Origin of the sequence: Streptomyces sp. SID12488, from assembly GCF_010548275.1 — a bacterium.
Taxonomy (GTDB): Bacteria; Actinomycetota; Actinomycetes; order Streptomycetales; family Streptomycetaceae; genus Streptomyces.
This window is the reverse complement of the sequence record NZ_JAAGLT010000001.1, coordinates 1-56,409: the sequence shown is the minus strand read 5'-3', so window position 1 is coordinate 56,409 and position 56,409 is coordinate 1. Positions and strand designations below refer to the sequence as shown.

Below are 56,409 nucleotides of genomic sequence, written 5' to 3'. Positions count from 1 at the left end.
CCGTCCGCCCCCGACCGCTGCGTGCCCCCGCAGCACCGCCAGCAGCCGGTCCAGGGCCCGTCCCGCCCCCGTCGCGTCCACGCCCCGGCACCGCTGCGTCACGAACCGCTCGGTCCACCGGCCGCCTCGCGCCACCCGACGGGCGTTCCACGACAGATGCGCGCCGTACGGGACGACCTGCGCGGCCAGGGCGTCGAGATCCGCGTCCACGGGCAGCCGCAGCTTCACGTGGTGCTCGAAGTACCGCTCGTCCGCGCCTGGTTCACGAGGCACCTCGGGCGCCCACGGCGACGACTCGATCTTGACCCGCACCGGTTCGAATCCGTCCACCCGCAGCAGCGCCGCGACGTCCCGCGCGCGGCCCGATTCCTCGGCGTACGACGCGGAACCCGTGAGGGTGAGCATCGGCTGAACCGGCATCCGGCCACGGGCGAGGACGATGTGCGTCAGCTTGAGACCGCTCGCCGCCGCCCAGCGGTCCAGCCGTTCCGCCTCGGCGGAGGTTTCGCAGCGGACGGTGACATGCGTTTCGTACACGTGAGTTGAGCGAAGAGAACCGGACACGCGCCGATCGTGCCAGGTCGGACCCCGAACGGGCACTCGAGTTTGCGGCGACGGTAACCACGCCGTCACGGACCGAACCCAGAAAGTCGTCGCACGCCCCTCGTGGCGGCGATGTGCCGTACGCCACACTGGGTCCCGGTGCCTGAGTCCTCGGAGCGCGGCCGACCCGTCCCCAACGGGTCCGACACCCCCGCGATTCCGGTCAACGCGTACGGGACGGACAGCGGTGAGGCCGCCCACTCCGCCCCCCGAGTACCGCTGCCGTACGCCTCAGCAGCGATCATCCTGGAGGTCGCCCCCGTGCAGACCCAGACCCTCGCCCAGACCGACAGCGGTACCGCCGCGACGAAGCCCGGCGCCGAGACCGGCACCGCGGACGTCACTGACGTCGTCGAGGTCATCGCGGCCGTGCCGCCGCAGAGCCGCGCCACGCACCACCCCGAGACGGCCGAGCCCGACGGCCCGCCCGAACGGGACGAACCCCCGGCGGACGAGGTGGAGACGGCGGAACCGATCGATCCCGTCGAGCCCATCGAACCGATCGATCCCGTCGAGCCGGCCCAACGGCTCCGCGCCCGGGCCCCCGCCCGCGCCGACACCAGCGGGCCCTCCTCCGACCTGTTCCGCCAGTATCTGCGCGAGATCGGCCGCATTCCGCTGCTCACCGCCGTCGAGGAGGTCGACCTCGCCCGCCGGGTCGAGGCCGGCCTGTTCGCCGAGGAGAAACTGCGTCTCGCCCACGACCTGGACAGCCAGTTGGCCCTCGACCTGGACAAGCTGGTCGTCATGGGCCGGATGGCCAAGCGCCGCCTCATCGAGGCGAACCTGCGCCTGGTGGTGTCGGTGGCGAAACGGTACGTCGGCCGCGGCCTGACGATGCTCGACCTCGTCCAGGAGGGGAACCTGGGCCTGATCCGCGCCGTCGAGAAGTTCGACTACGCGCGCGGCTACAAGTTCTCGACGTACGCGACCTGGTGGATCCGCCAGGCCATGTCCCGCGCCCTCGCCGACCAGGCCCGGACGATCCGCGTGCCCGTCCACGTGGTCGAGCTGATCAACCGGGTCGTCCGCGTCCAGCGCCGGATGCTCCAGGAGCGCGGCTACGAGCCGACCCCCGAGGAGGTCGCCGCCCAGCTGGACCTCCTGCCCGAGCGCGTCAGCGAGGTGCTGCGCCTGGCCCAGGAACCGGTGTCGCTGCACGCACCGGTGGGCGAGGAGGACGACGTCGCGCTCGGTGACCTCATCGAGGACGGGGACGCCGCGTCGCCGGTCGAGTCGGCGGCGTTCCTGCTGCTGCGGGAACACCTGGAGGCGGTCCTGTCGACGCTGGGGGAGCGGGAGCGGAAGGTCGTCCAGCTGCGCTACGGCCTGGCGGACGGGCGCCCGCGCACGCTGGAGGAGATCGGCCGGATCTTCGGCGTCACCCGGGAGCGCATCCGCCAGATCGAGTCCAAGACCCTGAACAAACTGAGGGACCACGCCTTCGCGGACCAGCTGCGGGGTTACCTGGACTGAACTCCCCACGTACCCAGAATCCCCAAGGGGGCTGAAATTCAGCCCCCTTGGGGATCTCTGCTAACCCGGTACCCCGCTAATCCACCTCGGCAACCGCCTCCGCGAACTGCGCCTTGTACAACCGCGCATAGGCCCCGTCGGCCTCCAACAGCTCCCCGTGCGCGCCCTGTTCGACGATCGCCCCGTTCTCCATCACCAGGATCGTGTCCGCGTCCCGGATCGTCGACAGCCGGTGCGCGATCACGAACGACGTCCGCCCGTGCGCCAGTTTGGCCATCGCCTTCTGGATGAGAACCTCCGTCCGGGTGTCCACGGAACTCGTCGCCTCGTCGAGCACCAGGATCACCGGATCGGACAGGAACGCCCGCGCGATCGTGATGAGCTGTTTCTCACCGGCGCTCACCCCCGTCCCCTCGTCGTCGATCACGGTGTCGTACCCGTCCGGCAACGTACGGATGAAACGGTCCGCGTGCGCGGCCCGCGCCGCCTCCTCGATCTCCCCGCGCGTCACCTCACGCTCACGCGCGGCCCCGTACGCGATGTTCTCCGCGATGGTCCCGCCGAACAGCCAGGTGTCCTGGAGCACCATCCCTATACCGGCCCGGAGTTCGTCCCGGGACATGGCAGCGATGTCCACCCCGTCGAGGGTGATCCGCCCGCCGGAAACCTCGTAGAACCGCATCAGCAGATTGACCAGAGTGGTCTTCCCCGCCCCCGTGGGCCCGACGATCGCGACCGTGTGCCCGGGTTCCACTGTCAGCGAGAGATCCTCGATCAGCGGCTTCTCCGGCTCGTACCGGAACGACACGTGCTCCAGCGAGACCAGCCCGCGCAACTCGTCGGGCCGCAGCGCCGGAACCGGATCGGCCTGCTGCTCATCCGCGTCCAGCAGTTCGAAGATCCGCTCGGCCGAGGCCACACCGGACTGCACCAGGTTCGCCATCGACGCGACCTGCGTCAGAGGCATCGAGAACTGCCGCGAGTACTGGATGAAGGCCTGCACGTCACCGATCGACAGCGCGCCCGAAGCGACCCGCAGCCCGCCGACCACGGCCACCAGCACGTAGTTGATGTTCGACACGAACATCATCAGCGGCTGCATGATGCCGCTGTTGAACTGGGCCTTGAACCCGGCCTCGTACAGGGCGTCGTTCTGCTCGGCGAACTGCTGCGCCGACTCGTCCTGCCGCCCGAACACCTTCACGAGGGTGTGCCCGGTGTACATCTCCTCGATGTGGGCGTTCAGCTTGCCGGTGGTCCGCCACTGCTGCACGAAGTGCGGCTGCGACCGCTTGCCGACACGCGTGGCGATGAAGAACGACAGCGGTACGGTCACCAGCGCGACCAGCGCCAGCAGCCATGACACCCAGAACATCATCGCCAGCACGCCGATGATCGTCAGCAGCGAGTTGATGAGCTGCCCCATCGACTGCTGGAGCGTCTGCCCGATGTTGTCGATGTCGTTCGTCGCGCGGGACAGCACCTCACCGCGCTGGCGCTTGTCGAAGTACGACAGCGGCAGCCGCGACAGCTTCGCCTGCAGGTCCTCGCGCATCCGGTAGACGGTCCGGTTGACCGCCCGGTTCACCAGCCGCGTGGCGACCAGCATCAGCAGCCCGGCGAACACGAACACCACCAGGGCGAGCCCCAGCACCTCGCCCACCGCGTCGAAGTCGATCCCCTTGCCCGGTGTGAAGTCCGTACCGGAGAGCATGTCGGCCATGCCGTTGCGACCCTGCTTGCGCATGGCGGCGAGGACTTCGGCCTTCGAAGCGCCGCTTTCGAACTGCCGTCCGATGATGCCGGAGAAGACCAGGTCGGTCGCCCGCCCCAGGATCTTCGGGCCCACCACCGACAGGCCCACGCTCACGAACACCGCGCACAGCATCACGTACATCGTGGCCCGTTCGGGCCTGAAATGGGAGAGGAGCCGTTTGCCGGACTCCTTGAAGTCCAGCGAGTGCTGGTCGGGGCCGCCTCCGGCCATCATGCGCCCCATGGGCCCGGCCATCAGGCAGCCTCCGCTTCCGTGAGCTGGGAGAGCACGATCTCCCGATAGGTCTGGTTGGCCGCCATCAGTTCGTGGTGGCTGCCGGTGCCGACGACCCGGCCCTCGTCCAGGACGATGATCCGGTCGGCCTCCCTGATCGTGGACACCCGCTGGGCGACGATCACGACGGTCGCCTCGGCGGTCTCGCGCGCGAGCGCCGCCCGCAGGGCCGCGTCCGTGGCGTAGTCGAGCGCGGAGAAGGAGTCGTCGAAGAGATAGATCTCGGGCCGCTGCACCAGCGTCCGCGCGATCGCGAGCCGCTGCCGCTGACCGCCCGACACATTCGTACCGCCCTGTGCGATCGGCGCGTCGAGCCCGCCCTCCAACCGCTCGACGAACCCCTTGCCCTGCGCCACCTCCAGCGCCCGCCACAACTCCTCGTCCGTGGCGTCCGGATTGCCGTAGCGAAGATTGCTCGCCACGGTTCCCGCGAACAGATACGGCTTCTGCGGCACCAGCCCCACCGTCCTGGCCAGCAACTTCGGCTCCACGGTGGCCACGTCCACGCCGTCGACGAGCACCTCCCCGTCGGTCGCGTCGAACAGTCGCGGTACGAGCCCCAGCAGTGTCGACTTCCCACTGCCCGTGGACCCGATCACCGCGGTCACCTCACCGGGCCGAGCCACCAGATCGACGGACCTCAGCACCGGCTCCTCGGCGCCCGGATAGCGGAACCCGGCTCCCCGGATCTCCAGATGCCCGTGCCGCCGCAGCTCGACGACGGGAGCGGAGGGCGGCACCACACTGCTCGACGTCCCGAGAACCTCCTCGATGCGCTCGGCGCACACCTCCGCGCGCGGCACCATCATGAACATGAAGGTGGCCATCATCACGGACATCACGATCTGCATCAGATAGGCGAGGAACGCGGTCAGCGCACCGATCTCCATCCCGCCGCTGTCGATGCGATGCGCACCGAACCACACGACGGCGATCGACGACACGTTGACGACGGTCATCACGATCGGGAACATCATCGCGAGCAGCCGCCCGGTGCCCAGCGACACCTCGGTCAGGCTGTGGTTCGCCTTCCCGAACCGGTCCTTCTCGTACTCGTCCCGCACGAAGGCGCGGATGACCCGGTTGCCGGTGATCTGCTCACGCAGCACCCGGTTGACGGTGTCGAGCCGTACCTGCATGGTCCGGAACAGAGGCCGCAGCCGCCGCACGATCAACGTCACGCAGATGCCCAGCACCGGCACGACGGCGATCAGCACGCCCGACAGCGGCACATCCAGGCCCAGCGCGAGCACGATGCCGCCCACGCACATGATCGGCGCCGACACCATCAGCGTGAACGTCATCAGCGCGAGCATCTGCACCTGCTGGACGTCATTGGTCGTACGGGTGATCAGCGAGGGCGCGCCGAACTGTCCGACCTCGCGCGCCGAGAACGACTGAACACGGTCGAAGACGGCGGCGCGTACGTCCCGGCCGAGCGCCGACGCCGTACGGGCGCCGTAGTACACGGCACCGATGTTGCAGAAGACCTGCACCAGCGAGATACCGATCATCACGGCCCCGGAGACCAGGATGTAGCCGGTGTCGCCCTTCACCACACCCTTGTCGATGATGTCCGCGTTGAGCGTGGGCAGGTAGAGGGTGGCGCAGGTCTGCAGGAGCTGGAGCAGCACAAGCAGAGCGATGGGTTTCTTGTAGGGCTTCAGATAAGTGCGCAGAAGTTGTATGAGCACGCTGAATCTCTCGGAGTCGGCGGTTTGTCCGTGACGGACGATGGGGAGTGCCCCACGCACCCATCGTCTGACACTCCACCCGTGTTACTTCAACCGATTAATCCAACAGCGGACCAAGAACCGCCGACGCGAGGAACGACTCGCGCCCCTCAGCTGCGAAATGCCCCAGGATGCGTCTGCTCCCGCACGGACACGTACTGCTGCCGCACCGCCTGCCCCACCGCCAGCTCCTCACCGGGATCCAGTACCTGCGCGGCGGCACCCTGCCAGGCCGGCGGAGTACGCGGATCGAGCGTGCCCTGCGACACCCCGAGCGCCCAGGCGGCCTGCCGTGCCGCGCCGATGGCCGCGTAGTCCGCGGGCTGCGGCACGACGACCTGCGCCCCGAACAGCGGCGGCGCCGACGCCTGCACGGCGGGCAGCTCGGCGGCGGACCCGAGCAGGAACACCCGCTGTACATCCACCCCACGCCCCCGCAGCACATCCAGCGCGTCCGCGAGCCCGCACAGCATCCCCTCGAAGGCGGCCCGCGCCAGATGCTCGGCCTTCATGGACTCCCGCCGCAGCCCGGCGAGCGTCCCGGCGGTGTGCGGCAGATTGGGCGTCCGCTCACCCTCCAGATAGGGCAGCATGACCAGCCCGTGCGCACCGGGAGTCGACTTCATCGCGAGGTCGGACAGAGTCTCCAGATCCCCGAGCCCCAGCAACTCAGCCGTCCCCCGCAGCGTCCGTACGGCGTTCAGCGTCGTGACGACGGGCAGATGCAGCCCGGTCGCGTCGGCCAGTGAGGTGATCATCCCGGTCGAGTCGAAGAGCGCCTCGGGATGTACGGCCATCACGGACCCGGAAGCCCCGAGTGACACCACGACATCCCCGAGCCCCAGCCCGAGCCCGAATGCGGCGGCCATGGTCTCCCCGGTCCCGGCGGAGATCAGCAGCCCCTCGGGCGTCGTACCGGCGGCGTCGGACGGGCCGAGCACCTCGGGCAGCATCGCCTGACGCCCGAGCGCGAGCTCGACGAGGTCACCGCGATAGGCCCCCATGGCGGCCGACCAGTACCCGGTCCCCGAGGCCCCGCCCCGGTCGGTGGTCCGCCGTACGGGCCGTCCGAGCAACTGCCACACCAGCCAGTCGTGCGCCTGCATCAGCATGGCCGTGCGCTGCGCCGCCTCCGGCTCGTTCCGCGCCAGCCATCGCAGCTTGGTCACCGGCTGCCCGGCCTGCGGCACACACCCCACGGCCTGCGCCCACGCCTCACGCCCGCCGAGCGCGTCGATCAGATCGGCCGCGGCGACCTGCGCTCGTTTGTCCCCACCGACCATCGCCGGTCGTACGGTGTTGCCCTGCGCGTCGACCGGCACGAGCGCGTTCTGCTGTGCGGACACCCCGATGGCCTGCACGCCCTCGAGCAGCCCGCCGCCGGCCGCCTCACCGAGGGAGAGCAGCCAGGCCTGCGGATCGACATCGGAAGGCCGCCCGCTGCCCCCGCCCTCGACACCTTCCATCGGATGCGGCGCATAGCCCTGCCGCAGCACGGACCCCGTGTCCGCGTCGCAGACGACGATACGAGTGAAATCGGGCGAACTGTCCAACCCGGCGACTATCCCCATGGCGAAAATTCTGCCGTACGCGGAGAGGTGAACGCGCCGGGTCGATGCTCCGTCAGGGGTGACCTGGGCGTTGTCGGTGACCAGGGGCGTGCGGGCGCCGCAGATGTGTCCATGCCGACACCCTGACACTCAGGTGTTACTTGTGCCCCAGTCGTCCCCGCCACCTCCCGTGGCGTTGCGCTCACGCAGGGAGCGCACCCGGCCGGCCACGGAGTCGGGCACCCGGTCCCCGACCTTCTCGCTCACGGTGTGGAGCGCCTTGCCGGCGAACTCCCGCCCCTGCAGCGCGGCCGACTCGGCGGTGTTGCGGACGGCGGGGTTCTGCGAGATCCGGCGGGCGGACTTCTTCAACTGCTCGTAACGCTCCCGCCCGGCCCGTGTGCCCAGCACGTAACCCAGGGCCAGTCCGGCGACGAACGTGAGCCGGTAGCGCATGACGGCCACCTTTCCTTGACGAGTGTGGAGTATCGAGTGGTGAGTGCTGCGTGGTGATGGGTGCGTGGTGCGTGACGGATGTGAGTGAGGCGTGGGGCGGACGACGGCCGGTGAACGAGGGGCACCGCGCGCGAGCCACGCGGAACCGATTGGCGGAGCACCCCCCTGCTTGCGCTAATGTATGTGTCGCAGCGACCGCACGCCCCCTGGCGAATACCCAGGGAGTCACGATCGATGCAACGAGGCAATCCCCTGTAGCTCAATTGGCAGAGCAGCCGACTGTTAATCGGCAGGTTACTGGTTCAAGTCCAGTCGGGGGAGCTTCGATCTTCCGTAGCTCAATTGGCAGAGCAGCCGGCTGTTAACCGGCAGGTTACTGGTTCGAGTCCAGTCGGGAGAGCGCTTGAACGAGGACCCCGTTGGGGTCCTTTTTCATGCCCGGGGGAACCGCTCGAGTCGCGTCGAGGTCCTCATGGTCATACGAAGTCGACCATCCGAAGCAGGAGATCGTATGAGCGGCTATGCTGCGGCAGACGGCGCGCACAAATGTGCGCGACGCGCCGTAATGGGGCGGTAGCTCAGCCGGTTAGAGCAGCGGACTCATAATCCGTCGGCCGTGGGTTCGAGTCCCACCCGCCCCACCTGCGCAGGCTCTGACCTGCTGAAACGTTTGTTTTTGGGTGTCGGGGCGTCAACTTCGCCTGGACGGACCGGATCCGCTGCTCATGGATTGAACAGCGTCGCCGTCCGCGGCAGTTCGAACTGGCCTGACCTGCATGGATGCGCGGGCACCCACAGCCCGGGAAGTCACTGAATATGCTCAGTGTGACCGACTGGACGTCGAATTCGGGACGCTCGCAGGACGCGGGGAATCGCAAGTGGCCGTCACCCGGCCTCGGGTCTCGTGGCTGTCCCTGAGGCCGTGGACGCGCGGGACGATCCCCACGGCAGCCTCCGTTTCGACCTGCCGGTTTCCGGTGCCGTATGAGGGAGGCGCTCGCGGCTGCCTGGGGAGCCGACCCCCTGGCCAGGCGGCGGGTCGGCCTCCGCTTTACGCGGTCGAGGGGCTCAGGTCCAGGCAGGCGCCGGGATCGGTGGGCCCGTACGTTCGCGGACGCCCGAGAGGGCCACTCCGGGGGCGAGTTCGACCAGGGACAGGCCGTCGGCCGTGATGTCGAGGACGGCGAGGTCGGTGATGATGCGGTGGACGCAGGCCCGGCCGGTCAGCGGGAGGGTGCATTCGTTGACGATCTTCGGTGTGCCGTCCCTGGCGGTGTGTTCCATGAGGACGATGACCTTGCGGGCGCCGTGCACGAGATCCATGGCACCGCCCATACCCTTGATCATCTTGCCGGGTACGGTCCAGTTGGCGAGGTCACCGGCCGCGGAGACCTGCATGCCGCCCAGCACGGCGACGTCGATGCGGCCGCCGCGGATCATCCCGAAGGACTGTGCCGAGTCGAAGAACGCGGCGCCGGGCAGCACGGTGACGGTCTCCTTGCCCGCGTTGATCAGGTCGGGGTCGACCTCGTCGTCGTACGGGTAGGGGCCGGTGCCCAGGATGCCGTTCTCCGAGTGCAGCACCACATGGACGCCGGGCGGGAGGTGGCCCGGGATGAGGGTGGGCAGTCCGATGCCCAGGTTGACGTAGGAGCCGTCAGGCAGCTCCTCGGCGGCGCGGGCCGCCATCTGGTCGCGGGTCCAGGCCATCAGTGCCGCTCCTCACGCGTGCGGACGGTGCGCTTCTCGATGCCCTTGTCGTCGGCGGGGACGGGGCCCACGATCCGGTCGACGTAGATGCCGGGCAGGTGGACGGCGTCGGGGCCGATGGCGCCGGGTTCGACGAGTTCCTCGACCTCGGCGATGGTGATCCGGCCGGCCATGGCCGCGAGGGGGTTGAAGTTGGCGGCGCTGTGGTGGAAGACGAGGTTGCCGTGCCGGTCGCCGCGGGCGGCCCGTACGAGGGCGAAGCCGGTGGTGATGGCCTCCTCCAGGACGTACGTCCGGCCGCGGAATGTGCGTGTCTCCTTGGGCGGGGAGGCCGCTGCCACGGCGCCGTCGGGGCCGTAGCGCCAGGGCAGTCCGCCCTCGGCGACCTGGGTGCCGACCCCGGCCGGGGTGTAGAAGGCGGGGATGCCGGTGCCTCCGGCCCGCAGCCGTTCGGCGAGGGTGCCCTGCGGGGTGAGCTCCACTTCCAGTTCACCGGCGAGGTACTGGCGGGCGAACTCCTTGTTCTCGCCCACGTAGGAGCCGGTCACCCGGGCGATGCGGCCGGCCGCCAGCAGGATGCCGAGCCCCTGGCCGTCCACGCCGCAGTTGTTGGAGACCACACGCAGGCCTCCGGCGCCCTGCGCGTACAGGGCGTGGATGAGGACGCTGGGGATGCCGCACAGCCCGAAGCCGCCCACCGCCAGCGACGCTCCTTCCGGTATGTCGGCGACCGCGTCGGCGGCCGAGGCCATGACCTTGTCCACGTTGTTCATGCCTTTCTCCCGGTGCCGGGCACTGTGTCGGGCACCGGGGTTTGCCAGAGGCGGGTTGTTCAGGGGGCGGAGGCGTCGGGTGGGGGCGGGCCGTTGTTCCGGCCCGCCCCCACGACGAGTACGGGGGTCATCCCCTGCGGCGGGCTGATGGCAGACGGGTTGGGGCGACGCCCTCGACGACGGTGTTGCTGATGGTGCCGATGCCCTCGACCGTCATGGTGACGATGTCGCCGGGGGCCAGCGGCGGGGGTTCGAAGAGGCCGTTGCGGCCCCAGAGTTCGGCCAGGCAGCCGCCGTTGCCGCAGGTGCCGGAGCCCAGGACGTCGCCGGGGCGGATCCAGGTGCCGCGGGAGGCGTACGCCGCCATCTCCTCGAACGTCCAGGCCATGTTGGCCAGTCGGTCCTGGCCGACGGTCTCGTCGTTGACCTGGACGGTCAGGGCGAGGTCGAGGAAGCCTTCCGGGTTGCGGTGGGGTTCGAGTTCGTCGGCGGTGACGAGCCAGGGGCCGAGGGTGGTGGCGGTGTCCTTGCCCTTGGCCGGGCCGAGTTTGACCTTCATCTCGCGGCCCTGGAGGTCGCGGGCGGACCAGTCGTTGAGGATCGTGTAGCCGAGGATGTGGTCGTGTGCCTGCTCGGGGGTCAGGTCCCGGCCGGCCTTGCCGATGACGGCGGCCACTTCGAGTTCGAAGTCGAAGCGTACGGAACCCGGCGGTACCGGCACGTCGTCGTGGGCGCCGATCACCGCGTACGGGTTGGTGAAGTAGAACGCGGGGGCTTCGTACCACTCGTCGGGGACGGTGTCGCCGTATCCCTGGGCGATGCCCGCGACATGGCTCTCGAAGGTCATGTAGTCGCGTACGGTCGGCGGTCGCAGCGGCGGCAGCAGCCGTACGTCGGCCAGGGGCAGCGGCAGGGAGCCGGTCAGGGCGCGTTCGCCCGCCCCGCGCAGGGACTGCTCGCCCTCCATGACCAGATCCAGCAGTTCGACGGGGTGTTCGAACGGGTGGACCTGGTCGCCGGCGACGGTCCCCGGCTGCCGTTTCCCGTCGTGGACGAAGGTCGCGAACCTCATGCCGGGCTCCCCGCCGCCTCGGCCGGCCGCGTGCTGCTGGGCCGGAAGCCGACGAAGACGGCGGCGATCACAGCGGCGGCCGTACAGGCGGCGGCGGTGAGGATCAGTCCGTTGCTGTAGCCGTGGGCCAGGGCGTCCGTGGTGTACGGGGCGAGCTTGGCGCTGAGCGGGCCGAGGTCGGCGGTGTGCAGGGCGATCGGGCCGCCCTCGTGCAGGACGGCGGAGGCGATGCCGTGCTCCTTGGGGGTCAGGCCCGCGTCGGCGAGGCCGCCGGTGAGCTGACTTGTGGCCATGCCGAGGGCGACGGCGCCGACGATCGCCGGGCCGAGGGTCTGGCCGAGGTCGCGGACCAGGCTGGTGGTGGCGCTGGCCATGCCGGTCAGGGTGGGAGGTACGACGTTGACGGCGGCGGCGGTGAGGGCGGCGACGACCAGACCGAAGCCGACACCGTTGAGCACCAGCGGCCCGAGCAGGGGCACCAGGCCGGTCTCGTCGATCGGCACCGCCCGCAGCCACAGTTGGGCGACGGCCAGTGAGACGAACCCGGTGACGAGCATGGGGCCGGGGCCGACGCGGTGCAGCAGGCGGACCAGCAGCGGCCAGATGAACGGGGTGATGCCTTGGACGATCACGAAGGGCACCGCGGCCTGGAAGGGGCTCTGGTGCTGGATGACGCCCAGGCGGATGCTCAGGTCGTACGCGCCGCCGAGGAAGCCGAACATGCCGATCACCGCCATCGCGGCCGACGCGGCGAAGGCCGGAATGCGGAACAGTTCCAGGCGCAGCATCGGGGCCGCGCTGCGGTTCTCCAGCAGCACGAACGCGACGATGAACACGGCGAAGGCGACGAAGGACGCGACGACGGGTGCCGAGCCCCAGCCGTCGGAGGGGCCTTGGATGATGCCGTACAGGAGAGTGAGCATGGCCACGGCGATGGTGATCTGGCCCGGCCAGTCGAGCGAGCGACCTTCGGGGGCGCTGGACTCGGTGGCCAGCAGCCAGGCACCCACCGCGGTGATCACGGCGAGCACTCCGGTCACGCCGAACGCCCACTGGAAGGAGACGTGCTCGACGATCCCGCCGGACATCAGCGGGGCGATCAGGGCACCCAGCGACAGGGCCGTGGTCCAGGAGGCCAGCCCCTTGGCTCGCGCGGCCGGTGTCGGCGTGCCGGCGATGATCATCGACAGGGAGGCGGGGAAGAGCGCGGCGGCTCCGATGCCGGAGATCGCCTGACCGGTGATCAGCTGGGCTGCCGAGTCGGAGGTGGCGGACACCAGATAGCCGACGGCGGACAGCAGCGCCGCGCCGACCACCAGTTTCTTACGGCCGTACAGGTCGCCCACGACGCCGAAGGTCAGCGCGAGGACGGCGGCGGGCACCAGGAAGGCGTCACTGATCCAGGTCAGTTCTCCGCCTGATGTCTGGAGCGTGCGCTGCATGACGCCGTTGATCGCGGCGGGCAGGACCAGGCCGATCTGGGCCAGGCAGACGGCCAGACAGGCGGCGATGATCGTGCCGGTGTGGCGTGCCGCAGCGGCCGGTGCGGCATCGGACGACGGGGCGGAGGGTGGGTCGTAGGCAGGGGTGGAGACCATGTCTCCTCCTTGGAAGGTTGGCGGGACGTACGGCCCGGGGGACGGCGGGGAGTTGGGCGCATGGGGAGGGGCGGTGCGCCGGTCGCGAGGGGGTGGGGCCTCGTCAGGCGGGGGCGGGCGGGGCGTCGTCAGACGCGGGGGCAGAGCTCGGCCATGCAGCCGAACAGCCCGGGGCCGTCGAGTGGGGGCAGGGTGGGGTCGAGCTCCCGGTAGACGGTGTGCACGTTGACGGCGAGGCGTTCGCTCTCGTGCAGGTCGACGAAGCGGCCGAGGCGGATGTCGCGGGCCGCGTCCATGGCCGGCATTCCGGCGGTGAAGCGGGCGGTGGCCTGCTCATGGACGTGTTCGAGGTAGTCGCGGATCTCACGGACCGTCTGCTTGGTGGTGACGGGGCCGTGGCCGGGCACGACGATGTCCGCGTCGAGGCCCAGCAGCAGATCGCAGGCGGCGAGCCAGCGGGTGAAGGGGCCGTGCCAGACGACCGGCGCCGCCCCGGCGAAGACGATGTCGCCGGTGTAGACGGTCCGGGCCCGCGGCACGTGCACGATCGTGTCCCCGGCGCTGTGCGCGGGGCCCACGTCGATGAGGCGGACCTCGGTGCCGCCGATGTCCAGGATCGTCTCGCCGTCGAAGATCCGGTTCGGGAGGGCGGGTTCGATGCCGGTGTAGTCGAAGCGGCCGAAGATCCGTCGCGCGAAGTGTCCGGCGGGGCTGTCCATACCGGTCAGCGCCAGCATCTCGGCCGGACCCACCTGACGCATGTCCGCCACGGACCCGCGGGCCGCGATGATCTCGGCGTGGGCCACGAGCTGGTTGCCGAACCAGTGGTCGCCGTTGCCATGAGTGTTGACCACGGTGGCGATCGGCGCGGTGGCGCTCAGCGGCGTCAGCGCGTCGAGCATGTTCTTGGTCAGCTGCAGGTCGTAGAGGGTGTCGACGAGCAGTGACTCGCCCCGGCCGGTGATCAGCCCGGCGTTGCTCATGCCCCATCCGGACTCGCCCGCGATCCAGGCGTAACAGCCGTGTCCGAGCTCGACACAGCCTGTCCGGAATGTCACGGAAGCCACACTGCCTCCTGTTCTTGCCCCGCACCAGATGGCGAGACTTAAGTACATTGATGGACTGAGGTCCATCAATGGCCGCTAATCTAAGAAGGTGGTGGGGTGGCGTCAATACCCCTGCGGCCATGTGCTGTACTGACGGCCATGAAGATCCCGGAGGCAGGAGGCGAATTGGTGTCCACGCCCGCAGCACCGCCCGCCGGACGCCGGGAACGCAAGCGACAGCAGGTGCGCGACCGGCTCTACGCTGCGGCGCTGCACTTGTTCGTCGCCCAGGGGTACGAGGCGACGACCATGGACCAGATCGCCGAAACCGCCGACGTCGCCCGGGCCACCGTCTTCAACCACTTCTCACAGAAGGTCGGGTTCCTCGAAGAATGGGGAGCCCGCCGCCGCGCCCTCGTCAACGAGATCCTCGGCTCCCAGCACGCCGAAGACCTGCCTGTCGGCGACCGGCTGCGCCGCTACCTGAAGGAGATGGCCGACCTCAACGCTGCCTCCCGCGCCGAGACAACCGTCCTGATGGACGCCTCCGCGCGGTACGGCCGCCTCCTCCAGGACCCGTCCCTGGAGATCGAACTCGCCAGGATCGTCGAACAGGGGCAGCAGCTCGGGGAGATCAGGGCGGACGTCGACTGCGACCAGGCCGGACAACTGCTGGCCGCCTGCTACTTCACGGCAATCCTGCGCTGGATCCGAGAGGAACCAGCCCCTTTCGACCTCCACCAGCGACTCACAGACGCGCTCGACATCGTCCTGCTGGGCCTCCTTGTCGGCGAAGCTGTCTGACGCGGAATGTCACCCTGCACCGCCGCATGCAATTCGGCCGGCGGGTGATCACTCATGCTGGCTGCTCCTCGTTTTCCCCGCATGTGTCTCGGCTTTCGGCACGTTCTCCCCGTTGGCTGCGGGGGAGGCGGCGTTGCCTTCGTGGCGCTGTGCGTCGGAAGGGGAATCCGCTGCGGGTGGGGCCGAGACGCCTTTCCGAGCCGGCGGCAACGGCCGCACGATGCTTGAGGCCGTCCATCTTGGACGCGTTCGGGACGCGTTCGGGACGCGTTCGGGACGCGTTCGGGACGCGTTCGGGACGCAAGGATAGGAACAGGTAGCGGGGCTCATCCGGTACCGGGGCGGTCGTGTCGCGGCAGCCGCTCGGCGACCAGGTTGTAGGAATCCTCGACCGCGGCGGTGACCAGCCGCTCGGTGATGCCGGGTCAGGGCCCGAGCGAGATCCAGTGGCGTTTGTCGAGATAGCGGCCCTGCGTGATCGAGGCGTGGCCGCGTACGTGAGCGCGGGCGTGTTCGGGTTCGCACTTGACCGTGATGATCTGATCGTCCGGGTCGTCGGTGACGATCAGGAACACCTTGCCCGCGACCTTGTACACGTCGAGTCCCGGGGTGAAGGGGTAGCCGTGGCTGACGCCGGGCAGGGCCAGGGTCGCCTGGCGGGCGATGTCCTGGGGCCGGTCACCGGCCGCGTTCACCGGGCCGCCCGCGTGCCGGTGCCGTAGGTGTGCGGGTCGACGGGCCGCTCGGCCCTGGGCAGATGGGCGACGACGAGACGGTAGGAGTCGGTGACGAGCTCCCCGACGAGCTCCTTGTCGACGCCTTCTCCGCTCTCCAGGGTGATCCAGTGCTTCTTGTTCATGTGGTAGCCGGGGGTGATGTGGCTGTACTGCTCCCGCAGGGCGTGGGCCTCGCCGGGGTCCGCCTTGAGGATCACGACGGGACGCCCCGGGACTTCGGTCATCAGCATGAACACCTTGCCGCGTACCTTGTAGACCTCCCAGTCGGGGCCGAAGGGGTGCTCCAGCTGGGCTCCGGGGAGTTCCTTCGCGCAGTCGGCGGCGGTCTTGTGCAGGGCCGATCCGTTCATGGGTGGTGAGCCTTCTCAGGTGGTGACGGACTGGGGCATCGAAGGGGGCGGAGGGCGCGCCGCGCGTGCGCGGTGGCACGTCCCATCCTTCCGTCGAAGCCGACGGGAAGGGGGGTAGGCTGCGGACACGTGATGGTCGACAAGCGACACTCCGGGCGGGGCAGGCCGAGCGGGCAGGCCGGACCAGCTGCGGTTCCGCTGTACGGTTTCCAGCCCCCGGTCGGTACTCCGTACGGCCTCGAGGTCAGTACCGTCGAGGAATTCTTCGCCCAGCACGACGACTGGCCGTGGAACCCGCCCCGTCCGGGCCGCGCCACCTTCCACTACCTGATCCTGGTCACCGAGGGTGAGCTGCGGCACGACGTCGACCACGTCACGCGGAACGTCGCCCCCGGCCAGTGGCTGTGGGTGCGTCCCGGGCACGCGCAGTGCTGGCATCCGCCCGGCGCGGCCCGCGGCCCGTTCATCCTGTTCGAACCGGACGTGCTGCGGCCCGACCTCGCCCGCCTCCTGGCCCCGCTCACCGCGCACGAGGCCCCTGCCGTGCTCAGCCCGCACCCCGACGACACCGCCTGGCTCCAGCAGACGGCACTCCAGCTCCTGGACGAACACCGCGCACTGGGGCGCCGCCCCCTCGGCGTCCACCACGCCCTGCGGCGCAGCCTGCTCGAATCGCTGCTGCTGCGCCTGGCCAACTCCCCGGGCATCGCCCCCACCGGCACGACCACAGCCGGCACGGGCCGCGCCGACAGGTACGGACGTTTCCTGGACGTCTTGGAGCTGCACTTCCGCGAGCTGCACCAAGCCGCGGACTACGCCGAGCTGCTCGGCTGCTCGGTCCGCACCCTCAGCCGTGCCGCCCGGGACGCCACCGGCAAAGGAGTACGCGAACTCATCGACGAGCGGCGCCTCCTGGAAGCCCGGCGCCTGCTGGGAGATGCCCGGTGGGACGCCCGGACCGTGGCCGCCCACCTCGGCTTCACCGACCCCGCGAACTTCGGCCGCTTCTTCCGCGACCGCACCGGCCTCACCCCGGCCACCTTCGCGGCCGACGAGGCCACGACCCCTCCTGTTCAAGGTTGACGATCTCGGTGGTTTCCGGCTGGACCTCAGTCGACGGCCTCGATGGTGACGTCGACCGTGCCGTCGTACTTCTTGAAAGCATCGGCCCCCGAGTCGATCTCGCCGAGGACGATGATGCCGGGGTCGGGGATGGACTGTCCGTCGTGGTCATAGAAGACGGCGATGTCGGGACCGGGTGACCAGTAGACGATGTTGCCGATCTCGTAGCTGGACCGCGGTTCGCCTCCTACGGCGAGAGACCGGGGCAGGTGACCGTACTTCTCGCGCTTGAACAGGTCGTTCATCTGCAGCGTCAGCGGAAGCAGTGAGGCGAAGTCGAGTGCCGTCGCGTTGTCGTCGAGGGTTGCATTGAGGACGCTTTCTCCGGCGGTCAGTCGGATTCTCATACGGGTTCTGCCTTCAGGGGTGGTTGGTTGTCGTTTCTCAGTCGCCCAAGTCCCAGTTGCCCAGGTCTCAGTCGCCCAGGACGACGACGTGCTTGCCCGGCGTGGTGCCGGACTCGACGTCGGCCTGGGCGTCACGGACCTGTTCCAGGCCGTGGTAGACCTTCGCGACCGGGACGTTGAGGCGCCCTTCGGCGATGGCCCGGAGCTGGTGGCCGAAGACGTCGGCCGGGAGGTCGGCGGCCTGACCGCCGTAGGACGTCAGCCGCACCCCGTTGGGGATCATGAACGGGGTGAAATCGGGGATCGTCCACTGGCCCGCCAGGGCTCCGGTGAAGCAGACCGTGCCGTGCCGGCGGACGGTGTTGAGGGTGTCGGAGAGGACCGAGCAGCCCACCAGCTCCAGTGCGGCGTCGACGCCGTCCGGCATCAGCTCGCTCACCTGGTCGGCGATCGTGCCGTTGTCGACGAGGGGATGGTCGACGCCCGCGGCCCGCAGTTCCCCGGCCTTCTCCGGGCTGCGGGTCGTGGACAGCACGGTAGCTCCGAGATCCTTCGCGATCGTGGCCGCGCTCAGCCCGACCGTGGAGGTGCCGCCGCGGATCAGCAGCGTCTGCCCCGCCTTGAGGTCCAGGCCGGTGGTGAGGGAGCCGTAGGCGGTCTGGAACATCTCCGGCAGCGCACCGACGACCTCCCACGGCAGGCTGGTCTCGAATGGGACGACCTGTGCCGCGGGGACGGTCACGTACTGGGCGTACGCGCCGTCGTACGAGCGGCCCATGCCGCCCATCATCGTGGCCACCTGCTGTCCCGGCCGCAGCCCGCCGTCCTCGTCGGCCTCATCGACCACGCCGACGCCCTCGATGCCGGGCACACGCGGGTAGGTGACCTCCGCGTCGGACTCGCCCCTGCGGGTGGTGACCTCGGACTCGTTGACGCCGAACGCCTTCACCTTGATCCGCACCCAGCCGGGCTTGCGTAGGGGCACCGGTACGTCCTTGATCTCCAGTGCGTCGAGGCCGCCGGGCCGGGTGACGACGACGGCCCGCATCGTCGCCGGTGCACTGTCGCCGGCTGCTGTCGATCGGCTCATGTCGAATTCCTTACTCTGTTCGCCCCCTGATGCGGTGTTCCGTATGGCCCGATGACCGTCAGGGGCGGTCGATGCCCTCCCACAGGTCGAGGGCCTGCTGGTAGTGGGCGGTGGCCTCGAAGGGCGGGTTGCCGACGCTTCCCGAGGTGGGTTTGTCCGCGACGGCGGGCCACGGACGGGACTGCTCGCCAGTGGCGAAGTCGAGGACGATGTCGCGGATATGCGTGTCCCGCTCGGCCTGCTCGGCGCTGCGACCCGGCTGTTCCTGGCCGACCAGGGCGTACATCTCGGTGCCGTGCACGGCGGGCGCGCCCTCGGCGGGCCCGATCATCAGGAGATGGGCGTTGCCACCCGCGGCGGCGTGCGCCAGGGCGCCGCGGACAGCCGGGAGCGCGAAGAGGTAGTCCGCCATAACCGCGGCGCGGACCTCGGCCGGGGTACAGCCGCCCTGGTCGTGGGCGTCGACGATCTTCTTCGCGAGGGAGCGGGAAATACGCCACCCCGCGACCTCGTCGACGATGCGGTCGAGGGTGTGCGGGTCGAAACGGTCGAGATCGTTCGCCACCCACCAACCCATGTCGTCACTCGCCATGCTCAGCAGCACGTCGACATTGCGGTGCGCGCCCGAGGCGAGGACGTCCATGGGATGGGCGTGCACCACCGCGCCCGGCTGCCCGATGTCCAGGACGACGCCGGTGGCCTTGTTGTCCACCCCGCCGCGGACTCCGAGGTCCGTCGGGGCGACCTTGCGCAGGGCGTCCCTCAGGGAGACCGCGTCGAGGTCGAGCAGCTTCTCCGGGTTGTCCGCCACGCCGAGTTCGGTGACGAACCGGTGCGCGAGCTCCTCGGCCCACCAGGCCGGGACGCTGCGGGCGGGCCCGCCGGAGAACCCGGCCAGTCGCCGGTACAGGCCGTTGGCGGAGGCGGCGCCGAGCAGCCCGAAGGTGGTATAGGCGCCGGCACTGTGGCCGTAGACGGTGACGTTGTCGGGATCGCCGCCGAAGCGGGCGATGTTCCGCTGGATCCAGGTGAGCGCGGCGATGACGTCCTGGAGGAAGAGGTTGCTTGCCTCGGCGAGTTGCCCGCCGTACTGCGAGAGCGAGAGCGCGCCCAGGGCGCCGAGCCGGTAGTTGACCGACACGCTCACCACGCGCCCCGTCGCGCCGAGAGGGGCGGCGTTCGAGGTGATCTGTGTGTTCGCGCCGTACTCGAATCCGCCGCCATGGATGTACACCGCCACCGGCAGCGCCGTGCCGGACGGCTGCTCGGGGGCCCATACGTTCAGGTTCAGGCAGTCCTCGCCCATCCCGCTGTCCGCTTCGAGCCAGTCGCCGCTGTCGGGCTGGACAGAGACGACGCCCTTACGGTCATAGGGGCGGTCCGGATCGAAATCCGCGACTACGGGGTGGCGGTATCGCTCGGCGGTGGCGTACGGGATTCCCCACCAGGACCGCACCCCTGGCGCGGTCGGAGCCTTGGGCGCGGTGACGGTCATGACGTGTCCTTCCAGCGCGGTTCGGGTGTTTCGCGCGGCCTGTCGGCGGCTGGTCGCGAGCGGTGACGTCTGCCATCGTTTCCTGGGATCCGACAAAGCGCCCGGTGAGTGGCGGTCACCTGATGGTCACCAGGCGACACTTGTGTGCTCCTCGTCCTCCTCTCGTGGCGCCGCCGGGCATACGAGGGCGACCTGAGGTCCCGCCGGTGCGCCTCCCTCGCGTGGTCTGTTTGTGATCGATGACCGCGCTCGATGTTGGTGATGTATCGTGGGTACATACATCGTGGACGTTGGAGGTGTCCGATGTCCGTCACCCAGATTGATCTCGACGACGAGGCGCTGGCCGAGGCCATGCGGCTGATGGGTGTCACGACGAAGAAGGAGACCGTCAACGGGGCCCTTCGGGACTACGTGGCGCGGATCAAGCGGCTTGAGGCTGCTGAGAAGTTGGCCGCGCGGGGTGCGCGTGGTGAGTTCGAGCAGGCCGCGGCGGCGCATGACGCGGAGAAGCATGCGCGACGCGAGGCCTTCGAGTGATCACGTATCTGGTGGACACCTCGGCTCTGTGGCACCTGTTTCGCACCCCAGGTGCGTTGCGTCCCTGGGAGGGACACATTGCCGCCGGGGTGTTCCACCTCTGCGAGCCGACGCGTGCCGAATTTCTTTACTCGGCAACCAGTCCGTCCCATCGGGATGAGCTCGCAGAGGAACTGGACGCGCTCTGCTTGCTCTCTCCGGTTCCGAAGAACGCCTGGCGTTGGATCGACACCGCCCAGTACAAACTGACCCAGCGGGGCCGGCATCGGGCGGCTGGAGCGATCGATCTGTTGGTGTGCGCGACAGCCGTACACCACGGGCACACCGTTCTCCATGTGGACAACGACTTCGCGACGGTGGCCGGAGTGCTCAAGGAAGTTCAGCAGCGGGACGTACGAGCCTGATCTTCTGGAGCCGGTTGACGTTGCCGGTCTGTTGGCCTCTCGATGATCGATGCCCAAGGTCACTGCCCTGGTACTGCAACGGTGTTTGCTCTGAGTGCTGGGCAGTTCTCATGGGCTGTGCCCGCGTTGCTTGTAGCGTGCGCCTGGACCCCAAGTGCGTGAACTCTGCGTCCAATGTTCCAGCTGGGGTGATCTTCCGGTGGTGTGCGCATGAAGTGCTGGAGATCATGCCGGCGGGCATGCTTCGGAAACCTGGTGTCGCTCAGAGGTACTCCCGGTACTCTCCGGTGCCGTCGCAGGACCGGCAGCTCTCGAACCAGTTCCCGGCGCCTGTGACTTGGCCTGTGCCATTGCAGCTCGTGCATCCGCGCTGACGTTTCCGCGCGGCCTCCTTCGCCCGGTCCTCGGCCGCCCACTCGTTGACCCACCGGTTGGTCCGTTGCCACAGCGAAGGATTCTCGAGCCGCTTCAGCGCCTTGATGTACCCGCCACGGGCGGTTGCCAGGTCACGCAGGGTTTCGCGGTTCTGCTGGGTGCTCGGCATGCTACGTACCTGCGTCTCGAGTTCGTCGAGGCGCGCGAGTTTGTCTCGGCAGTAACGGATCTGCTCCGCGGGTGGGAGATTCTCGAATGTCATGACCTGAGCATCTCCAAGCGAGCCTTGTAGGAAGGAGTCTGCAGCAGCGACGCCAGGGTCAGCATGCCGAACACCGACCGCGCCGCTTGTGCTCGGCCCAGGGCAGGGTTCGGTGGTGGCGGTATCGGTTGGAGACGGTCGTTGACGGCTTCGAGTGGTCGGCCAACAAGAGCCAGATAGCCGGCGAAGAGAAAACCCAACATGTGCTGCTCCCTGACACGTTCGATTATGGAGATGGCACCTCGAACAGCTGGTCCACGCGGTTCCGCCTAATGCGGTCAAATTGTCGGCTGGCGATTCCTGGCGCAACTACGATTGAAATCGCCGACGCGCCGCGCTGGCTGCCGCGTTCCGGATCCGCATGCGTAATTTTCCTACGGTCGGAAGAGAGTCGAGGACAGGGGCGGCGTCCGTGGCTTATCAGGGACATCGCTCCGGTCCAGTGTCTGTGGCGGACAAGTGGAATCCGTCTGAGTCCAGCGGTTGCAGTCGAGTGGAGAGGGCAGCCTTCTTGGCAAGCAGACGGAACGACAGCGATGTCCACCGGGGGTGAGGGTGAGCACATTCGAGGCTGCCGCGGTGGCCATGATTGCCCTACTGCCGGGGGCTCTCTACCTCTTCGCGGTGGAACGCGAGACGGCTGTCGTCCGGGCCGGGCTGGCCGACCGTGTTATGCGGGTGGCTGCGACTGCGGCTCTGTTCCATCTGGCGTTGGCTCCGCTCACTGTGTGGGCGTATCTGCGTGTCTGGGAGTCGGGGCGGTTGACGCAGCCTCCGGTGCCGTGGGCCTGGTGGTGGCTGCCGCTCCCGTACGTCGTCGTGCCGCTCTTGGCGGGGTTCGCCGTCGGCAGTGCGTTCCGCAGGAGGCGCCGCTGGGCACGGATCGTCAACGGGCAGACACCCGAACCGCTGGCCTGGGACGCCCTGTTCGGCCATGATTCCGCGCTGTGGCTCCGGATCAGGTTGCGGGACACCGATGGTGGGACCAACGGCTGGATTCTGGGGGTCTTCGCCCGTGACGCGCGTGGACGGCTCGACTCCCGTGCCTCGGCGTACCCGCAGCCGCATGACCTCTACCTCTGCGACACCGCGGAGGCACTGCCGGACGGAAGCTTCCGGCGTGGCGCCGACGGGCGACCGGTACTGCGCAATATCGGCCTTCTGATCTCCCGGGAGGAGATCACCTATATCGAGGTGATGTGGGGATGACCACGGATCAGCCCGAAGTGCCCGAACCGCCGGACATGACGCCGGCCGAACCAGAACAGGTGAAAGCGTTGGACGACGAGTCCGACCCGACCGAGACGCTGGGAGGCGGCGCCGGCCGCTCGCACGGGCGCGTGATGCTCACTACGGACCAGATGCGTCCGCCTCCGCAAGGGGCTATGGAAGTGTCTCCGGCGCCGGTCCCGCCAGGAGAGGGGGACGCCACGACGGATCCGGACACCGATGACCGACGGTAGCGGTACTGCCCCGTCGTGCCGGTCGCTGGCGCTTCAGGACCGGGGCCTCGTCAGGCACCGGTGTACGCGAAGGTGGCCCAGGCGAACGGATTGACCAGGAGGCCCTGGCGCAGGACGGTGGCCTGCGCACGTGCGAGTGCCACCGAGGGATGGGCGCCGCCGAGCCAGCATCGGTAGAACTCCGTCATGAGCGGAGCCGTGAAGTCGTCGAAGCACATCCACTGCGTGGCGACAATCCCGCGCAGACCGGCCTGGATGAGCGCGGCCGGCAGTCCCACCACCTCGTCGGGCAGAGCGTCGCCCGTCACAGCGGTGCCGCAGGCCGAGAGCACGGCGAACATGGCACGCACCTCGTGTGCGGCCAAAAGGTCGCGTACCTTCAGCCGGGCGTCACCACCGAGGTGCAGGCCGCTGCCGAGTGGATTGCTGCTGTTCACGTCTCCGTGTCCGGTGAAGTGCAGGACGTCAGTGGTCCGCAACGCATCGAGTAGGCGCGCCCTGGAGACCTCCTCGGGTTCGATCTCCGTCATCGTGACACCGGTGGGACGAGCAGATTTGACGCCGCTCAACTCCGCCGCCACGTTCAGGGGAGGCGGGCTCGCTCCATGAGCCGGGGTCGGGGCGGGGTGAACAAAGGTGAGCCGGGTGATCGCCTGCCGGCTGTGCGCCGCACTGCGCAGCGCAGCGGCGTGCGGGGCATAGGAGAGAGCGGTCGTCTCAAGGAGGAACCGCCATTTGTCGACCCGCTTCGAGGCACATGTGCCGGCCGCGTGGAGGGGCAGCATGCCCAGCAGTCCTCCTGGCAGAAGGACGGCCCGTTCACAGTCCGCGAGCACGTTGGCGATCGGCTGCATCACCTGTGCCCAGAGGTCGTTGACCACGTCTCTGGCCAACTGCCCGCGCGTCCTACCGTACTTCGGGGACTTCTGCCGGTCCTGGAGGACTTCGGCTTCGTGCAGTCTGTCGAGCAGTCTCTTGACGACATCCACGGTGAGCGCCGGCAGGTCCACCGGTACCGGACCGGTCCTTCGGCATTCTTCGCCGGTCACCACGAGAGCCGCGCCGCCGTCCCTGGACACAGTGAGATACACCAGGGGGGCGTCCCCGGCGAGCGTGACGATCTCCTGCCAGTCGGGAGAGGCCGCCTCGTCGGATCCGTCCCGGCTTCGGGCGTGCACCAGGGCTAACTGCCGCTGACATGCGGCCATGCGTGCCGCGCCCTTCCACTCCGTACCCGGCGGACGGGCGAGTTCCTGCCGCCGGAGCCCGTCCAGCTCACGAGTGAGGTCCGCGATGGCCTGTGCCGTCCGGGCGCCGCCCTCGACGGCCGAAGAGGGTCGCGGGGCGGTCCGGCCGGCGACAGACCCTGCGCGCAGGCCGAGCCCTTCGGCCAGCAGGACGCCACGGGCTCCCTCCAGGGCGAGCACGGCCTCGATCCTGTCCTCGACGGCGGACGAGTTCGCCAACTCCCTCGCGCACATCGGCAGCACGTCGGCAGCCATCGCCAGGGCCGACTCCTTGTCCGCGCGGGTGATCTGGGTGTGTGTGAGCACGGGGAGCACGCGGAACGCGGCGGCATAGGCCCGGGCTGCCTCCAGACGATGACCGTCCCGGCGCGCCCACCCCGCCTGTTGGGTCGCCGCGTCCCAGGCCGTACGCAGATTGCTGCGCGCGCCTGTCAGATAGGAGTGCTCGAATGCGTCCTGGGCGAGTGGCCTGTACCGTTCGTCGCCGGTGCTGTCGGCGAGGAGCATCCGTGCCGTGGCCAGACTCAACTGCGCGGCCGCGATCAGCGACTCCTCGGTGAGATCCGGAGCATCGAGAAACCCCAGCAGCACCTCCTCGGCCCGGCGCAGATCACTGATTCGTGCTCCGGGTCCGCTGAGGGCGTGGGCGAGGAGGATCCGGGTGCCGAGCCAAGTCGAGCGCGCCCCTGTCGTGTCACCCGGTGGGGCGTAGGGGATTTCGTCCAACTCGGCGATCGCGGCGCACATTTCGGAGCGTGAGGCGGGGCCGGCAGGCATATCGGCGTACTTCAAGGACACGAGGTGGGCCTTGACTGCCTGGAGCTGCGGATTCGAGCCGCCTCCGTGAGACTGCAGCCGGGCGGTTCCCCGCTCGACGGCCCGGAAGGCCGCCTCCAGGTCGGCCCTGACGGTGTCCGGGCGCACGGGAGGATCGGGGTGCACCAGGAATTCACGGTTCAGTTTGTAGCGCGTGCCCAGCGCCGCGGCGAGAGAGAAGTCGACCGAGTGGATCTCGGTGCCGAACGCCGACCGCTCGGCTTCGCCCGCTGCTTCCCATGCCTCCAGGCAGCTACGCCACAGGGAGATCGCCGCATCGAGGCACTGCCGGTTGCCCGTGAGGGCCTGATCGAAGCGGACCAGGGCCAGATAAGCCAAGCTGTACATCCGACGCGCCGGTCCGGAGGGCCGGTCCAGGTGGCCGCCTGCGAACATCGCCCGCCTCGCGCCGTCGACAACACCGGTCCCGGGCATCGACTCAGGCAGTGTCCGGAACCGCTTACGCAGTTCGTGCGCCTCGACCGTCGACATTTCCTTGCCGGGCTCCTCCAACTCGTCGTGCGCCCGCACCGCGTCGGCGTAATCCTGTTGCGTCCACCGAGAAACGGCGAGCAGCGCCCTCGCCCTGAGAACCGCGTAGTCCTCGGATGCCACGCCCCCACGCCCCTTCCCCACGTCGATGAGCGTTCACCATGGCTGCCGCTCCCTGCCCGAATCCGGTCGACGGTGCGGGGGATCGGCGTCGACCAGAACGCCGGAATCACGTCCGCAGGTCGCCGAGCACGGCGCAATGGCGCGTTGCTGTTCAGCAACTTCCTGAGTTCGGTCATGCTTCGGGTCCGAGCAGGAGGTCCCGCCAGCCCCTGAACGCCGAGACCAGTGTGATCACCCATAGTTGTCAACGCCAAAGCACCGGACGAGTTCGTCCTGCCGCCACGCCCGCTGGTCCGGCGGTACGAAGCCGCTACCCAAGGCGGCTTCGTACCGCGCTACCAGGCGACAACAACGATGGACCGAGAGATCAGATCGGCATAGGTTTGCCGCTTGCTGTTCCATAGAGGTCGAAATGCGCCGATTATGGAACAGCCATCGATTAATTGCGCCATCAGGCGCAGGAGTGATCGGCTGAAACCTATGGGTTGAAAGGTGTCAGCGTCTACAACCCGGATGTGCGCCATGCGCCTGCCACGTGTCTGGCCAGTCTTGCCGACCTCGTAGGCCATTTTGAAGAGTCCGCCAATATTGGCTACCAACCCCCACCATCCGATCACCCTGACGATCGAGTGGCTCGCATTCTGGGCGATGATGGTCAAAATGAGAGTCGACACGGGGGAGGCTATGATCGAAAACACTGAATCGGCTATCCGGGCCTTCAGCCGGGAACCCCAACTCGCGTATTGCAGGACGGGGTAGGGTGCGTTGAATCCAGGATTCCAGCTCATATTCGACCTGCCTGCCAGGCGAGATGCTCTCGCGGTTGCCGCTGTCGACGCCTACTGCTGCCGGGATCTCGCCGTGCGTGGCATAACTATGCTGTGCGTCGATGGCGCCCGATCCGTATGAATACCGAGGCCACTGACTGTGGACCCCCTTGCACGCGAGCGGGAGCAGTTGGAGCCCGCTAGTCACGGCGCATTGAAGTAGAAGGGGGCGTAGCCGGCGCATACGGCGATGTCGATACTCATCCGTATCGCCCGCCTCGGTTCGACTGGCTGTCCTACGGGTGGGTTCGGGCATCTGTTCGCCGGGCCGGAGCCGCGGGAGGTGTTCGCCGATCTCATCGAGGGGCTGCTGCTCGACGGCTTTCAGTTCGCGCAGGATGCCGCGCGTGAACCGGTCCTTCGTCTGGTGGCCCTGGTAGGGGTCGGTGGCCGAGCTGAGCAGCATCGTGCCCGGCCGATCGACCCCCGGGCACCGCAGAGCCGTCTCGGCTCACGAAGCTGGTCGGCCGGGCTGCCGCAACCTCGCCCGCGACGGACGGTTCGCCCTCTGCGTCGACGAGGACCGGCCCCCGTACGCGTTCGTACTCCTCCAGGGCGGCGGCCCTGCTGCGGACAGCCCCGCAGGACGGCGGTCGGACGTCCACAGTCGCACGGCGACCTGCACCCCGGCGTGCCGGGGGCAGCGGCTGTTCCACCCCGGTGTCCCATATCGGTCTGCGGCGGCGGGCTCCGCGACATCTCCCGCGGGTAGGCTTTGGCTGATCAGGCAAAGTCGGCGGGGACGAGGCATGGGCGGGGTCGAGAAGACGCGGGGTGGCGGGGCCGAGCGGGCGACCTCGCGGGATGTCGCCCGGCTTGCCGGGGTGTCACACACGGCCGTGTCCTTCGTCTTCAACGGGCGTGCCCAGGGCAACCTCTCCACCAAGACGCAGGAGAAGATCCGCAAGGCGGCGGAACAGCTCGGCTACCGGCCGAACGCGGTCGCCCGTGGCCTGCGCCGGCGTCGTACCGCCGTGATCGGTCTGGTCACGGACGAGATCGCCACCTCGCCGTTCGCCGGGCGGCTGCTGCGCGGGGCCATGGACATGGCGTGGAGCAGTGAGCACCTGGTGCTCACCGTCGACTCCGGGCAGGACCCGGGCGCCGAGGACGCGGCTGTCGCCGAACTGCTCGACCGGAGGGTCGACGGGATCATCTACGCCGCGCTGTCGTTGCGCCGCGCCCGAGTCCCGCAAGGGCTGCACCATACGTTCGCCGTGCTCGCCAACTGCCTCCCCGAGGACGGCTCCCTCCCGGCCGTCATCCCCGCCGAGCGGGCCGGTGGCCGCAGCGCCGCGCGTGTCCTTCTCGACGCGGGCCACCGCCGCGTCGCCCTGGTGGGCGGTCTGGACGACATCGCGACCGCGGAACGGCTGCGCGGCTTCCGGGACGCGCTGCGGACGGTGGGGCTGACGGCTGGGAAGGACTGGGTCGTGCGCACGGGAGGGGAGATCTCCGCCGGGTACGAGGGAGCGTTGCGGCTGCTGGACGGTGTTCCCGCCTACCGGCGCCCCACGGGGATCGTCTGTTACAACGACCGGGTCGCCGCGGGCGTCCTCCACGCCGCCGCGCGCCTGGGCCTCGACGTGCCCGCCGAGCTGTCCGTCGTCGGATATGACGACCAGGAACACATGGCGGCTTTCCTCAGCCCGCCCCTCACCACGGTCGCTCTGCCCCATCGCGCGATGGGAGAGACGGCCGTCCGCCTGCTCCTGGACGCCATCGACAGCGGGACCGCGCCGCCGGTCACCACCCGGCGGCTGGAGTGCCCCGTCGTCACGCGGGGTTCGGTGGGACCAGCTCCCAGCCCGTGACCTCGACGTCCGTCCCCGACACGGTCAGCTCCGCGATGTCGTCGTCCCGTCGGTACACCCGTTCCGTGGCCGTCGCCCGGTCACCCGCGAACAGTTCCAGCAGGGAGCCGTCCACGAGGATCCGTACGGTGAGGGTCTCGCCCGGCGGGGTCGGCAGGACCAGGGGGGCCGTGCCGTCCGGGCGGGAGCGTGGCCAGGCCGTGCGGTCCAGGGTCACTCTGCCGGACGCCGGATCGAGTCGCACGGTCAGTTCGGCCCCGGACGCGGCCCGCAGCAGACTTAACGTCGCCGCCGAACGGGCGGTCACCAGCAGGTCGTACGCGAGGGGGAGTGACCGGTGCGGTCCTGGTGCGGCCGTGAACGGGACGGCCGCCCGCAGTAGTTCGAGCTCCGGAGCCGGTACGACCCGTAGCGTGCCGTCCTCGTGGGTGTCCATCACCCGGGGTGCCGTGAGGACGCCGGACCAGCCCGCGCGGTCCACCTCCTCGGGCGGGCGTGACTCCCAGGACCAGCCCCAGAGCAGGGCGCGGCCGGACTCCGTGTCCTGGAGGACGGCAGGGGCGTAGAAGTCACGGCCGAGGTCCAGCGGGCCGCCGCCCGTACCGGCCACGAACCTCGGTGCACCGTCCGCCCGCTCCACCAGACGGCCCGTGACGTACGCGGTGCTCAGCGGGTCGCCGTCCCACAGGGCCACCGCCAGCACCCAGTCGCCCCGGGGGGTCGCCCACAACTGCGGGCACTCCCAGCCGATCGCCCGGTTGCCGAAGGCGCGGGTCGCCGCCGGGTCCCGGCCGTCCAGCAGGACCCCGGCGAACCGCCAGTCGTGCAGGTCCTCGCAGTCGTACACCAGGACGGACGGGGTGCCGTCGGCGTGGCCGGCGCCCATCAGCGCCCAGCGGCGTCCGGCGAAGCGGAAGACGAAAGGGTCCCGGAACATCGTCACGTCCAGGCCGGCTGGTGGGCCGGCGACCACCGGTACCGGCAGTTGCTTCCATTTCCGGAGGCTGTCGTCCTCGGTCACGGCGAGACAGATCGTGCTCAGGCCCCGGTGGCCGTGGTCGATCCCGGAGTACACCGCTGTCGGTACACCACCGTCGTCCACCACGCAGCCGGACCAGCAACCCGCCTCGTCCGGGCCGTCGGGCGTGGGGCGCAGGGCGATGCCGTGGTCGTCCCAGTGGGCGAGGTCGGGGCTGGAGGCGTGGCCCCAGTGAACGTTCGTGTGCACGGGGGCGTCGGGGTTGTACTGGTAGAAGAGGTGGTACCGATCGCCCCAACGGAACGGGCCGTTCGGGTCGTTCATCCAGTTGGCCGGCGGGCGGACCCTGAAACGCGGGCTGTTGGCGTCGGTCGACCGGCTCAGGGAACTCAACGACTGACTCCTGCGGATGTGATGCCCTCGCGCAGAGGGCGCTGGCCGACGACGAACACGACGACGGCGGGGATCATGGAGAGGACGACTCCGGCGAGGACGACGGAGATCGAGCCGGTGCCGAGGTTGCCCTGGAGGGAGACCAGGCCCAGGGGCAGCGTGAGGTTCTCGGTGGAGGTTTCGAGGATCAGCGGCCGGAAGAACTCGTTCCAGTGGTAGTTGAAGGCCAGCACGCCGACGATGGCGAGACCGGGGGCCGCCAAGGGGGCGTACACCGACCGGAAGACGCGCCACGGACCTGCGCCGTCGATCATCGCCGCCTCGCCCAGGTCCTTCGGCATGCCCAGGAAGTACTGGCGCATCAGGAAGGTGCCGAAGGCCGACGGGAAGGCCGGGACGATGAGGCCGAGCAGGGTGTCGGTCAGACCCATCGTCTTCAGTTCCAGGAAGACCGGGACCATCGTGACCTGCAACGGCACCATCATCGTGGCCAGGACCAGCGCGAACAGCGGCTTCTTGAAGCGGAATTCGAGGCGGGCGAAGCCATAGCCCGCCAGGCCCGCGGTGATCATCTGGCCGGCCGCGACCAGCGCGGTCACCAGGGTGGAGTTCAGTGCGTACAGCCAGACGTCGATCTGGTCGAAGACCCCGCGGTAGGCGTCGACGGTGGGGTCCGTGGGGATGATCCTCGGCGGCAGGTCGAAGGACTCCGCAGGCGTGCGCAGTGACGTCGACACCGTCCAGATGACCGGGCCGAGCGTCAACAGGGCGCACAGCGCCAGGCCCGCGATCCGGCCCCAGGGCGCCAGGCCGTGCCGTACGCGTGACGCGGTGGGGCTCGTGCGGCGACCTGGCATCTGACCTGGCATCGAACCCGATGCCGAACCCGAGAGGGAACTCGTACTCATCTGACTCACCCGGCTCACTGGTAGTGGACGTAACGCCGGCTGAGCCGGAACTGGAGTGCGGTGACCGCCATGATCAGGGCGAAGAGCAGGACGCCCACGGCGGACGCCTCGCCGAAGCGGAGCTGCTCGAAGGCCGTCTCGTAGATGACCATCACGACCGTGCGCGTCGAGTCGCCGGGACCGCCCGCCGTGAGGACGTACGGCTGCTCGAATACCTGGAGGGCGTTGATGATGCCGACCACGGACGCCACCAGCAGTGTGGGCGACAGCAGTGGCAGGGTGATGGCGAGGTGTTTGCGCACCCCGCTCGCGCCGTCCAGCGAAGCCGCCTCGTGCACTTCCTTCGGGATGTTGTTCAGGCCACCGACGAACAGCAGGAACGAGAAACCGAACTGCTGCCAGACGTATGCCAGTACCACGGCCGCCATCGCCCCGTTCTCCGAGGTCAGCCAGGGGACCGAGGGGATACCGACCGTGCCCAGCAGCCAGTTCACGGGGCCGAAGTCCTGGTTGAACAGGTACTTCATCACCACCGAGATGGACGCGGCGGACAGCACCAGCGGGAAGAAGAACGCCGAACGGAACACGGATCGCAGCCACTTGGGCATCCGGCCGTTCACCGCGATGGCCAGCACGAGCGCGATCAGCAGCTGGAGCGCGACCGCGAGCACCATGAAGACGAGCGTGTTGCGGAAGGAGACGAGGACCGTCGAATCGGTCAGGATCTCCCGGTAGTTGGCCGCTCCGGCCCACCGCGGGTCGTCGATCACGTCCCACTGGAAGAGGCTGAGGACGACCGAGCCGACGATCGGTACGACCGTGAAGACGACGATGCCGACGACGGTGGGCGCGAGGAACAGCAGGGCGAGGAGGCGGGTGCCCCGGGTGCGGATGGTGGTGGTGGCCGTGGCCGTGGACTCGGATGCCTTACGGGTCCGACCGGTCCCGCGGTTCCTGCGGGTGCGGGCGGGCTCCGGCCCCACGGGCCTGATCTCGGTGTTCGTCACAGTTCACGCTCCATGGCCTTCTCCAGGTCCCCCTGCAGCCGGCGCAGCGCGGGACGCACCGCGCCAGGGCTCGAAAGGGCGGTTCCGGTGTGCTTGATCAGCAGCTGCTCGACCTCGTTGACCTGCGGCGGGGCCGGGATCGGGCCCGTGGTGGGGATCTTGTCGAGGGTGTCGTAGAAGACCTGCCAGTGGGCCGGTCCTGTCTCCCGGTAGCGGGCCTCGTCGACCATGGAGCGGCGGGCCGGAGTGGTCTGGTTGGCCGCGAAGAGCTGGGTCATCACGTCCTTGCGGGCGGTGTACTTGATGAACTCCCAGGCCTCGTCCCGCATCGTCGACGTGCGCAGCATCGCGTACCCGGCGGCGCCGAACTGGTGACGCCGGGTACGCCAGCGGGGGAAGTACCGCACGTCGTAGTCGGCGGGTTTCATGCCCGCCTGGTGCAGGCCGCCCGCCCAGAAGCCGCCCGCGGGCGTGACACCGACGCGGCCGGTGGAGAAGACGCCGACGAGGTTGCGGCCGTCGCCGCCCTCCGGCCGGGTGCACAGGTCCTCCTGGACGAGGGAGGAGAGGTAGTCGTAGACCTCCGCGACGCGGTCGGAGTCGGCCAGGGGTGTCGTCCACCGGTAGCCGCCGCCCCGGCCGCGCCGCTGTGCCTCGGGATAGAAGGAGTTCCAGAGCCAGTCGCCGCCGGGGGCCCTGGACTCGGTGAGGAGGTTGGTGTCGTTGGCGAAGAGCCAGGGGACCACTCCGCCCCACAGCCGGTTGGTCCAGAAGTACGGGGTGAAATGGTCGCCGTTGCTGCGTTTCATCGCTCGCAGCAGCGTGGTGAAGTCGTCGTGGGTCCAGTCGTCGTCGGGGAGGTCGGCACCCGCGCGTTCGAGGACCTGGCTGTTGAGGTACATGTCGGCCGCGTTGAACTCGACCGGCAGCTGGTAGAGGCTCCCCTCGTACATCATCGACTCGACCAGCGAGGGATGGACATCGGAGAAGTACGTGCGCAGCTCGGCCGCGTCCCGCTTCGCCCACCTGTCCAGCGGTACGCCGAGCCGCTGGGCGAAGAGCTGCACGCCCTCGGTGGCGACGTACACGAGGTCGGGTGCCGTGCCCGCGGCGATCTGGGTGAGGATCTTGGAGAAGAAGTCCGACCAGTCGTAGGCCTGTACGGGGTTGACGCGGATCCTGATGTCGGGGTGGACCTCACGGAAGCCGTCGCGCAGGGCACGCTGGGCCTCGGGGTCGAAGGCGGAGCCCAGGGTGGCGATGACGAGCGAGCCGTCGTCGCGACCGGGGATGTCGGCGGCGGTGAGGCGGTCCCATTCGGCCGCGACACCGGCCAGAGCGGCGGCTCCGGCGCCGTACGCGCCGTAGCGCATCAGGGCCCGTCGGGAGAGGAGCGAGTCGGTCATCGGCGAGCCTAACTCGTGTTAGCCAAAGGTTGATTTCATGATGATGAGAACCCCGCTGCGGCTCTGTCAAGGGACGTGCGCGGATGGGAAGTGCGGATGGGAAGTGACGAACGGCCGGTGCGCGAGGGCTTGACCTTTAACGAGTTAGGTCTACGGTTCCGGTGAACAAGAGCCGCGTCCCGACGACGATGTCGGGGAAGGGAGCCGCACGATGCGTGGCATGAAGAGGAGTTCGCTCGGCCCAGGGGAGACAGGGGAGACACTGTCCAGGCGGTCGCTGCTGACGGCCTCGGCCGTCGGTGCCGCCGGTGTTCTGCTGCCGGACCTCGTGAGACCGGCGGTGGCGGCGGCCCGCGTGGCGACGGCCGCGTGCACGGGCAGCTACCGCGCCGAGTACCACTTCACGGTCCCCGACCAGTGGATGAACGACCCGCAGCGCCCGGTCTGGATCGACGGCGAGTACCACTACTACTACCTCTACAACCCCCACTACTCGACGGGCGGCACGACGGCCGGCACCGCCTGGCGCCTGGCCACCAGCACCGACCTCGTCTCCTTCACCGACCGGGGCATCGCCGTGCCGAAGGACACGACTCCCAACGGCGATGTCTGGTCCGGCTCGGCGGTGGTCGACACGGACGACACAGCGGGCTTCGGCGCGGGCGCGGTGATCGTCATCGCCACCATGGCTCCCGACGAGGTCACCCAGGCCCAGTACCTGTACTACTCGACGGACGACGGCCGCACCTTCACGAACCACGGCACCGCCCCGGTCCTCGCCAACCCCGGCGTACGGGACTTCCGCGACCCCAAGGTGATCCGCGACGAGGAGCGCGGGCGGTGGGTGATGGCGCTCGCCGAGAACGACAAAGTGGGCTTCCACCACTCCACCGACCTCAAGGCGTGGACGTACGTCGGTGGCTTCATCAAGGGCGGCATCGGCGTCCTGGAGTGCCCCGACCTGTTCCGGATCAGGGCGGACGACGGGACCTGGAAGTGGGTGCTGGGCGTCAGCGCGAACGGCAAGGGCTCCGGGCTGCCGAGCACGTTCGCGTACTGGACGGGTTCCTTCGACGGTACGGCCTTCACCGCCGACGCGTCCGATCCCCATTGGCTGGACCACGGCTGGGACTGGTACGCGGCGGTCACCTTCGACAAGCGTGACGCGAGCGGGGCCCTGGACCCTGACGCGCGGTATGCGATCGGCTGGATGAACCACTGGGACTACGCGAACACCACGCCCACGATGGAGTGCGACGGCTTCAACGGCACCGACTCGATCGTCCGCGAGGTGCGGCTGAAGCAGGCGTCGTCGGGTACGTACTACCTGGCGTCCCAGCCGGTGGCGGCCCTGGACGACCATGTGTCGCGCACGGTGGACCTCGGCGACATCACGGTCAGCGGCACGCGACTGCTCGACTACACGGGTACCGCGTACGAGCTGACCTGTGACATCACCTGGGACCAACTGGCCGGCGCAGGGCTCCAGTTGCGGCGTTCGTCGGACGGCGGGCGGCACATCGACGCGGGAGTCTACGGCGACTACGCCTTCGTGAACCGCGGTTACACCGTGAGCCCCGACACCTCCGGCCGCTGGCAGGAGAGCCGCACGCCGTTCGACCTGTCCGCCGGCACGGTCGACCTGCGGATCCTCGTCGACCGTACGTCCGTCGAGATGTTCGTCGGCGACGGCCGGTACGTGCACTCGACCGAGGCCTTCCCCGACCCGTCCGACACCGCGCTGGCGCTGTTCACGATCGGCGGGCAGGCGGTGTTCCGGAACGTGGTGATCCGGGAGTTCACGGTCTGATCCGACGGGGAGGTGGCCGGGTCGACCCGGCCGGCACGGGCCGGGTCGAGAGCTGACCGTGTGACTGCTTGCGAGGGGCCATGGAATCCCCGGGCCCCTCGAGCGCGGTGGCAGGCCGCGGGGGCAGTCGGCGTCTGGCGGCCCCGTCAGTGGGCGAACAGCGGCGACACGGCGGCCTCCGAACTGCTGTTCCAATACGTCACGCGGGCCTTGTCGTCCACGCGCACGCCGCCCTTCGGCAGCTCCAGGAGTGCACCCTCGCCCGTGTTGGTGTCGGGGCTCTGACCGTGCGGGGCGAGCGCCAAGTTCTTCACGAGGGTGCTCACGTCGTCGTTGCTCTGGCGCAGGAGCAGACCCGCGTACGCCTCCTTGCCGGGTGCGAGAGTCACCTCCGTCTGCGGCTTGGAGTTCTCGAAGACCGCCACGAGACGGCCGTCGCCGTCCTCCAGGCGGAGGACCGGATAGGTCCGCAGCTTGCACGGCTCGGTGCTGGTGTTGGTGACGGTCAGCAGGAGCTTCGAGTCGTCCTTCGTGGGTGGCACGGCCCACTCCACCTTGACGTCGGTGTAGTCGTCGGGGCAGTTGCCGTCGATGCCCGTGGGGTCGGCCGCGGCCTCGCCCGGACGGCCCGGCGTGGAAGTCTCGCCAGAGGACGGCGCGGAGGTCGAGGGGACAACCGGCGTGGACGCGGAGACGGAAGGGGAAGTGAAGGACTTCGGCGGCGAGGTGGCGTCGGCCTTGTCGTCGCTCGCCTGGCAGGCCGTGGCGGTCAGGAGTGCGGCGGCGGTGAGGCCAAGGGCGCCAAGCGTCCGGGTGTGGGTGGTCCTGCGGAAAATGCGCATCATGAGCCCCCGTGGCTGCTGACGTACTGGGATCGGTCTTGACAGGATGCTGACCCTGGCTTCGGATTCACGCCTTCCACAAGGACTGTTACGGCTCTCGCACACGAGGGTGATGGTTCCGTCGTGCGGGAGCGCCCGGAAAGCTGCGACATCAGGCTCGTCCAAGGGCGTGGCGGCTCCGGATCAGCCCGGCCGCCAGGCCCTCCGCCTCGGAGGCGGTCGCCATGCGAAGCTCCTCACGGACGAATGGCCGGGCTCGTTGCATTCCGCTCGCGGGTCACGTCGGCCGCGCCGACGCCGGGGTGGGCCCGTCCTTCCCGGGGGAGGACGGGCATGGTGCGCTCAGCCCCCGGCGCGCGGGGTCAGCTGCAGGTGCGGTAGTCGTAGCCGGCGAGTCGCGCGTTGCCGTCGCCGTCGTAGAAGTTGTACCGGCCACTGCTGTCGCGGGTGATGTTGACCGTGTACCTGGAGCCGTCGAAGTGGTCGACGGCCCCGTTGCCGTCCTGGTCCTCCAGCCCCTTGCCCGCCGCTCTGAAGGTGTCGTCGCCGGCCACCCCGGTCCCGTCACCGCTGCCGCCGAAGGCGCTCTGCCAGTCCGCCGTCGCGGCCTTGGTGTTTGATCCGAAGACACCGTCGATGTCCGCGGAATCGAACGCGGTGCCGTCCGATTCGATGGCGCCGTCCGCCCAGAGGATCGTGAGCTCATGGGTGTCCCCTGTCTGTGGGTGTGGATGACGTGGGCGTGCCGGTCGCGGCGGGATTCCGCCGGGCAGCACGCCGTCGTTGCCGACGCAGTAGGTATGGCAGGCAGTCGGACGAGCCATGGCGCGGCGAAGGCGCGGGACCTGAAGGGGGATGACTGCCCGCTCGTCGAGACCGTCGTGTGTCGCGCTGTTCCTGTCCTGGACCAAGGTGCGCCGCCGAACGTCGGTGAATCTTGGACAAACGTTGAATGGGCTGGTCGAAGGTGCTATGCCAGGGTGGGAACTTGAGACTCGGGGGCGTGCTGTGACGGTTGAGTTCGCTTTGCTCGGCAATGTCGAGGCGCGGGTGGACGGCCGAATCGTCGATCTGGGTCACGCCCGGCAGCGGTGTGTCCTCGCGGTGCTGCTGGTGGACGCCAACCAGGTGGTTTCGGTGGACCAGCTTGTCGAGCGCGTCTGGGCCGACCGTCATCCGCAGCGGGTCCGGAACACGCTCTACGGCTACCTCTCCCGTCTGCGGCAGGCTTTGGCCATCGCCGAGGGGGCGGGTATCGTCCGGCGATCCGGTGGTTATGTCCTCGACGTCGAGGCGACCGCAGTGGATCTGCATCGTTTCCGTGACGTTGCCGCACGGGCCCGGGCGGCCGTGCGGAACAAGCAGGACGAGCAAGCGGCAACCCTGTTCGGGCAGGCACTCGGCCTCTGGCGAGGAAACGCTTTCGCGGGTCTGGACACCCCTTGGATCAACGCCCTCCGCGACGCGGTCGACCAGGAACGGATCGCGGCCGAACTGGAGCACACCGACGTTCGGCTCCGTACCGGTCACCACAGCGGACTGTTGGCCGAATTGTCCGCCCGGGTGGAGATACACCCACTGGACGAACGGATGGCCGGTCAGTTCATCCTCGCCCTGTACCGCTGCGGGCGCCCGGCCGATGCCCTCAACCACTACCAGCAGATCCGGCTGCTGTTGGCCGAAGAACTCGGCTGTGACCCCAGCCTCCCGCTTCGCCAACTGCACCAGCAGATCCTCACCGCCGATCCCGCACTGGACGTCCCAGCCGCCGGGCGTGCTCCGAGATCCGCACCCGCTCTCGTACCGCGCCCGTTACCCGTACCTCCGCCGGATGGCACTCCACGGGACGGTGCCGACCTGGCCGGCCCGCCGACACCGCGGCGTCCCCGGACGGGGGGCCACCTGGTCGGGCGGGCAGCGGAGTTGACGGTGCGATCGAGGATGCCCTGGCCGGTGCGCCAGGGGTGGTCGAGGTGGTCGGGGAGCCGGGTATCGGAAAGACACGGCTGCTCGGCGAGCTGGGCGAGCGCGCGAGACAGCGCGGTTTCGTGTCCCTGGCCGGCCGTAGCGTGGAGTTCGACCGGGCTCCGTACGGTGCGTTCGTGGACGCCCTGGACGACCACCTCGGCAGTGCGGACTTCCTCCGGCTCGGTCACGACGGGGCACCGCCCGGCGCGTTCGCCCTGCTGAGTACGGTCTTCCCCGCGCTCTGTGACCGGTTCCCGGCCGGGCCGGATCCGGTGACGGTCGAACGGTACTGGCTCCACCGGGCGGTGCGAACGCTGCTGGAGACGCTGAGTGCCGACGGCGGGCTCGTGCTCAGCCTGGACGATCTGCAGTGGACGGATGACGGCACAGCCGAGCTGATCGACCATCTGGTACGGCATCCGCCGAGGACACCGCTGCTGCTCGCCGTCGCCTACCGTCCCCGGCAGGCCTCGCCGCGGCTGACCGCGGCGCTGGCGCGGGCGGGAACGGAGGGAAGAGTGGCCAGGGTCGAGCTGGGGCCGCTGTCCCCGGCCGAGGGAGCGGAACTGTGCGGGGCCAGGCCGGACCACCGGCGTTTCCGACGGCTGTACGAGGCCAGCGGCGGCAATCCGTTCTACCTGGAGGCGCTGGCCCGAAGCGCCGGGAACGAAAGCCCGCCGGTGGTTCCGGCCGACGGGGCACCTGTCGCCGACGATCTGCCGCGATCGGTGCGTGCCGCACTGCTGGAGGAGCTGGGAGGTCTGTCGGCCACCGCGAGGGCCTGTACACAGGCGGCCGCGGTACTCGGCGACTCTTTCGAAGCCGACATGGTGGCATTCGTGGCCCGGACCGGTGAGGCACAGGCCCTTGCCGCCCTGGACGAGATCGCGGAGCGGGACCTCGTACGCCAGGTCGGCTCCACGCGCCAGTTCCGGTTCCGCCACCCGCTGGTGCGGGCAGCGGTGTACCAGGGGGCGGGCGCCGGCTGGCGGATCGAGGCACACACCCGGGCCGCGCACGGCCTGGCGCTGCACGGCGCACCGCTGACCGCCCAGGCGTCGCACGTTCAGCGTTCGGCGCGCGTGGGAGACGAGCAGTCCGTCGACGTACTTGTGCGGGCCGCCCGTCAGGTGATGACGATCGCACCGGCCACCGCCGCGCACTGGACACAGGAAGCCCTGCGGTTGCTCGGCGAGCGGAGTCGGCTGCGGCCCGAACTGTGGCTCCAGCAGGCCGATGCGCTGGGCATGGCCGGACGACTGCTGGAAAGCCGCGACGTCCTGCGCACGGCCGCCACCCTCCTGCCCGCGGGGGACCGGGGCCGACGTGCCCGGGTCACCGCCCTACGAGCCACCATGGAGTGGGCACTCGGCCGGTACGAAGAGGCCACGGCTCTGCTGCTGCGGGAGTTGGCGGACCACGAGGGCCAACCGCAGCCTGAGACCGCCACTTTGGAGTGGGGCGTCGCAGTGGTGGCGCTTCGCAGGAACGACTTCTCCACGGCGATCGAATGGGGCGAACGCGCGTTGCGTTCGGCGGAACGTGTCGGCGACCCGACGCAGACCACCGCGGTCCGCGCTCTCCTGGCCCTGGCACACACCTTCGCGGGCGACGCCAGGGCGGCCGACCACCTCGACCCCGTGGTGGAAGTGCTCGACGACACCGACGACCAGGAACTGGCCGGGCAGATGGACACGCTCGTCATGACGGGCTGGACGGAGATGCTGCACGGACGCTACGACCCCGCACTGCGCCATCTCCACCGAGGCCTGGAAGTGTCCCGCCGCACCGGCCAGAGCCTCGTGCTCGCCGATCTCTTCGCCGCCTCCGCCTACGCCTACATGTGGCTCGGACGCCTGGACGAGGCGGCGGCCTACGCCGACGACGCACTGGAGGCGGCGTCACTCGTCGGCAGCGGCGAGCCGCGCTCGTTGGCCGAGGTGGTGAACGCGGCGGTCCTGATGTGGCGGGGTGACTTCGTCGGAGCACTGAAGATCTGTGAGGAGTCACTGTCTTCGGCCGGCCCCGCACCGGGCGCGCACCGGTCGGCGATGGTCGGGATGCTCGGCCAGACGCTGCTGCTCAACGGCGACCCGGAGGGCTGTGTCAGCAAGATCCTCGAAGCGGGCGGCGGCCCGCACCTGCTCGGCTTCGAAGCCCCGGTCCGCGCGATGTGGTTCCGCCTGCTGGCTGTCGCGGAGCTGGCCCTGGGTGACGTGACAGCTGCCGAGAGGTGGGCCGACCGAGCAGCCGCTGCCGCTGGGCCCGGCCTGCCGCCCGGCTGTCGCGGCTTCGCGTTGCAGGCTCGCGCCGAGGTACAACTCGCCCGGCAGAACCCGGCGGCGGGTCCCACCGCGTGCCGGGCCGCTGACGAGTTCCGCGCGGCCCGGATGCCCCTCAACGAGGCCGTGGCCCGGCTGACCGCCGGTACCGCACTGTCCGCCTCCGGCCGCCAGGCCGAAGCACTCGTCGAGGTGGCACAGGCGAAAGCCCTGTCGGATAGCTGTGGGACCCTTGCCCTGTCCGAATTGGCTGATCACGAACACCACCGAATCGCCGTCCCGACCCCGCCTCCGACAGCTGGTACGACACCCGGCACATGAGGTTCCCCAACAGCACGAGCGAGTTTCTCAGGGGCGCCGCAGGGCGTAGGTGTTCCAGAGTTCGCCGGCGAAGAAGCGGCCGAAGCGAGTGAGTGCCGCGGTGCCGTGCGGGCCTGTTGTGCGGAACGTGGTGAGCAGGCGGGCGAGATCGGTGGCGCCGAGATCCGCCGTCCCCGTGCCCAGTGTCTCGGCGTCGGTCCCGCCCGGTTCGTGGACGTGTCCGTTCAGGACGCGGAAGGCCAGCCTGGTCGTGTCGGTCCACAGGCGGGCCGGGGCGCCGGGCACCAGGTCCTTGCGGCCGGCGAAGGTGCGTGGGCGACCGTCGGCGTCGGTGAAGTGGAGCCGGTAGCGCATCGTGCCGAGGCCGTCCGCGAACAGGCGGACGCTGCCGTGCAGGACGGGGCGGCGCCCTCCGAAGGAGGGGCTGTCGATCCAGCCGTCCGCGCGCGCCTCATGGTCCGGTTCGTCCAGGAAGGCGTCCACGTCGTCGGCCGTGACAGTGAGCCGGAACGCGAACGGTTCGGCCCGGGACCCGTCCGCACCGGGTGCGTAGCGTCCGCGCAGTTCCTCCGTGAACTGGAGCGAGGTGCGACGGGGATACGTGCGGTGCGCGACCGCCTTTGGAGTGGCAGGCCGGCGCTCCTCCAGCAGGCGGGTGCACATTCGGTCGGCCAGGGCCGCGATGGTGAGGGCAGGGTTGGGGCCCACCGGGCCGGGCATCGCCGCCCCGTCCGCGACGTACAGGCCCGGGTGGCCGAAGACCTCGCCGTACGGATCGCAGACCCCGGTGCCGGGGTGCCGGCCGATGGGGGCGCCGCCCAGCGGGTGCACCGTGAGGACGCGGTCCCGGTGCCAGAGCGGATGGTCGGCGTATCCGCCGCCGAGCGCGCCGGCGATCTGCCGCATGAGTGTGCGCGTCCGCTCGAACTGGGCCGCGCTGCCGCCCTGTACCGTCCAGGTGCTGTCCAACCGGCCGCCACGCATGCGCAGTTCGCCGTCCGGCACATCTCGGCCCATCGCGAGCAGCGGCAGGGACGTACCGGTGAACGCGCCGTCGCCGAGAAGCTCGGCGAACGCGCCCGAGAGGCTGGGGTCCGGGGCGCGGGAGATCCGGTCGCGCAGCCTCCCGGCCAGGAAGCGGGCCGCCCGGGAGACTCCCTGCGGTGCGTGGGCGCCTTCGACGAGCCACTCCACGAAACCCGGGTATCCCGCGTCCTGGATGTACCCTCCGCGCCCCGCGCCCGGTACGCCGTCCAGTTCGTCGGGCAGCCGGATGGAGCTGGTGATGACCGGACCGCGGCTGGGACGCATCGGCCGGGGCTCGTCGCCCCGCCTGGCCCGGAGCACGAACGCGAGGTGGTCGCCGTTCGTCGAGAACCGGCTGCCGATCGCCGGGCTCAGACCGGGCAGGTTCCGGCGGGAACGCAGCAGCAGCGAGACCGTGTTGTAGGTGCCGGCGGCGAGGACCAGACGGTCGCAGCTGATGGTGTGGAGTGTTCGGGAGGTACGGGGCGATCCGTAGGGGAGGGGTGATCCGGACACGCCTCCTCCGTCCCCGCGGCCGTCCGGATCACCCCTTTCCCCTCCCCCTTCGCCATTCGGTCCGTGTGTTCCGTGTCTGACGTAGTCCACCGCGTATCGGCCTCGTGCGAGTGCCCGCACCGCGCGCACCTCGTGCCCGGTGCGCAGTTCGGCACCGTGCCGCCGTGCCGCCGACAGATAGGTGTGGTCGAGGCTGTTCTTGGCACCGTCGTTGCAGCCGAGGTTGCACTCACCGCACAGGCGGCAGGTACGGCGACCGACACCGTGCAGGTTGCCCTGGCCGGTGTCGGCCATCGGCAGTCCGGGCTCGGGGTCGGCGCCCGGCCGTGGGGCGAAACTGATCGCGAGCGGCGGCCGTTCCGCCGTCAGGCCCAGCCGTTCGGCCGCTTCACGCATCGCGTGCGCCCGGGGTGTGTCCGTGTAGCCGGGGCGGTCGAGCGGGTACGGGACCGGGCGGAGCATCCGCTCGACCTCGTCGTAGTGCGGGTCGAGTTCGGCTCGGCCGACGGGCCAGGCCTCGTAGCCGCCGCCGGGCAGCGGCTGTTCGTCGACGAACCAGCGTTCGTCCTTGCGCAGCAGCACGCTCGCGTAGATGAGCGATCCGCCGCCCAGTCCGCTGGCGACGACGGAGTCGAAGGCGCGGAAACTCCACACGTCGAACAGGCCTTGCAGGCCTGCCCGCGGGTCCCAGAACGCACGGCCGAGTTCGGCCGGGGAACGGGCGAAGCCGCCGGGCGGGTAGGCGCGTCCGCGTTCCAGCAGGACCACCCGCTGTCCGGCCGCGGCCAGCCGGTACGCGGCCACGGAGCCGCCGAACCCCGAGCCGACGACGACGGTGCCGACGTGTTCGGACGGGGTGTCCGCAGGCAACTCCCGCATCTCACACAGCCCTTCGGTGGAGGAAATCGAGGAGGTGCGGGAACACGTCCCGGTGCGCGTCCCGGCCGATGATCGTGTCCACGTAGCCGTAGCCGGGGGCGACGAACAGTTCGTAGCGGTCGGGGTCGGCGGTCTCGCGCGACATCTCCTCGTGCTCCTGGACGACGGAGTCCCCGAAGACGCGGTTGTGCTCGCCGGTCAGGAACAGCACCGGTGGGCCGCCCTTGGCCGCCGCCGCGAGGTAGTCGTCCGGGAGGTGCGTGTGACGCGGCTCGGTGTCGTCGTACTTCACGGCACGACCCGCCCGTACGATCCTGCCGATGTGCCGGTGGTAGCCCAGCCCGACAGGGCCGAGCAGGTCCGCGACGCGGTCGTGGGTGACGGGGTCGAGCCTGTCGTGGCTGTAGAGCGCGGGCCAGCCGGTGCCCCACATGAAACTCACCATGTGGCAGGCCGGGTTGTCGCACTCCGGGTGTGCCAGCGACACCAGGCGGGCGAACAACCCCGTCCGGCTGAACCAGGCCGCGTCGCCGCCCCGGGGGTCGAGCTGGGACAGCCCGAGCGCGCCCTCGACGAGTGCGGGGCCGTACGCCAGCTTCCAGCGCGACCAGGCCGGTACGCGCATCAGCAGGCCGACCGCGCTGGTGACGACGCTGGTGACGTCCCGTACGGCACCGGCGTACAGGCTCATGAGGAAGGTCATCGACCCGAGACAGTGCGCCACGACGTGCACCCGCCGTTCGCCGACATGCCGGCGCAGTTCGGTGAGCGCGGCCGGGTAGTCGTACAGGGCGATGTCGTCGAGGGTGTGCGCGTGCGGTTCCGTGTTGTACGGGAAGCGGTTGCTCATTCGCATGTCGAGCGTCCATACGTCCGTGAAACCGTCGTCGAGGAGGCAGGTCGCCAGATTCCGGTGCTCGGGCATGATGAACAGGTCGCTGGACGCGGTCAGTCCGTGTACGAGGAGTACGACGTCGTCGCACTCCGCCCGGCGGAAACGGGTCAGTTGGAGGCCGAGTCCGTCGTCCGTGGTGACGGGGTGGACGGTGACCTGGGCGTCGGGAACGCCGGTTGTGGTGTGACGGGGGACGGCGGCTTTCTGGATCGGCATGATTGTCCCCCTCAGTCGGTCGGCCGCCCCACGACGGTGTCGGCGGCCAGGCAGACGCCATCGTGGCGCTCCGGGCTTCGGTGTACCTGCGGAAAACCTGAAATCGGCAGGTCACGGCGCCGATGCGACGACGCCGGGTCACTCTCGAAGCGACGGCGGAGGAGATCGCGGCGGCCGGGCGGCGATGGCACGTACGTACATGGAGTACGTACTCCTACCGACGTGTTCCTGACATGTGTGCCGTTTTCTTGCGTTCATGACGACATCGAGTGTGAAAGCACAAATGCCTAGGAGCGTCAGGCTGGCGTTGGTGGGGGTATGGATCCAGGGCGTGCTGAACCTGGTGGTGGGATTCCTGTCTCTGGCCCTGATGAACGACGCGGCGGACCACGGTCAGGACGAAGGATCCGGGATGCTCCGGTTCCTGGCGGTGCTGACGCTGGTGATCGCCGGGGCGCTTCTGTTGTGCGGCGTGTTCGCGGACAAGCGGTCGAACGGGATACGTGTCACGGTCATCGTCATCGAGTCGCTGGTTCTGCTGAGCGGTGTGGTGGGCCTGTTCCAGAGCGGCGTCTCGGTTCTCCCGGGCATCGTCCTGGCCCTCGTCGTGCTGCGGGGCTTCAGCTCCGCGGAAGCCAGGAACTGGTTCGACCGATGAGGTACGTACCGAGGCGCATACCCGGGCGGAACGGGTCCGTCGGGCCCGTCGTCGCGGCCCTCGCCGTGGTCGTCCTGTTCACCGGGGGTTGTTCGAGCGCCCACGGCACCTCCCTTTCCGGGGAACCGTCCGAGAGCGCGACGGGGCTGTCCGAGTCGCCGAGCCCTTCGCCCACCCCCTCTCTCACTCCTCCGTATCCGACCGGGGCGTCCGGTTGCTACGACAACAAGGGGTGGACGGCCGAGGAGTCCGCGGACTGGGTCGGGCGCTTCGTCGACACGCCCAAGGAGAACTACGGGAGCGACGAGGTGGAGGTTGTCAGCCTGCCGGGGTACAACGGACCGCTCTGCCGGAAGATCACCGTGCAGGTCGAGTTCTGGAAGCTGGTGTACGGAGTCGCGAACGGCGCCGACGGCGAACGCCTCTCGGACGGGACGCGACCCGACTACTACTTCGACATCCGCCGGGGGAAACGCGTCGAACTCCAGGTGGACGCGGGCGTCGAGCGGAAGATCACCCTGCCCACGTCCCTCTACGCGACGGACCGCAGCCCCTGCGAGGGAGCCCTCCTCTCGATCACCGTGGGCAAGCCGCTGACGAGCAAGGAACTGCCCAAGGAAGTCCCGGTCGGCGGCGAGGACGACGCCTGGGGTCGCGCCACGGTGGACTTCCGGTCGAAGCGGGTCGCCGACTACGAACTGTCCGAGCCCTCGGCACCGCAGGTGTGCAGCCCGGACGGCAAGCCCACCGCCGACCCGGCCGATGTACCCGTACCGGGCTCCCTGCCGACGGACTACTACCCGACTGACCTCTACCCGACAGACCTCTATCCGACGCCCGACTACAGCTTCGACCTCGACGACATCCTCAGCTCTCCCACGCCCTGAGCCCCTTCCACGGGATCCAGGCGTGCACCGACCTCTTCACCACATCAACGGGCCCTGCCGCGAGCCCAGTTCGACAGGACTGCCCGACTTTACCTTGGGGGAATCACATGCGTACACACACTGCGACCACCGTCCTTGCCGGCGCCGCCGTACTCTCGGCGCTCGTTCTTCCGGGCGCCGCCCAGGGAGCGTCGCACGCTGGGGCGGCGACGGATCTCAGAGCCTTCGCCTCGGGGAGCGTCCAGCCGAAGGACGCGCTGGGCGCCACCACCTTCAAGGACGGGGTCGTCAACAAGGGCAAGGACATCGTTCTCGGCGTAAAGGGCAAGAAGGCCGTTCCCGTCACGTTCACCGCCTTCGACGAGGAGGGCCTGGCCCTCACCCAGGCGTTCCTGTGGCAGGGCACCGACAGTTCGAGCACGGACACCATCACCGGCGCCCTGGGGACGGACGACGATCCCGTCTGCACGGAGACGACGGTCGAGGGCGGCTACAGCTACAGCTGCAAGGCGGTCTTCACCATCGACCCCGCGGTCGACTTCAAGGACGGCAACGGCACCGCGGGGCCCTGGAAGCTCTTCCTGGGCTCCTTCGATCTCTACCTGAACATCAGTATCGACGACGACGTCGCCAGGAGCAGCATCAAGCGTGCCGCCGCGCTGACCGCCAACGCTTCCCCGGAGCCGGTGAAGAGGGGCAGGACCATCACGGTCACCGGCAAGCTGACCCGCGCCGACTGGAGCACGGGCAAGACCACGGGATACGCGACCCAGCCGGTGAAGCTGCAGTTCCGCAAGAAGGGCGGCAGCACCTTCACCACCCTCAAGACGGTCAAGACCAGCCGCACCGGCACCTTGAGCACCACCACCAAGGCCGGCTCCGACGGCTTCTACCGCTTCGTCTTCGCCGGCACCACCACGACCGGCCCCGCGACGGCGCCCGCCGACTTCGTCGACGTCAGGTAGGCGGCTTCCCGGCCGAGACGGCGGTGGCCGGTTCGCGGAGGCTCACCGATCACCGCCGACGGCTCCCGGACCGGGCTCAGTCCTGCTCCGCGCGGGCGTCCCCGAAACGGCTCCCGGTGCGGCGGCGGGCCATCAGCGTGGCCAGGGCGGTACGTGAGGAGACCCCGGTCTTGCGGAAGGCGCGGGAGACATGGGTCTCGACGGTACGCCGGCTGACGTAGAGCCGGTCCGCGATGGCCTGGCTGGTGAGCCCCTGCGCCACCAGTTCGGCTATCTCCAGCTCCCGGGCGGTCAGGGTGGCCAGCAGCTGGGTGAGTTCGGCGCGGTCCGGGGAACCGTACGGAGCCTCGGAGCCGCCACCGGGCGGACGGGTGGCGTCGGCGAGGCCGACCAGCATTCCGCTGCCGCCCGCCTCGGCGAGCCGGCGCCCCCTGAGCCAGGCGCGCGTGCCGTCCCGGCCGTGGCCCGCCGCCGCTTCCAGCGGGGCGCCGAGCAACAGGGAGTGGGCCTCCCAGAAGACCGCGCCGCAGCGGGCGCTCTCCGCCGCGGCCTCCGCGAACAGGTCCGCCGCCGCTGCCGTGTCCCCCTGCGCCAGCGGCAGATGGGCGGCGCTGCGCAGCGCGGACGACCGCTGCATCGGCAGACCCAGTTGTTCCGCCTCCTTGCGCGCCCGCTCGGCCCAGCCACGGGCCTCCTCGGGCCTGCCCGTCACCAGTGCGGACGTGACCAGGATCTCCAGGTAGAGAGGCCGCAGCGAGGGCTGGATCCGCTGCAGTTCGGGGCCGCCCGCATGGAGCATCGCGTCCCGGGCCCGGACCGGGTCGCCGGCCATGAGCGCGGCCCAACCGAAGATGCACCAGGCGGTGGAGGCCCACCAGTCGACCCCGGTACCGGCCGCGGCCACCGCCTCCTCGGCGACGGCGAGAGGGCGCGGATCGCCCGGCGGGCAGGCGGTGACGAGTGCCGCGGCCTTGCTCGCCAGTACGAACGCGAGCAACTGGTCGCTGCCGATCCCGCGGGCGATGTCCTCGGCCTGGTCGGCGAGTTCCAGCGCCGAGGAGATCCGGCAGGTCTGGACCCGGACATGGGACAGGCACAGCAGCAGATGGGGCACGACATAGAGCTGGCCGCTGCGGCGGGCGATGTCGAGGCCGCGCTCCGCATGCCGCTCCGCGTCCGGGTAGTGCTCCAGGAAGGCCTCCGCCCAGCCGAGCCGGGCCAGTGGTTCGCACAGCGCGGTGAGGTCGTTGTCGGGCAGGGAGTCGACCAGGGCGGCGGCCTGCCGGGCGAATCCGTGCGCGGCGGTCATGTTGCCCTCGTACGCCTCTCCCAGGGCGGCGACAGCGAGGACGCCCGCCTCCCCGACCTCGTCCCCCATGGACCGGGCCGCCGTGAGCGCCACCTCGACCTCGGTGCGTACCTGGGCGTACGAGGTGTCGCTGTCCTGGGGCGCGGCCGAACCCAGCTCCAGGCCGAGCCGGACGACGTCGGCCGGGGCGGGGTCGCGAGCCAGCTCGCGGCGCAACAGCGCGACTGCCTCCGTGCAGCGCCCCAGATGACGCTCCACCAGCGCGCACAGGACGACCGCGCGCACTCTGAGGCGGTCTTGGTGCTCGCCGAAGCCCTTGTTCTCGCCGGTGGCCGGGCCACCGGGTGACCGCCGCGGGGTGGCGATCAGCTCCTGGAGCAGGTCGCGGCTCTCGCGCAGGCCACCGCACGCGGCCAGGGCGCGGGCCCGCCTCAGGACCAACTCGCGCCGCCGGGCGGTGTGTTCGGGAGTGTGCGGAAGGTGACGGAGCGCCACATCGAGCCAGTGGGCGCAACTCGCCGGGGCCGTTCGGGCGGTTCGGGCGGCGGCCTCGTCGAGTACGGCCACCGCTGCCGGGTCCCAGGCGGTCAGCGACTGTGCCACATGGTGGGCCCGCACGGCGGCGGAGGCACCTGCGCGGGCCAGTTCCTGCGCGGCGAGCCGGTGCATCTCGACGCGCCTCAAGAAGGGTGTGCTTTCGTGCACAAGGGTTCGCACGACCGGATGCCGCAGGGTCAGCAGGCCCTGCGGGGCGGAGCGCAACAGGTCGCGTCGGGTGAGAGCGTGGACGTCGGCGGTGAACGCGGTGCCGGAGCGGCCGGTCACCCGGCTCACCATCGCCGGGGTGGCGTGCTCGCCCAGTACGGCCACGGCGTCCACGATGCCGCGCCGGGAGGGGGCGAGCACGGTCAGTTCGTCCAGCAGCAGGGTGCCGAGTCCGGGCGGCGCCGATGACTCGGGCGACGTACTTCCGCGATGGGCCTGGAGGAGGGTCAGGAAGTAGAACGGGTTGCCCTCGCTCGCGGCGTACAGCTCGGCGGTCTCGGCGGGCGGCAGGCCGGGGCCGGCCAGTTCGGCGCAGTCGCGTGCGCTCAGCGGTCTCAGACCGAGTCTGACGACCGTGCCGGTGTCGAGTTCCCGGGTGAGCCTGGCGGCGAGGGACTCGGGACTCTGGCGGTCACGGCGTGTCACGGCCAGGACGACGGGGGCGTGCACGGGATGGCGTACGAGATGGTCCAGTAACTCCAGTGACGCCGGGTCCGCCCAGTGCAGGTCGTCGAGGGCCAGCAGCAGCCCGGACGGGGCGGCGAGCCGGGCGAGCAGGACGGCCGTGGACCGGTGCAGTTCGAAACGGTCGACCGCGCCGCTCCGCTGGAGAAGGGGCGTCACCGCGTCGGTCTCCTGGAAGCCGTCCAGAGCGTGCGGGTCGAGGTGGGCGAGCGCGTCGGTGAACACCTGGAACGGCACCTGCCGCTCGTACTCCGTGGCTCTGCCGCGCAGTACCGTCATACCGCGTCGGCGCGCCCGCGCGCAGACCTCGCCGAGCAGCCGGCTCTTGCCGATGCCGGCCTCACCGGTGATGTCGACGAGCCGGGAACGGCCGCTGTCACGGAGCTCCTCGCCCCGTGCCGTGCCGCGCGCGTCGTCTGCCGCACGGTCGAGCAGCGCGTCGAACCGGGCCAGTTCGACGGAGCGGCCCAGCAACGGAGCCCCGTTCCCGCTGTCCCCAACTACCCTGTCCGCTCCCATAGTTGCCCCCCGCGTCTTTACATTCCCCTCACATATCATTCTCTCCTGTTGATCGTCGTAACCGCTGCGTCGGTGAACCGGGACGGACGGTTCTCACAGGGCGAGCCGCCGGTCCGGTCGGAGACGGGTGGCTTTCTCCGCCTGGAGCCCGAGTCATCGCCCACCCAGCCGGGCCGCATCTGTCCACCTCCGCGCTGCGACCACACCTTCGCCGAGCTCGCAGCCAGATTCCGCGTGGGCCTGCCCCCCCAGCCGTACCGCCGCGCGAAGTCAAAAACCAGGCTGCGGAGGAACGTCTGATCGCACGAGGCGGACTTGCGCGGCTGCTACGCGGTCGGGCAGGTAGGCGAATCCGTTGCCGTTGTCGAGGAGCAACCCCTCATCGATGCCGTCCACGGACCAGAGATCAACCGGCCCACCGGTGTTGTTGATCTGAAGGAAGAACTCCGCTGTCTCCTCGCCCCGGCAGACGAAGATCCCCTCCACCTCAGGGCGGCGACTGCCGGCGATTCCCCGCGCGGCGCCCATCCGGGTCCAGTCGAGGCCATGCTGTGCGATCGACCGCCGATTGAGCACGGACGAAACGTGGAAGAAGTCGGACCTATCAAACACGCCAGGAGTATAGGAGGCAGTGAGGCTTCCTCCGCAGGTCGAGGCGGTCAGCCCAGCACGGGTCTTCGTGAGCCGAGTGCGCTGGAGCACTGTCCGCTTCGCGAGAACGCCGGTAATGAAGCGCCCTCCACGCCGGAACCGGGGTGCGGGCCGAGGGGAGTTACTCGGACTCTTCCCGCGGAACGGCGCGGCCGTTGATCGCGTCGGCGATGGCGTAGGCGGTGTGGACGAAGGACTCCGCCTGCTGCACCGACAGGTTCAGCGCGGAGGTCTCCTCCAGGGCCCGCCACATTGCTGCCAGGGGCTCGCGCATGGCATGGCCCTTGTCGGTCAGGTGGATGACCATGACGCGCCGGTCGTGTCCGGCCGGCTCGCGGATGAGCAGGCCGGCGTCCTGCATGCGGCGTAGGGACTTGGAGACGGTGGAGTGGTCAAGGCCGACGCTTTCGAGCAGCTCGGACTGGGTCTGGCCGTCCCGGTCAAGGAGGTGCATCAGGAGCAGTTCCTGTCCAGGATGCAGATCCATCTCGCGGAGTATGGCGGCGGCGCGGGCGCGGTGAGCGCGGGCGAGCTGGAAGATCGCGTAGCTCATCGGCCCCTCGCTGGCCGTCGTGGGGATGCGGGGTGTGGGAGCGGCCATGATGCGGTTCCTCAGACGGAGTGGGTGGGGTAGTCGGTGTAGCCGGCCACTCCGCCGCCGTAGAAGGTCGCCGGGTCGGGGGTGTTCAGCGGCGCGTCAGAGCGTAGCCGCTCCACCAGGTCGGGGTTGGCCAGCGCGAGGGCGCCGACGGAGACGAGGTCGGCCGTGCCGTGGTCGATGTCCTTCGCGCGGGTGGGCAGGTCGGTGCCGGCCCGGTTGAGGATCAGTTTGGTCGGCCACAGCGCGCGCAGGGTGCCCAGCAGCGCGTCGTCGCCGGCGTGGAGGACGTGTAGGTAGGCGAGGCCGAGCGGGCTGAGGGCACGCATGAGCGCCGGATACAGCTCGGCGGTGTCGGACTCGGCGATGTCGTTGTAGGGGTTGCCGGGGGAGACCCGCAGCCCGGTGCGGTCGGCGCCGATCTCGTCGGCCACGGCAGCGGCCACCTCGACGGCGAAGCGGATGCGGTTGTCGAGGGAACCGCCGTAGCGGTCGGTGCGCTGGTTGGTGTTGTCGGACAGGAACTGGTGCACCAGGTAGCCGTTGGCGGCGTGGATCTCCACGCCGTCGGCGCCTGCCGACACGGCAGCCGCTGCGGCGCGGCGGAAGTCGTCGACGGTCGCCGCGACCTCGTGCGTCGACAGAGCACGGGGCGTGGGCATCTCCTGGGGCCCGGACGCGGTGAACATCGCGCCCTGCGGCCGGATCGCCGAAGGGGCGACCGGCCGGCGCCCGTGGGGGGTGTTGTCGGGGTGGGCGATGCGTCCGGTGTGCATCAGCTGGATGACGATGCGGCCGTCGGCGGCGTGCACGGCGTCGGTGACCTTGCGCCACCCTGCGATCTGCTCGTCATTGTGGATTCCGGGGGTGAGGAGGTATCCCTGCCCGTCGGCGGAGGGCTGGGTTCCCTCGGTGATGATGAGCGCGTGCGAGGCCCGCTGGGCGTAGTACTCGGCGTTCAGCTCGGTCGGTACGCCTTCAGGCGTGGAGCGGTCACGGGTCATGGGGGCCATGACCAGGCGGTGCGGGAGGGAGATGTCACCGACGGTGGTCGGTGTCCACAGGGAGTGCAGCATGAATGGTCCTTCGGTGCGGTGATGAACAGGTGGTGATCGGGAAGGCGGGAGGGCGTGGCGCGAGGAGTGGCCGGCGTGATCAGCCGACGGTGAGGACGAGCTTGCCCCGGACATGCCCGGCGTCGCTGACCTGCTGGGCCGTGGCGGCCTGGTCGAGCGGGTAGGCGGTGACGGTGGTGACGACCTTGCCGGACGCGGCGTCCTGGGCCAGTGCGGCCAGGTCGGCGGCGGAGCGTTCCCTGGGAGCGCTTGAGAAGGTGATGCCGAGCTGGTACGCGCTGAAGTCGGCGATGGTGACGATGCGGTCGGTGCCGCCGCGCAGGGTGATGGAGTCCTCAAGGGCTCCCTTCCCGGCCAGGTCGAACACCGCGTCCACGCCGTCGGGGGCGAGCGCCCGGACCCGCTCGACCAGGCCCTCGCCGTAGAGGGTCGCGGTGGCGCCGAGCGCGGTGAGGTACTCCTGGTTGGCGGGGCCGGCGGTGCCGATGACGCGCGCTCCGCGGGCCGTGGCGAGCTGGACCGCCAGGGTTCCGACCGCTCCGGCCGCGCCGTGCATCAGTACGGTCTCCCCGGCGGCGACGCCGAGCAGGTCGAGGACCCGCTCGGCCGTCGCGCCCGCTGTCGGCAGCGCGGCGGCGTGCTGCCAGTCGAGGCCGGCGGGCTTGGGGGCCACGGTGGTGGCCAGCGCGTACTCGGCGTACGAGCCGGTGTCCGACCAGCCCAGCACCTCGTCACCCACCCGCACATTCCGCACGCCCTCACCCAGGGCGTCCACCACGCCCGCGAGCTCGCCACCGGGGACGGCGGGCAGCGGCGTGGGGAACACGGCCTCCATTGCCCCGGAGCGGATCTTGCCGTCCAGCGCGTTCAGCCCGGCTGCCTTGACGCGGACGCGGATCTGCCCGGGGCCGGGCTGCGGGATCTCGATGTCCGCCTCGCGCAGCACTTCCGTGCCACCGAAACGGTCGAACAGGATGGCTTTCATGACGACTCCTCTCGTGTCGCCACCCACTTAGGTGGCTAGACACATAAATAACCTAACAGCAAACATGTGGCTAGCCAAGTATTTGCTTTCCGGGAGCTTCCGGGCGGAGGGCTCCGGCGTGATCGAGCGGCCCGGTGTGGTGCGCGCCGCCTGGCAGGCCCGCCCGCGCCGGGGTCGGCCTCGTTCCCGTGCTGTGTGCGGGGTGAGGTGGCTGGGGCGGCCGAATCTGTATCGCATGGAACAATAATCCCTGGAAGTTGATTCCATGGAATCTAAATGGTTTGCTGGGTGGGCGGCTGATCGAGGGCCTTGGTCGCCCGCCTCCGGCAGGCGGGCCCCGTGGGCCGTTCCGGCGGAGCGCGGCAAGCACCCTCCGGATCAAGCGCGCCCTGGAGAGTTACGTCTGTCCCGACATGGGACTGCCAAGGAGTGAGTGTCATGACCGTTCCCGCCTTCAACTCGGTCGCCTGGTTCGAGTTCGGCACCGACCAGCCGGAGAAGGCCAAGGAGTTCTACGGCGAGCTCTTCGACTGGAACTTCGTCCTCAACACCGACACCCCGGGCGTCACCTACCACTCGGTGATGCCGCCCGGTGCCCAGCAGCCTGCGGGTGGCGTGTGGGAGTCGGAGGGCAGGTTCCCCAACTACGCGATCTTCTACGTCCTCGTCCGGGACGTCACCGCGACCGTCGGGCGCGCCGGCGAACTGGGCGCCGAGGTGCTCATGGAGCCGGTCTCGGACTCCGCGGGCTTCACCTTCGCCCGGCTGCGGGACACGGCCGGCAACCACTTCGGCGTCTTCTCCGCACCCGCCCCCTGACCGGCCGCGTGGGCCCGCCACGCGACCTCGGCGGCGCCCGCATGGCCTGCGCCTTCGAAGGCGCTCTGCTCGCCCTCGACAGCGCCCAGGGTGCCGAGGCCGCACAGATACTCGGCGCCCGCCGGGTCGTCCCCGCCCACTTCGACAGCTGGGCCCACTCCAGGTAAGGCCGAAACGAGATCGAGGCCGCTTTCACCGAAGCCGGCCTTGCCCTCGACGACCGCCTCGACTTCGCCCGACAGCCACCCACCCCCCACACAAGAACCCAGGAGCAAACGACATGACCAGCGCGAACATCGACATCGCCCGCACCTACTTCCAGGCCGTCCAGACCGGAGACATGGCCGCTCTCGGTGAACTCCTCGACGCCGACATCGTCTGGCACCAGCCCGGCGCCAACCAGTTCTCCGGCGAACACAAGGGCCAGGGCGCCGTCTTCCAGATGCTCGGCAGCATGATGGAGACCAGCCAGGGCTCCTTCGCCATCGACAAGATCCACAGCCTCATGGGCAACGGAGACCTGGTCACCGCCACCATCCACTTCACCGGCCGCCGCGGTGACGCGTCGTTGGGCATGGACGGCGTCGACCTCCTGCGGATCGAGAACGGCAAGATCGCCGAGATGTGGCTCTTCTCGGCCGACCCGGCCGCCGAAGACACCTTCTGGGGCTAGAGCCCGCGGTGTCCGGGGCCGACTCGGCCCCGGACACCCACGAGCCGATCCGTACGTACACGAAAGGCACCCGCATGCGGAAGATGACCGAGCAGCAGTGGCGGGCGTTCGTCACGCACGGCACCCGCACCGGCAAGCTGTCCACCGCCCGCGCCGACGGCAGCCCGCACGTCACACCGGTCTGGTTCCTCCTCGACGGCGACGACATCGTGCTCACCACCGAGAAGAACGGGGTCAAGGGCCGCAACCTCGCCCGCGACGGACGGTTCGCCCTCTGCGTCGACGAGGACCGGCCCCCGTACGCGTTCGTACTCCTCCAGGGCCGCGCGACGATCTCCGAGGACCCGGACGGCATGCTGCGCTGGGGCGGCCTCCTGGGCGCCCGGTACATGGGCGAAGGCCGCACCGAGGAGTACGCCGCACGCAACGGCGGCCCCGGCAACCTCCTCGTCCGGTGCCACATCGGCAAAGTCATCGCCTTCGCCGGTATCGCCGACTGAATCGCGGGGCCGATGGGCCGGGGCCGGGCTTTGTGTTCGTCCGGCCCCGGCCCATCAGCCCACGGGCATTGCCGAGCCGTCTCGGCTCACGATGCCGGTCGGCCGGGCTGCTTCGGCGCCCGCATGGTCGGCACCGGCGTCTGCGAGGCCGCCTTCCGCTCCGCGTCCAGGGCGCGTCCGGCCGCCCGCAGCGTGCTGAGGGCCGCGGTCACCTCGCGTACGGACTGCTCGGGAATCACCGACCCGATACGCAGTTCCAACTCCTCCTCGAAGACCTTCAGCGCCCCGTCCACCAGCTTCCGCCCCTCGGGCGTCAGTTCGACGATCGAGGAACGGCGGTCGTTCGGATTGGCCCGCCGCTCACACAGGCCCGCCGCCTCAAGGCGATCGACCACCTTGCTCGTGCCACCCACCGTGATCGAGAACTTCTCCGCGATGTCCTGGATCCGCCGCCCGGGCTGCTGCAGTAGCAGGTGCAGCACCTCGAACGAGGTCAACGGCAGGTCGTACTCCGCCCTCAAACGCCCCTCGATGCCGTCCCACAGCTCGATCTCCAGCGAGACCAGCTCCCGGTACAGCAGCTTCAGGTCGGCGTCAGCCATCACTCATCTTCCGAAGAATTATCTTCCATGGACAGTTAACTGTAGGTTACTGCCGTTCCGGTCCTGCGGACTCGAGTTGCCACCCGTCCGGCCCGACCTGGTTGCGGAGTCGTTCCCTGCCGACGAGCAGTCGTCCAGGGTCGATACTCGTCATCCCGGAACCCGTACCAGGCTTGGCGGCCCCTACGGACGAGGCGCTCGACGCGGCGGCCCAGGGTGCGTTCACGGGCAGCACGCACGCGGCCGGGGATCGGCGCGGCGGGCGGCGAAGGGGTCGGAGGGGTCGTCCGTGTCCTGAAAGAACGCGTGGCCGGCCGCTGCAGACCGAAGGCTGCGGCAGCCGGCCACGGGCGGCCTGGCGGACCTCGTCAGGATGGGTGTTACTCGCCCACGACGCCCGAGGATGCGATGACGATCTTCGCGCGGGTGGTACCGGACTGGGAGCCCAGGGACTCGATCTTCGTGACCAGGTCCTGGCCCTCGACGACCTCGCCGAAGACGACGTGCTTGTTGTCGAGCCACGGAGTGAGAATGGTGGTGATGAAGAACTGCGAGCCGTTGGTGTTCCGGCCGGCGTTCGCCATGGACAGCAGGAACGGCTTGTCGTGCTTGAGCTTGAAGTTCTCGTCGGCGAACTTCTCGCCGTAGATGCTCTTGCCGCCCGTGCCGTCGCCACGGGTGAAGTCGCCACCCTGGAGCATGAAGTCAGGGATGACGCGGTGGAAGCCGGAGCCCTCGTACCCGAAGCCGTGCTGGCCGGTGGCCAGCTCACGGAAGTTCTGCGTGGTTTTGGGAACGACGTCGTCGTACAGCTTGAAGACGATGCGGCCCGCAGAGTCGCCGTCGATGGTGATGTCGAAGAATACGTTGGTAGACACAAGGCCATCCTGCCACGCCCCGGGAGCGCCGCCGGAGGAGCCCACTCACGGGCCGCGCCGACGATCGCCGAGTAGGCGCAGGGGTCTTCCACTCGGATGTCGGTACGCGCGAAAATCTATGTCGACCGGAGTAGACATTCGGTGGTGGGTCTGGTTATGGTTTCTCTCGTAGCCCAGAGAGACAGCAGGGCCTGGCAGACACGAACTGCCGGGCAGCAGTAGTGAAGTTGCAGTGTGCA

Annotated in this window: 49 protein-coding genes, 3 tRNA genes and 2 pseudogenes (1 of these 54 only partly in view); 20 read left to right on the top strand and 34 right to left on the bottom strand. The window is 69.5% G+C overall.

Annotated features, from left to right (window positions below; genetic code table 11):
• Positions 1-537 carry the 5' portion of a hypothetical protein gene (locus G3I56_RS00270; protein ID WP_164406335.1) on the bottom strand. The gene continues 126 nt to the left of window position 1, outside the view, so only the first 537 of its 663 coding nucleotides appear in the window; the start codon lies at positions 535-537; its stop codon lies beyond the left edge, outside the window.
• A 165-nt stretch (positions 538-702) separates the two neighbouring features.
• On the opposite strand from G3I56_RS00270, the gene G3I56_RS00265 reads away from it, so the two are divergent.
• Positions 703-2,079, top strand: a complete 1,377-nt coding sequence (locus G3I56_RS00265) for an RNA polymerase sigma factor (RefSeq protein ID WP_164406334.1) — start codon at positions 703-705, stop codon at positions 2,077-2,079.
• 76 nt (positions 2,080-2,155) lie between these two features.
• Here the strand turns inward: G3I56_RS00265 and G3I56_RS00260 are convergent, their stop codons facing one another.
• From G3I56_RS00260 to G3I56_RS00245, 4 genes are all read right to left on the bottom strand, one after another.
• Positions 2,156-4,090, bottom strand: coding sequence for an ABC transporter ATP-binding protein (locus G3I56_RS00260; RefSeq protein ID WP_164406332.1), 1,935 nt, complete (start codon positions 4,088-4,090; stop codon positions 2,156-2,158).
• Complete coding sequence (locus G3I56_RS00255; protein ID WP_164406330.1) at positions 4,090-5,823, bottom strand: ABC transporter ATP-binding protein; 1,734 nt, start codon at positions 5,821-5,823, stop codon at positions 4,090-4,092. Before G3I56_RS00255 ends, G3I56_RS00260 begins: the two co-directional genes overlap by 1 nt.
• A gap of 149 nt (positions 5,824-5,972) precedes the next feature.
• On the bottom strand, positions 5,973-7,433 hold the full coding sequence (locus G3I56_RS00250; protein WP_164406328.1) for an FGGY family carbohydrate kinase: 1,461 nt from the start codon (positions 7,431-7,433) through the stop codon (positions 5,973-5,975).
• Positions 7,434-7,562: 129 nt separating this feature from the next.
• Positions 7,563-7,868, bottom strand: a complete 306-nt coding sequence (locus G3I56_RS00245) for a YtxH domain-containing protein (protein WP_164406326.1) — start codon at positions 7,866-7,868, stop codon at positions 7,563-7,565.
• Positions 7,869-8,116: 248 nt separating this feature from the next.
• Between G3I56_RS00245 and G3I56_RS00240 the strand changes: the two genes are divergently transcribed.
• The 3 genes from G3I56_RS00240 to G3I56_RS00230 all read left to right on the top strand — a co-directional run bounded on the left by G3I56_RS00240 (position 8,117) and on the right by G3I56_RS00230 (position 8,509).
• Positions 8,117-8,189: transfer RNA gene (locus G3I56_RS00240), tRNA-Asn, on the top strand.
• A gap of 6 nt (positions 8,190-8,195) precedes the next feature.
• Positions 8,196-8,268 (top strand) — tRNA-Asn (locus G3I56_RS00235).
• A 167-nt stretch (positions 8,269-8,435) separates the two neighbouring features.
• Positions 8,436-8,509, top strand: a tRNA-Ile gene (locus G3I56_RS00230).
• A gap of 427 nt (positions 8,510-8,936) precedes the next feature.
• On the opposite strand, the gene G3I56_RS00225 is transcribed toward G3I56_RS00230, so the two are convergent.
• The 5 genes from G3I56_RS00225 to G3I56_RS00205 all read right to left on the bottom strand — a co-directional run bounded on the left by G3I56_RS00225 (position 8,937) and on the right by G3I56_RS00205 (position 14,079).
• Complete coding sequence (locus G3I56_RS00225) at positions 8,937-9,578, bottom strand: CoA transferase subunit B (protein WP_164406324.1); 642 nt, start codon at positions 9,576-9,578, stop codon at positions 8,937-8,939.
• Positions 9,578-10,342 (bottom strand): CoA transferase subunit A, encoded by a 765-nt coding sequence (locus G3I56_RS00220; RefSeq protein WP_164407171.1) that lies wholly within the window; start codon positions 10,340-10,342, stop codon positions 9,578-9,580. Before G3I56_RS00220 ends, G3I56_RS00225 begins: the two co-directional genes overlap by 1 nt.
• 136 nt (positions 10,343-10,478) lie before the next feature.
• Positions 10,479-11,423 carry a fumarylacetoacetate hydrolase family protein gene (locus tag G3I56_RS00215; protein ID WP_164406322.1) on the bottom strand — a complete coding sequence of 315 codons (945 nt, stop codon included), beginning with the start codon at positions 11,421-11,423 and terminating at the stop codon, positions 10,479-10,481.
• On the bottom strand, positions 11,420-13,021 hold the full coding sequence (locus G3I56_RS00210; protein ID WP_164406321.1) for an MFS transporter: 1,602 nt from the start codon (positions 13,019-13,021) through the stop codon (positions 11,420-11,422). Before G3I56_RS00210 ends, G3I56_RS00215 begins: the two co-directional genes overlap by 4 nt.
• 128 nt (positions 13,022-13,149) lie before the next feature.
• Positions 13,150-14,079, bottom strand: coding sequence for an MBL fold metallo-hydrolase (locus G3I56_RS00205; RefSeq protein WP_343239820.1), 930 nt, complete (start codon positions 14,077-14,079; stop codon positions 13,150-13,152).
• A 177-nt stretch (positions 14,080-14,256) separates the two neighbouring features.
• On the opposite strand from G3I56_RS00205, the gene G3I56_RS00200 reads away from it, so the two are divergent.
• Positions 14,257-14,871: a helix-turn-helix domain-containing protein gene (locus G3I56_RS00200; RefSeq protein WP_343239819.1), complete on the top strand. Its 615-nt coding sequence runs from the start codon at positions 14,257-14,259 to the stop codon at positions 14,869-14,871.
• 425 nt (positions 14,872-15,296) lie between these two features.
• Here G3I56_RS00200 and G3I56_RS00195 read toward each other — a convergent pair whose 3' ends face one another.
• Both G3I56_RS00195 and G3I56_RS00190 read right to left on the bottom strand, forming a co-directional pair.
• Positions 15,297-15,566, bottom strand: coding sequence for an MmcQ/YjbR family DNA-binding protein (locus G3I56_RS00195; protein WP_343239818.1), 270 nt, complete (start codon positions 15,564-15,566; stop codon positions 15,297-15,299).
• A complete protein-coding gene (locus G3I56_RS00190) occupies positions 15,563-15,958 on the bottom strand; it encodes an MmcQ/YjbR family DNA-binding protein (RefSeq protein WP_164406315.1) in 396 nt (131 codons plus the stop codon). Before G3I56_RS00190 ends, G3I56_RS00195 begins: the two co-directional genes overlap by 4 nt.
• Before the next feature lie 129 nt (positions 15,959-16,087).
• On the opposite strand from G3I56_RS00190, the gene G3I56_RS00185 reads away from it, so the two are divergent.
• Positions 16,088-17,041 (top strand): AraC family transcriptional regulator, encoded by a 954-nt coding sequence (locus tag G3I56_RS00185; RefSeq protein WP_343239817.1) that lies wholly within the window; start codon positions 16,088-16,090, stop codon positions 17,039-17,041.
• A gap of 26 nt (positions 17,042-17,067) precedes the next feature.
• Here G3I56_RS00185 and G3I56_RS00180 read toward each other — a convergent pair whose 3' ends face one another.
• The 3 genes from G3I56_RS00180 to G3I56_RS00170 all read right to left on the bottom strand — a co-directional run bounded on the left by G3I56_RS00180 (position 17,068) and on the right by G3I56_RS00170 (position 20,012).
• Positions 17,068-17,427: a cyclophilin-like fold protein gene (locus G3I56_RS00180; RefSeq protein WP_164406313.1), complete on the bottom strand. Its 360-nt coding sequence runs from the start codon at positions 17,425-17,427 to the stop codon at positions 17,068-17,070.
• Positions 17,428-17,494: 67 nt separating this feature from the next.
• The gene (locus tag G3I56_RS00175; protein WP_164406311.1) at positions 17,495-18,517 is read right to left on the bottom strand and encodes a zinc-binding dehydrogenase; all 1,023 of its coding nucleotides are present in this window, start codon (positions 18,515-18,517) and stop codon (positions 17,495-17,497) included.
• 58 nt (positions 18,518-18,575) lie between these two features.
• Entirely contained in the window at positions 18,576-20,012 is a 1,437-nt protein-coding gene (locus G3I56_RS00170) for a carboxylesterase family protein (RefSeq protein WP_164406310.1), read from the bottom strand.
• Between the two features lie 303 nt (positions 20,013-20,315).
• Between G3I56_RS00170 and G3I56_RS00165 the strand changes: the two genes are divergently transcribed.
• Together G3I56_RS00165 and G3I56_RS00160 are read left to right on the top strand one after the other, a co-directional pair.
• Positions 20,316-20,549, top strand: coding sequence for a type II toxin-antitoxin system VapB family antitoxin (locus G3I56_RS00165; RefSeq protein WP_164406308.1), 234 nt, complete (start codon positions 20,316-20,318; stop codon positions 20,547-20,549).
• Positions 20,546-20,953 carry a PIN domain nuclease gene (locus tag G3I56_RS00160; protein WP_164406306.1) on the top strand — a complete coding sequence of 136 codons (408 nt, stop codon included), beginning with the start codon at positions 20,546-20,548 and terminating at the stop codon, positions 20,951-20,953. The genes G3I56_RS00165 and G3I56_RS00160 overlap by 4 nt, the downstream gene beginning before the upstream one ends.
• Before the next feature lie 262 nt (positions 20,954-21,215).
• On the opposite strand, the gene G3I56_RS00155 is transcribed toward G3I56_RS00160, so the two are convergent.
• Both G3I56_RS00155 and G3I56_RS00150 read right to left on the bottom strand, forming a co-directional pair.
• The gene (locus tag G3I56_RS00155; protein WP_164406304.1) at positions 21,216-21,590 is read right to left on the bottom strand and encodes a hypothetical protein; all 375 of its coding nucleotides are present in this window, start codon (positions 21,588-21,590) and stop codon (positions 21,216-21,218) included.
• Complete coding sequence (locus G3I56_RS00150) at positions 21,587-21,793, bottom strand: hypothetical protein (RefSeq protein ID WP_164406303.1); 207 nt, start codon at positions 21,791-21,793, stop codon at positions 21,587-21,589. The genes G3I56_RS00155 and G3I56_RS00150 overlap by 4 nt, the downstream gene beginning before the upstream one ends.
• 346 nt (positions 21,794-22,139) lie before the next feature.
• Here G3I56_RS00150 and G3I56_RS00145 point away from each other — a divergent pair, with 346 nt between their 5' ends.
• Positions 22,140-22,799 (top strand): DUF6338 family protein, encoded by a 660-nt coding sequence (locus G3I56_RS00145; RefSeq protein ID WP_343239816.1) that lies wholly within the window; start codon positions 22,140-22,142, stop codon positions 22,797-22,799.
• A 304-nt stretch (positions 22,800-23,103) separates the two neighbouring features.
• Here the strand turns inward: G3I56_RS00145 and G3I56_RS44965 are convergent, their stop codons facing one another.
• Both G3I56_RS44965 and G3I56_RS00135 read right to left on the bottom strand, forming a co-directional pair.
• The gene (locus G3I56_RS44965) at positions 23,104-25,731 is read right to left on the bottom strand and encodes a CHAT domain-containing protein (protein ID WP_164406301.1); all 2,628 of its coding nucleotides are present in this window, start codon (positions 25,729-25,731) and stop codon (positions 23,104-23,106) included.
• A 335-nt stretch (positions 25,732-26,066) separates the two neighbouring features.
• The gene (locus G3I56_RS00135) at positions 26,067-26,519 is read right to left on the bottom strand and encodes an RDD family protein (protein WP_164406300.1); all 453 of its coding nucleotides are present in this window, start codon (positions 26,517-26,519) and stop codon (positions 26,067-26,069) included.
• Between the two features lie 788 nt (positions 26,520-27,307).
• Between G3I56_RS00135 and G3I56_RS00130 the strand changes: the two genes are divergently transcribed.
• Positions 27,308-28,372: a LacI family DNA-binding transcriptional regulator gene (locus G3I56_RS00130; RefSeq protein WP_164406299.1), complete on the top strand. Its 1,065-nt coding sequence runs from the start codon at positions 27,308-27,310 to the stop codon at positions 28,370-28,372.
• On the opposite strand, the gene G3I56_RS00125 is transcribed toward G3I56_RS00130, so the two are convergent.
• The 4 genes from G3I56_RS00125 to G3I56_RS00110 form a co-directional block, all read right to left on the bottom strand.
• Complete coding sequence (locus tag G3I56_RS00125; protein ID WP_164407168.1) at positions 28,335-29,735, bottom strand: glycoside hydrolase family 32 protein; 1,401 nt, start codon at positions 29,733-29,735, stop codon at positions 28,335-28,337. The two genes, G3I56_RS00130 and G3I56_RS00125, sit on opposite strands and share 38 nt — an antisense overlap.
• A gap of 5 nt (positions 29,736-29,740) precedes the next feature.
• Entirely contained in the window at positions 29,741-30,601 is an 861-nt protein-coding gene (locus tag G3I56_RS00120) for a carbohydrate ABC transporter permease (protein ID WP_164406298.1), read from the bottom strand.
• A gap of 65 nt (positions 30,602-30,666) precedes the next feature.
• Positions 30,667-31,659, bottom strand: a complete 993-nt coding sequence (locus G3I56_RS00115) for a sugar ABC transporter permease (protein WP_164406297.1) — start codon at positions 31,657-31,659, stop codon at positions 30,667-30,669.
• Positions 31,656-33,065 carry an extracellular solute-binding protein gene (locus G3I56_RS00110; protein WP_164406295.1) on the bottom strand — a complete coding sequence of 470 codons (1,410 nt, stop codon included), beginning with the start codon at positions 33,063-33,065 and terminating at the stop codon, positions 31,656-31,658. The genes G3I56_RS00115 and G3I56_RS00110 overlap by 4 nt, the downstream gene beginning before the upstream one ends.
• Positions 33,066-33,276: 211 nt before the next feature.
• Here G3I56_RS00110 and G3I56_RS00105 point away from each other — a divergent pair, with 211 nt between their 5' ends.
• Complete coding sequence (locus G3I56_RS00105) at positions 33,277-34,875, top strand: glycoside hydrolase family 32 protein (protein ID WP_239134614.1); 1,599 nt, start codon at positions 33,277-33,279, stop codon at positions 34,873-34,875.
• Positions 34,876-35,021: 146 nt separating this feature from the next.
• Here the strand turns inward: G3I56_RS00105 and G3I56_RS00100 are convergent, their stop codons facing one another.
• Together G3I56_RS00100 and G3I56_RS00095 are read right to left on the bottom strand one after the other, a co-directional pair.
• On the bottom strand, positions 35,022-35,720 hold the full coding sequence (locus G3I56_RS00100; protein WP_164406293.1) for a DUF4232 domain-containing protein: 699 nt from the start codon (positions 35,718-35,720) through the stop codon (positions 35,022-35,024).
• A gap of 359 nt (positions 35,721-36,079) precedes the next feature.
• Complete coding sequence (locus G3I56_RS00095) at positions 36,080-36,541, bottom strand: peptidoglycan-binding domain-containing protein (RefSeq protein WP_164406291.1); 462 nt, start codon at positions 36,539-36,541, stop codon at positions 36,080-36,082.
• A gap of 31 nt (positions 36,542-36,572) precedes the next feature.
• Here G3I56_RS00095 and G3I56_RS00090 point away from each other — a divergent pair.
• Positions 36,573-37,442: pseudogene (locus tag G3I56_RS00090) on the top strand (AfsR/SARP family transcriptional regulator); the annotation flags it as partial.
• A 239-nt stretch (positions 37,443-37,681) separates the two neighbouring features.
• Complete coding sequence (locus tag G3I56_RS00085; RefSeq protein ID WP_164406289.1) at positions 37,682-40,288, top strand: tetratricopeptide repeat protein; 2,607 nt, start codon at positions 37,682-37,684, stop codon at positions 40,286-40,288.
• Positions 40,289-40,315: 27 nt separating this feature from the next.
• On the opposite strand, the gene G3I56_RS00080 is transcribed toward G3I56_RS00085, so the two are convergent.
• Both G3I56_RS00080 and G3I56_RS00075 read right to left on the bottom strand, forming a co-directional pair.
• Positions 40,316-42,709, bottom strand: a complete 2,394-nt coding sequence (locus G3I56_RS00080) for a GMC family oxidoreductase (protein ID WP_164406287.1) — start codon at positions 42,707-42,709, stop codon at positions 40,316-40,318.
• A gap of 1 nt (position 42,710) precedes the next feature.
• Complete coding sequence (locus G3I56_RS00075) at positions 42,711-43,820, bottom strand: alpha/beta fold hydrolase (RefSeq protein ID WP_164406285.1); 1,110 nt, start codon at positions 43,818-43,820, stop codon at positions 42,711-42,713.
• A 310-nt stretch (positions 43,821-44,130) separates the two neighbouring features.
• Here G3I56_RS00075 and G3I56_RS00070 point away from each other — a divergent pair, with 310 nt between their 5' ends.
• The 3 genes from G3I56_RS00070 (at position 44,131) to G3I56_RS00060 (ending at position 46,330) form a co-directional block, all read left to right on the top strand.
• The gene (locus G3I56_RS00070; RefSeq protein WP_343239815.1) at positions 44,131-44,478 is read left to right on the top strand and encodes a hypothetical protein; all 348 of its coding nucleotides are present in this window, start codon (positions 44,131-44,133) and stop codon (positions 44,476-44,478) included.
• Complete coding sequence (locus G3I56_RS00065) at positions 44,475-45,365, top strand: hypothetical protein (RefSeq protein WP_164406281.1); 891 nt, start codon at positions 44,475-44,477, stop codon at positions 45,363-45,365. The genes G3I56_RS00070 and G3I56_RS00065 overlap by 4 nt, the downstream gene beginning before the upstream one ends.
• 107 nt (positions 45,366-45,472) lie before the next feature.
• Positions 45,473-46,330 (top strand): hypothetical protein, encoded by an 858-nt coding sequence (locus tag G3I56_RS00060; protein ID WP_164406280.1) that lies wholly within the window; start codon positions 45,473-45,475, stop codon positions 46,328-46,330.
• 76 nt (positions 46,331-46,406) lie between these two features.
• Here the strand turns inward: G3I56_RS00060 and G3I56_RS00055 are convergent, their stop codons facing one another.
• From G3I56_RS00055 to G3I56_RS00035, 5 genes are all read right to left on the bottom strand, one after another.
• Complete coding sequence (locus G3I56_RS00055) at positions 46,407-49,343, bottom strand: LuxR family transcriptional regulator (RefSeq protein WP_164406279.1); 2,937 nt, start codon at positions 49,341-49,343, stop codon at positions 46,407-46,409.
• A gap of 315 nt (positions 49,344-49,658) precedes the next feature.
• Positions 49,659-50,000, bottom strand: coding sequence for a hypothetical protein (locus G3I56_RS00050; protein ID WP_164406278.1), 342 nt, complete (start codon positions 49,998-50,000; stop codon positions 49,659-49,661).
• Between the two features lie 160 nt (positions 50,001-50,160).
• Positions 50,161-50,640, bottom strand: a complete 480-nt coding sequence (locus G3I56_RS00045) for a MarR family winged helix-turn-helix transcriptional regulator (protein WP_164406277.1) — start codon at positions 50,638-50,640, stop codon at positions 50,161-50,163.
• Between the two features lie 11 nt (positions 50,641-50,651).
• Entirely contained in the window at positions 50,652-51,713 is a 1,062-nt protein-coding gene (locus tag G3I56_RS00040; RefSeq protein WP_164406276.1) for an alkene reductase, read from the bottom strand.
• A 79-nt stretch (positions 51,714-51,792) separates the two neighbouring features.
• Positions 51,793-52,698 (bottom strand): NADP-dependent oxidoreductase, encoded by a 906-nt coding sequence (locus tag G3I56_RS00035; RefSeq protein ID WP_164406275.1) that lies wholly within the window; start codon positions 52,696-52,698, stop codon positions 51,793-51,795.
• 438 nt (positions 52,699-53,136) lie between these two features.
• Between G3I56_RS00035 and G3I56_RS00030 the strand changes: the two genes are divergently transcribed.
• The 4 genes and pseudogenes from G3I56_RS00030 (at position 53,137) to G3I56_RS00015 (ending at position 54,690) form a co-directional block, all read left to right on the top strand.
• On the top strand, positions 53,137-53,517 hold the full coding sequence (locus G3I56_RS00030) for a VOC family protein (protein WP_164406274.1): 381 nt from the start codon (positions 53,137-53,139) through the stop codon (positions 53,515-53,517).
• 53 nt (positions 53,518-53,570) lie between these two features.
• Positions 53,571-53,801, top strand: a pseudogene (locus G3I56_RS00025) (hypothetical protein); the annotation flags it as partial.
• Positions 53,798-54,190, top strand: coding sequence for a nuclear transport factor 2 family protein (locus G3I56_RS00020; protein ID WP_164406273.1), 393 nt, complete (start codon positions 53,798-53,800; stop codon positions 54,188-54,190). The pseudogene G3I56_RS00025 and the gene G3I56_RS00020, both read left to right, overlap by 4 nt.
• 74 nt (positions 54,191-54,264) lie before the next feature.
• Positions 54,265-54,690, top strand: a complete 426-nt coding sequence (locus G3I56_RS00015; RefSeq protein ID WP_164406272.1) for a PPOX class F420-dependent oxidoreductase — start codon at positions 54,265-54,267, stop codon at positions 54,688-54,690.
• Positions 54,691-54,776: 86 nt separating this feature from the next.
• Here the strand turns inward: G3I56_RS00015 and G3I56_RS00010 are convergent, their stop codons facing one another.
• Both G3I56_RS00010 and G3I56_RS00005 read right to left on the bottom strand, forming a co-directional pair.
• Positions 54,777-55,292: a MarR family transcriptional regulator gene (locus G3I56_RS00010; RefSeq protein ID WP_164406271.1), complete on the bottom strand. Its 516-nt coding sequence runs from the start codon at positions 55,290-55,292 to the stop codon at positions 54,777-54,779.
• 380 nt (positions 55,293-55,672) lie between these two features.
• Positions 55,673-56,170 (bottom strand): peptidylprolyl isomerase, encoded by a 498-nt coding sequence (locus G3I56_RS00005; RefSeq protein WP_164406270.1) that lies wholly within the window; start codon positions 56,168-56,170, stop codon positions 55,673-55,675.
• Positions 56,171-56,409: the final 239 nt, after the last annotated feature.

What these genes read in the sequence shown, in the direction of transcription:
- G3I56_RS00260 (WP_164406332.1), bottom strand. Translation starts at nt 4,090, where the DNA reads ATGGCCGGGCCCATGGGGCGCATGATGGCCGGAGGCGGCCCCGACCAG.
- G3I56_RS00250 (WP_164406328.1), bottom strand. Translation starts at nt 7,433, where the DNA reads ATGGGGATAGTCGCCGGGTTGGACAGTTCGCCCGATTTCACTCGTATC.
- G3I56_RS00245 (WP_164406326.1), bottom strand. Translation starts at nt 7,868, where the DNA reads ATGCGCTACCGGCTCACGTTCGTCGCCGGACTGGCCCTGGGTTACGTG.
- G3I56_RS00225 (WP_164406324.1), bottom strand. Translation starts at nt 9,578, where the DNA reads ATGGCCTGGACCCGCGACCAGATGGCGGCCCGCGCCGCCGAGGAGCTG.
- G3I56_RS00215 (WP_164406322.1), bottom strand. Translation starts at nt 11,423, where the DNA reads ATGAGGTTCGCGACCTTCGTCCACGACGGGAAACGGCAGCCGGGGACC.
- G3I56_RS00210 (WP_164406321.1), bottom strand. Translation starts at nt 13,021, where the DNA reads ATGGTCTCCACCCCTGCCTACGACCCACCCTCCGCCCCGTCGTCCGAT.
- G3I56_RS00190 (WP_164406315.1), bottom strand. Translation starts at nt 15,958, where the DNA reads ATGAACGGATCGGCCCTGCACAAGACCGCCGCCGACTGCGCGAAGGAA.
- G3I56_RS00180 (WP_164406313.1), bottom strand. Translation starts at nt 17,427, where the DNA reads ATGAGAATCCGACTGACCGCCGGAGAAAGCGTCCTCAATGCAACCCTC.
- G3I56_RS00175 (WP_164406311.1), bottom strand. Translation starts at nt 18,517, where the DNA reads ATGAGCCGATCGACAGCAGCCGGCGACAGTGCACCGGCGACGATGCGG.
- G3I56_RS00170 (WP_164406310.1), bottom strand. Translation starts at nt 20,012, where the DNA reads ATGACCGTCACCGCGCCCAAGGCTCCGACCGCGCCAGGGGTGCGGTCC.
- G3I56_RS00165 (WP_164406308.1), top strand. Translation starts at nt 20,316, where the DNA reads ATGTCCGTCACCCAGATTGATCTCGACGACGAGGCGCTGGCCGAGGCC.
- G3I56_RS00155 (WP_164406304.1), bottom strand. Translation starts at nt 21,590, where the DNA reads ATGACATTCGAGAATCTCCCACCCGCGGAGCAGATCCGTTACTGCCGA.
- G3I56_RS00150 (WP_164406303.1), bottom strand. Translation starts at nt 21,793, where the DNA reads ATGTTGGGTTTTCTCTTCGCCGGCTATCTGGCTCTTGTTGGCCGACCA.
- G3I56_RS00135 (WP_164406300.1), bottom strand. Translation starts at nt 26,519, where the DNA reads ATGAGCTGGAATCCTGGATTCAACGCACCCTACCCCGTCCTGCAATAC.
- G3I56_RS00130 (WP_164406299.1), top strand. Translation starts at nt 27,308, where the DNA reads ATGGGCGGGGTCGAGAAGACGCGGGGTGGCGGGGCCGAGCGGGCGACC.
- G3I56_RS00120 (WP_164406298.1), bottom strand. Translation starts at nt 30,601, where the DNA reads ATGCCAGGTCGCCGCACGAGCCCCACCGCGTCACGCGTACGGCACGGC.
- G3I56_RS00110 (WP_164406295.1), bottom strand. Translation starts at nt 33,065, where the DNA reads ATGACCGACTCGCTCCTCTCCCGACGGGCCCTGATGCGCTACGGCGCG.
- G3I56_RS00105 (WP_239134614.1), top strand. Translation starts at nt 33,277, where the DNA reads ATGCGTGGCATGAAGAGGAGTTCGCTCGGCCCAGGGGAGACAGGGGAG.
- G3I56_RS00100 (WP_164406293.1), bottom strand. Translation starts at nt 35,720, where the DNA reads ATGATGCGCATTTTCCGCAGGACCACCCACACCCGGACGCTTGGCGCC.
- G3I56_RS00095 (WP_164406291.1), bottom strand. Translation starts at nt 36,541, where the DNA reads ATGGCTCGTCCGACTGCCTGCCATACCTACTGCGTCGGCAACGACGGC.
- G3I56_RS00080 (WP_164406287.1), bottom strand. Translation starts at nt 42,709, where the DNA reads ATGCGGGAGTTGCCTGCGGACACCCCGTCCGAACACGTCGGCACCGTC.
- G3I56_RS00075 (WP_164406285.1), bottom strand. Translation starts at nt 43,820, where the DNA reads ATGCCGATCCAGAAAGCCGCCGTCCCCCGTCACACCACAACCGGCGTT.
- G3I56_RS00065 (WP_164406281.1), top strand. Translation starts at nt 44,475, where the DNA reads ATGAGGTACGTACCGAGGCGCATACCCGGGCGGAACGGGTCCGTCGGG.
- G3I56_RS00060 (WP_164406280.1), top strand. Translation starts at nt 45,473, where the DNA reads ATGCGTACACACACTGCGACCACCGTCCTTGCCGGCGCCGCCGTACTC.
- G3I56_RS00045 (WP_164406277.1), bottom strand. Translation starts at nt 50,640, where the DNA reads ATGGCCGCTCCCACACCCCGCATCCCCACGACGGCCAGCGAGGGGCCG.
- G3I56_RS00040 (WP_164406276.1), bottom strand. Translation starts at nt 51,713, where the DNA reads ATGCTGCACTCCCTGTGGACACCGACCACCGTCGGTGACATCTCCCTC.
- G3I56_RS00035 (WP_164406275.1), bottom strand. Translation starts at nt 52,698, where the DNA reads ATGAAAGCCATCCTGTTCGACCGTTTCGGTGGCACGGAAGTGCTGCGC.
- G3I56_RS00030 (WP_164406274.1), top strand. Translation starts at nt 53,137, where the DNA reads ATGACCGTTCCCGCCTTCAACTCGGTCGCCTGGTTCGAGTTCGGCACC.
- G3I56_RS00020 (WP_164406273.1), top strand. Translation starts at nt 53,798, where the DNA reads ATGACCAGCGCGAACATCGACATCGCCCGCACCTACTTCCAGGCCGTC.
- G3I56_RS00015 (WP_164406272.1), top strand. Translation starts at nt 54,265, where the DNA reads ATGCGGAAGATGACCGAGCAGCAGTGGCGGGCGTTCGTCACGCACGGC.
- G3I56_RS00010 (WP_164406271.1), bottom strand. Translation starts at nt 55,292, where the DNA reads ATGGCTGACGCCGACCTGAAGCTGCTGTACCGGGAGCTGGTCTCGCTG.